At 42.2% G+C, this 57,671-nt stretch carries 54 protein-coding genes and 1 pseudogene (2 of these 55 only partly in view); 46 read left to right on the top strand and 9 right to left on the bottom strand.

What is annotated here, in order from left to right; genetic code table 11:
- The 13 genes from ACOAOT_RS24125 to ACOAOT_RS24185 form a co-directional block, all read left to right on the top strand.
- Positions 1-142, top strand: the final stretch of a protein-coding gene (locus ACOAOT_RS24125; protein WP_420219266.1) for an NAD(P)H-dependent oxidoreductase. Its footprint begins 446 nt before the window's first position; only the last 142 of its 588 coding nucleotides appear in the window; its start codon lies off the left edge, out of view; it ends in the stop codon at positions 140-142.
- A 19-nt stretch (positions 143-161) separates the two neighbouring features.
- Positions 162-707: a dTDP-4-dehydrorhamnose 3,5-epimerase family protein gene (locus tag ACOAOT_RS24130; protein WP_420219267.1), complete on the top strand. Its 546-nt coding sequence runs from the start codon at positions 162-164 to the stop codon at positions 705-707.
- 95 nt (positions 708-802) lie between these two features.
- A complete protein-coding gene (locus tag ACOAOT_RS24135) occupies positions 803-1,303 on the top strand; it encodes a GNAT family N-acetyltransferase (protein ID WP_420219268.1) in 501 nt (166 codons plus the stop codon).
- A gap of 9 nt (positions 1,304-1,312) precedes the next feature.
- The gene (locus ACOAOT_RS24140; protein WP_420219269.1) at positions 1,313-1,753 is read left to right on the top strand and encodes a GNAT family N-acetyltransferase; all 441 of its coding nucleotides are present in this window, start codon (positions 1,313-1,315) and stop codon (positions 1,751-1,753) included.
- Between the two features lie 91 nt (positions 1,754-1,844).
- Complete coding sequence (locus tag ACOAOT_RS24145; RefSeq protein WP_420219270.1) at positions 1,845-2,735, top strand: S66 peptidase family protein; 891 nt, start codon at positions 1,845-1,847, stop codon at positions 2,733-2,735.
- Positions 2,736-2,778: 43 nt separating this feature from the next.
- The gene (locus ACOAOT_RS24150) at positions 2,779-3,237 is read left to right on the top strand and encodes a VOC family protein (protein ID WP_420219271.1); all 459 of its coding nucleotides are present in this window, start codon (positions 2,779-2,781) and stop codon (positions 3,235-3,237) included.
- 32 nt (positions 3,238-3,269) lie between these two features.
- Positions 3,270-3,737, top strand: a complete 468-nt coding sequence (locus ACOAOT_RS24155; protein WP_420219272.1) for a SufBD protein — start codon at positions 3,270-3,272, stop codon at positions 3,735-3,737.
- Between the two features lie 3 nt (positions 3,738-3,740).
- Positions 3,741-4,589 carry a GNAT family N-acetyltransferase gene (locus ACOAOT_RS24160; protein ID WP_420219273.1) on the top strand — a complete coding sequence of 283 codons (849 nt, stop codon included), beginning with the start codon at positions 3,741-3,743 and terminating at the stop codon, positions 4,587-4,589.
- 26 nt (positions 4,590-4,615) lie between these two features.
- Entirely contained in the window at positions 4,616-5,374 is a 759-nt protein-coding gene (locus ACOAOT_RS24165) for a phosphotransferase enzyme family protein (RefSeq protein ID WP_420219274.1), read from the top strand.
- A 1-nt stretch (position 5,375) separates the two neighbouring features.
- Entirely contained in the window at positions 5,376-5,867 is a 492-nt protein-coding gene (locus ACOAOT_RS24170; protein WP_420219275.1) for a YcxB family protein, read from the top strand.
- Positions 5,868-6,052: 185 nt separating this feature from the next.
- On the top strand, positions 6,053-7,774 hold the full coding sequence (locus tag ACOAOT_RS24175) for a methyl-accepting chemotaxis protein (RefSeq protein ID WP_420219276.1): 1,722 nt from the start codon (positions 6,053-6,055) through the stop codon (positions 7,772-7,774).
- 188 nt (positions 7,775-7,962) lie between these two features.
- A complete protein-coding gene (gene pta, locus ACOAOT_RS24180; RefSeq protein ID WP_420219277.1) occupies positions 7,963-8,934 on the top strand; it encodes a phosphate acetyltransferase in 972 nt (323 codons plus the stop codon).
- Positions 8,935-8,977: 43 nt separating this feature from the next.
- On the top strand, positions 8,978-9,472 hold the full coding sequence (locus ACOAOT_RS24185) for a pyridoxamine 5'-phosphate oxidase family protein (protein ID WP_420219278.1): 495 nt from the start codon (positions 8,978-8,980) through the stop codon (positions 9,470-9,472).
- Positions 9,473-9,556: 84 nt separating this feature from the next.
- Here ACOAOT_RS24185 and ACOAOT_RS24190 read toward each other — a convergent pair whose 3' ends face one another.
- The gene (locus ACOAOT_RS24190; protein ID WP_420219279.1) at positions 9,557-11,029 is read right to left on the bottom strand and encodes a permease prefix domain 1-containing protein; all 1,473 of its coding nucleotides are present in this window, start codon (positions 11,027-11,029) and stop codon (positions 9,557-9,559) included.
- Positions 11,022-11,354, bottom strand: coding sequence for a PadR family transcriptional regulator (locus ACOAOT_RS24195; protein ID WP_420219280.1), 333 nt, complete (start codon positions 11,352-11,354; stop codon positions 11,022-11,024). Before ACOAOT_RS24195 ends, ACOAOT_RS24190 begins: the two co-directional genes overlap by 8 nt.
- A 221-nt stretch (positions 11,355-11,575) precedes the next feature.
- Here ACOAOT_RS24195 and ACOAOT_RS24200 point away from each other — a divergent pair, with 221 nt between their 5' ends.
- From ACOAOT_RS24200 to ACOAOT_RS24210, 3 genes and pseudogenes are all read left to right on the top strand, one after another.
- Positions 11,576-11,896, top strand: a complete 321-nt coding sequence (locus tag ACOAOT_RS24200) for a hypothetical protein (RefSeq protein WP_420219281.1) — start codon at positions 11,576-11,578, stop codon at positions 11,894-11,896.
- A gap of 27 nt (positions 11,897-11,923) precedes the next feature.
- Positions 11,924-12,115, top strand: a pseudogene (locus ACOAOT_RS24205) (polysaccharide deacetylase family protein); the annotation flags it as partial.
- A 119-nt stretch (positions 12,116-12,234) separates the two neighbouring features.
- A complete protein-coding gene (locus ACOAOT_RS24210; RefSeq protein ID WP_420219282.1) occupies positions 12,235-12,594 on the top strand; it encodes a heavy-metal-associated domain-containing protein in 360 nt (119 codons plus the stop codon).
- Positions 12,595-12,681: 87 nt separating this feature from the next.
- Here the strand turns inward: ACOAOT_RS24210 and ACOAOT_RS24215 are convergent, their stop codons facing one another.
- On the bottom strand, positions 12,682-13,770 hold the full coding sequence (locus tag ACOAOT_RS24215) for a glycoside hydrolase family 5 protein (RefSeq protein ID WP_420219283.1): 1,089 nt from the start codon (positions 13,768-13,770) through the stop codon (positions 12,682-12,684).
- Positions 13,771-13,976: 206 nt separating this feature from the next.
- Here ACOAOT_RS24215 and ACOAOT_RS24220 point away from each other — a divergent pair, with 206 nt between their 5' ends.
- From ACOAOT_RS24220 to prfA, 6 genes are all read left to right on the top strand, one after another.
- Positions 13,977-15,296 (top strand): replication-associated recombination protein A, encoded by a 1,320-nt coding sequence (locus ACOAOT_RS24220; RefSeq protein ID WP_420219284.1) that lies wholly within the window; start codon positions 13,977-13,979, stop codon positions 15,294-15,296.
- Positions 15,297-15,460: 164 nt separating this feature from the next.
- Positions 15,461-17,140 (top strand): transcription termination factor Rho, encoded by a 1,680-nt coding sequence (gene rho / locus ACOAOT_RS24225; protein WP_420219285.1) that lies wholly within the window; start codon positions 15,461-15,463, stop codon positions 17,138-17,140.
- A gap of 134 nt (positions 17,141-17,274) precedes the next feature.
- Positions 17,275-17,481, top strand: coding sequence for a 50S ribosomal protein L31 (gene rpmE, locus ACOAOT_RS24230; RefSeq protein ID WP_277405822.1), 207 nt, complete (start codon positions 17,275-17,277; stop codon positions 17,479-17,481).
- Between the two features lie 106 nt (positions 17,482-17,587).
- Positions 17,588-18,532, top strand: a complete 945-nt coding sequence (locus ACOAOT_RS24235; protein WP_420219286.1) for a DUF1385 domain-containing protein — start codon at positions 17,588-17,590, stop codon at positions 18,530-18,532.
- A 2-nt stretch (positions 18,533-18,534) separates the two neighbouring features.
- Positions 18,535-19,398: a peptide chain release factor N(5)-glutamine methyltransferase gene (prmC, locus tag ACOAOT_RS24240; RefSeq protein WP_420219475.1), complete on the top strand. Its 864-nt coding sequence runs from the start codon at positions 18,535-18,537 to the stop codon at positions 19,396-19,398.
- Positions 19,399-19,437: 39 nt separating this feature from the next.
- A complete protein-coding gene (prfA, locus tag ACOAOT_RS24245) occupies positions 19,438-20,511 on the top strand; it encodes a peptide chain release factor 1 (RefSeq protein WP_104439125.1) in 1,074 nt (357 codons plus the stop codon).
- 431 nt (positions 20,512-20,942) lie between these two features.
- Here prfA and ACOAOT_RS24250 read toward each other — a convergent pair whose 3' ends face one another.
- Positions 20,943-21,620: a GntR family transcriptional regulator gene (locus ACOAOT_RS24250; protein WP_104439124.1), complete on the bottom strand. Its 678-nt coding sequence runs from the start codon at positions 21,618-21,620 to the stop codon at positions 20,943-20,945.
- A gap of 405 nt (positions 21,621-22,025) precedes the next feature.
- Between ACOAOT_RS24250 and uxuA the strand changes: the two genes are divergently transcribed.
- Positions 22,026-23,099, top strand: coding sequence for a mannonate dehydratase (gene uxuA / locus ACOAOT_RS24255; RefSeq protein ID WP_420219287.1), 1,074 nt, complete (start codon positions 22,026-22,028; stop codon positions 23,097-23,099).
- A gap of 15 nt (positions 23,100-23,114) precedes the next feature.
- On the top strand, positions 23,115-24,725 hold the full coding sequence (locus tag ACOAOT_RS24260) for a mannitol dehydrogenase family protein (RefSeq protein WP_420219288.1): 1,611 nt from the start codon (positions 23,115-23,117) through the stop codon (positions 24,723-24,725).
- Between the two features lie 65 nt (positions 24,726-24,790).
- Here the strand turns inward: ACOAOT_RS24260 and ACOAOT_RS24265 are convergent, their stop codons facing one another.
- Positions 24,791-25,987: a dicarboxylate/amino acid:cation symporter gene (locus ACOAOT_RS24265; protein ID WP_420219289.1), complete on the bottom strand. Its 1,197-nt coding sequence runs from the start codon at positions 25,985-25,987 to the stop codon at positions 24,791-24,793.
- A gap of 2 nt (positions 25,988-25,989) precedes the next feature.
- Positions 25,990-27,264, bottom strand: a complete 1,275-nt coding sequence (locus ACOAOT_RS24270) for an L-cysteine desulfidase family protein (protein WP_420219290.1) — start codon at positions 27,262-27,264, stop codon at positions 25,990-25,992.
- Between the two features lie 151 nt (positions 27,265-27,415).
- Here ACOAOT_RS24270 and ACOAOT_RS24275 point away from each other — a divergent pair, with 151 nt between their 5' ends.
- The 3 genes from ACOAOT_RS24275 to ACOAOT_RS24285 all read left to right on the top strand — a co-directional run bounded on the left by ACOAOT_RS24275 (position 27,416) and on the right by ACOAOT_RS24285 (position 30,687).
- Positions 27,416-28,303 carry a LysR family transcriptional regulator gene (locus tag ACOAOT_RS24275; protein WP_420219291.1) on the top strand — a complete coding sequence of 296 codons (888 nt, stop codon included), beginning with the start codon at positions 27,416-27,418 and terminating at the stop codon, positions 28,301-28,303.
- A gap of 65 nt (positions 28,304-28,368) precedes the next feature.
- On the top strand, positions 28,369-29,361 hold the full coding sequence (locus ACOAOT_RS24280; protein ID WP_420219292.1) for a Gfo/Idh/MocA family protein: 993 nt from the start codon (positions 28,369-28,371) through the stop codon (positions 29,359-29,361).
- A 3-nt stretch (positions 29,362-29,364) separates the two neighbouring features.
- The gene (locus tag ACOAOT_RS24285) at positions 29,365-30,687 is read left to right on the top strand and encodes an MATE family efflux transporter (RefSeq protein WP_420219293.1); all 1,323 of its coding nucleotides are present in this window, start codon (positions 29,365-29,367) and stop codon (positions 30,685-30,687) included.
- A 14-nt stretch (positions 30,688-30,701) separates the two neighbouring features.
- Here ACOAOT_RS24285 and ACOAOT_RS24290 read toward each other — a convergent pair whose 3' ends face one another.
- Entirely contained in the window at positions 30,702-31,247 is a 546-nt protein-coding gene (locus ACOAOT_RS24290; RefSeq protein WP_420219294.1) for a glucan-binding protein, read from the bottom strand.
- A 213-nt stretch (positions 31,248-31,460) separates the two neighbouring features.
- Here ACOAOT_RS24290 and clpB point away from each other — a divergent pair, with 213 nt between their 5' ends.
- Complete coding sequence (gene clpB, locus ACOAOT_RS24295; RefSeq protein WP_420219295.1) at positions 31,461-34,049, top strand: ATP-dependent chaperone ClpB; 2,589 nt, start codon at positions 31,461-31,463, stop codon at positions 34,047-34,049.
- Positions 34,050-34,197: 148 nt separating this feature from the next.
- On the opposite strand, the gene ACOAOT_RS24300 is transcribed toward clpB, so the two are convergent.
- Entirely contained in the window at positions 34,198-35,766 is a 1,569-nt protein-coding gene (locus ACOAOT_RS24300; RefSeq protein WP_420219296.1) for a PucR family transcriptional regulator, read from the bottom strand.
- Positions 35,767-35,911: 145 nt separating this feature from the next.
- On the opposite strand from ACOAOT_RS24300, the gene ACOAOT_RS24305 reads away from it, so the two are divergent.
- Complete coding sequence (locus tag ACOAOT_RS24305) at positions 35,912-36,871, top strand: NAD(P)H-dependent flavin oxidoreductase (RefSeq protein WP_420219297.1); 960 nt, start codon at positions 35,912-35,914, stop codon at positions 36,869-36,871.
- 105 nt (positions 36,872-36,976) lie between these two features.
- On the opposite strand, the gene ACOAOT_RS24310 is transcribed toward ACOAOT_RS24305, so the two are convergent.
- Positions 36,977-37,999: an asparaginase gene (locus tag ACOAOT_RS24310; RefSeq protein WP_420219298.1), complete on the bottom strand. Its 1,023-nt coding sequence runs from the start codon at positions 37,997-37,999 to the stop codon at positions 36,977-36,979.
- A 128-nt stretch (positions 38,000-38,127) separates the two neighbouring features.
- Between ACOAOT_RS24310 and ACOAOT_RS24315 the strand changes: the two genes are divergently transcribed.
- The 17 genes from ACOAOT_RS24315 to ACOAOT_RS24395 all read left to right on the top strand — a co-directional run.
- A complete protein-coding gene (locus tag ACOAOT_RS24315) occupies positions 38,128-38,307 on the top strand; it encodes a DUF4250 domain-containing protein (protein WP_420219299.1) in 180 nt (59 codons plus the stop codon).
- A gap of 191 nt (positions 38,308-38,498) precedes the next feature.
- A complete protein-coding gene (cls, locus tag ACOAOT_RS24320) occupies positions 38,499-40,010 on the top strand; it encodes a cardiolipin synthase (protein WP_420219300.1) in 1,512 nt (503 codons plus the stop codon).
- Positions 40,011-40,063: 53 nt separating this feature from the next.
- Entirely contained in the window at positions 40,064-40,525 is a 462-nt protein-coding gene (locus ACOAOT_RS24325; protein WP_420219301.1) for a putative ABC transporter permease, read from the top strand.
- 54 nt (positions 40,526-40,579) lie between these two features.
- On the top strand, positions 40,580-41,338 hold the full coding sequence (locus ACOAOT_RS24330) for a lysophospholipid acyltransferase family protein (protein WP_420219302.1): 759 nt from the start codon (positions 40,580-40,582) through the stop codon (positions 41,336-41,338).
- A 34-nt stretch (positions 41,339-41,372) separates the two neighbouring features.
- On the top strand, positions 41,373-42,509 hold the full coding sequence (locus ACOAOT_RS24335; protein ID WP_420219303.1) for a chorismate mutase: 1,137 nt from the start codon (positions 41,373-41,375) through the stop codon (positions 42,507-42,509).
- 120 nt (positions 42,510-42,629) lie between these two features.
- Entirely contained in the window at positions 42,630-43,859 is a 1,230-nt protein-coding gene (locus ACOAOT_RS24340) for an ATP-binding protein (protein WP_420219476.1), read from the top strand.
- A gap of 97 nt (positions 43,860-43,956) precedes the next feature.
- Positions 43,957-45,525 carry a Ppx/GppA phosphatase family protein gene (locus ACOAOT_RS24345; protein ID WP_420219304.1) on the top strand — a complete coding sequence of 523 codons (1,569 nt, stop codon included), beginning with the start codon at positions 43,957-43,959 and terminating at the stop codon, positions 45,523-45,525.
- Positions 45,525-47,666, top strand: a complete 2,142-nt coding sequence (locus tag ACOAOT_RS24350) for an RNA degradosome polyphosphate kinase (RefSeq protein ID WP_420219305.1) — start codon at positions 45,525-45,527, stop codon at positions 47,664-47,666. Before ACOAOT_RS24345 ends, ACOAOT_RS24350 begins: the two co-directional genes overlap by 1 nt.
- 146 nt (positions 47,667-47,812) lie before the next feature.
- Positions 47,813-48,520, top strand: a complete 708-nt coding sequence (locus ACOAOT_RS24355) for a response regulator transcription factor (RefSeq protein ID WP_104439107.1) — start codon at positions 47,813-47,815, stop codon at positions 48,518-48,520.
- Between the two features lies 1 nt (position 48,521).
- Positions 48,522-49,646 (top strand): sensor histidine kinase, encoded by a 1,125-nt coding sequence (locus tag ACOAOT_RS24360; RefSeq protein WP_420219477.1) that lies wholly within the window; start codon positions 48,522-48,524, stop codon positions 49,644-49,646.
- A gap of 4 nt (positions 49,647-49,650) precedes the next feature.
- Entirely contained in the window at positions 49,651-52,143 is a 2,493-nt protein-coding gene (locus ACOAOT_RS24365; protein WP_420219306.1) for a DUF8725 domain-containing protein, read from the top strand.
- Positions 52,143-53,105 (top strand): ABC transporter ATP-binding protein, encoded by a 963-nt coding sequence (locus ACOAOT_RS24370; RefSeq protein ID WP_420219478.1) that lies wholly within the window; start codon positions 52,143-52,145, stop codon positions 53,103-53,105. Before ACOAOT_RS24365 ends, ACOAOT_RS24370 begins: the two co-directional genes overlap by 1 nt.
- Positions 53,083-53,994, top strand: coding sequence for an ABC transporter permease (locus ACOAOT_RS24375; protein WP_420219307.1), 912 nt, complete (start codon positions 53,083-53,085; stop codon positions 53,992-53,994). The genes ACOAOT_RS24370 and ACOAOT_RS24375 overlap by 23 nt, the downstream gene beginning before the upstream one ends.
- A gap of 13 nt (positions 53,995-54,007) precedes the next feature.
- Entirely contained in the window at positions 54,008-54,835 is an 828-nt protein-coding gene (locus tag ACOAOT_RS24380; protein WP_420219308.1) for a deoxyribonuclease IV, read from the top strand.
- 56 nt (positions 54,836-54,891) lie between these two features.
- Positions 54,892-56,061 carry an SPFH domain-containing protein gene (locus ACOAOT_RS24385; RefSeq protein WP_420219309.1) on the top strand — a complete coding sequence of 390 codons (1,170 nt, stop codon included), beginning with the start codon at positions 54,892-54,894 and terminating at the stop codon, positions 56,059-56,061.
- Complete coding sequence (locus ACOAOT_RS24390) at positions 56,058-57,131, top strand: TFIIB-type zinc ribbon-containing protein (RefSeq protein ID WP_420219310.1); 1,074 nt, start codon at positions 56,058-56,060, stop codon at positions 57,129-57,131. The genes ACOAOT_RS24385 and ACOAOT_RS24390 overlap by 4 nt, the downstream gene beginning before the upstream one ends.
- On the top strand, positions 57,128-57,671 hold the 5' portion of the coding sequence (locus ACOAOT_RS24395; protein WP_420219311.1) for a TPM domain-containing protein. Its footprint extends 350 nt past the window's final position; 544 of the gene's 894 nt are visible here — the first part of the coding sequence; it begins with the start codon at positions 57,128-57,130; its stop codon lies beyond the right edge, outside the window. The genes ACOAOT_RS24390 and ACOAOT_RS24395 overlap by 4 nt, the downstream gene beginning before the upstream one ends.

Raw genomic sequence — 57,671 nt, forward strand, 5'->3', positions numbered from 1 at the left:
GCTGGGTGATCGAATCAGAAATAGAGCTCTTAAAAAAGAAATGATTATATTTGATGGTACCACCCATTGGGATGAAGCAGGGCGAAATGAGCGAATAGCCGAACATCTGTTAAATGCGTATAAGGCAGGCTTAAATTTCTGACCAGGGGGATGGTGATTATATGAAAATTGAAAGCACAAAACTGAAAGAAGTTAAAATTATTGAATATGATTCTAAGTGTGATAACAGAGGATATTCATACTGTATTTATTGCAAAGAAGATCTGGAGCAGGCAGAAATAAATTTCGACTACATAGAAGAGCGGGTGTATTTTTCAGAAAAAGCTGGTACACTCTATGGCATCCATTTTCAGAATAATCCCAAATCCCAGGCAAAACTTTTGTATTGTATCAAAGGCAGAGGTATTGATTATGCAATTGATTTACGAAAGGGCTCTCCTACGTATTTACAGTGGGTTGGAGTGGAATTAAGTGCAGAAAATAAAAAGCAGATCTATATTCCAAAAGGCTTTGGCCATGTCTTTTTGTCTCTTGAAGATGGCACGATGAATGTAATGCGCTTTGATGAACCGTTTGATCAGCAGTTTTCTCGCCAGATTGCATATAACGATTCTGATATTGGAATTAAATATCCCATAGAAAATCCCATACTGGCACCTCACGACAGAAATGCCCAGATGTTAGCGGAGAGTGATTTGAATCTATAATGGAGCTCAATCCTGTTATACATATGGAATGGAAGAATTTTTTAAGATGGTGAAATAAACGGTGTCTTAATAAAAAAATTATGCTGGAGGCTGAAATGTTAATTACGTATCGAATCCCAACACTGTCTGATATAAAGAAAGTCAGTGAACAAATCATGCTGAGTTACGTGTCCGCATATGAAGGTTTAATGAATCCTGAATTTTTATCTACGTTGAAAGCAGATCACTGGGTACCTATTCTGCAGGAGAGTATCCAAAACGGGGACACTTGTCTCATTGCAGAATATGATGGAAATATTATTGGGAGTACAGTATTTGGAACTGCTGTGGTTGATGGAAAAACCTATGCCCTATGGCATGCATTTTATCTTTTACCCCAATATATCGGCATTGGAGTTGGCCACTTGTTTTATCAGAAAATTGAAGAAGAGATGGTGCGTCAAAAATGTATACGCTGCACATTGGAAGTATTATCATCCAATGATCGGGCTATCAAATTTTACATAAGTCATGGTTACAAAAAGTCAGAAACTTTTGAAGTGGAAGAAAATGACATGATATTACTATGCGATAAAATGACGAAGGACTTCAGGTAAGGAGGATTTATGGTACTGGAAATGAAGGAAAATGATTTGACCGTGAAAGATTATCAGAGGCTTAGAACATCTGTGGGCTGGAGTGTACTGCCGGAGCAGCAGATTGAGATGGCGTTAAAGAATTCAATAATTACCATAACTGTCAGAGATCAGGGACAGGTTGTAGGAATGTGCAGGCTTGTAGGAGATGGATGTTATATCTGTTATATCCAGGATCTGGTTATATTACCGGAATACCAGGGGAGTGGTATTGGTAAATCTATGATAGAAAGAGTGATTACCTATGTAAATCAGCAGGGCTTCCCAGACACAAATATAACACTGGCCCTATTTTCTGCAATAGGAAAAGAAGAATTTTATCAGAAGCAAGGGTTTCATATCCGGCCAAGTGACAACAGGGGCGCTGGAATGGAGATGATATTACCCATTCAACAGGATACAGAAGCATAGCTACATAACTGGCACATGAGGAAATAACAAAAATATTAGAGTAAAAATGTTAAAAGTAACTGCCGATTTCATCTAGTAGAGGACATGTGAAATGAATCCATCCAGATTAAAAAAAGGAGACACCATAGGAATTATTTCTCCCTGCCATACGGCAGAACGGGATCGTTATGTGCCATTTCTTGCAGGTATCAGAAATCTCGGATATCAGGTTAAAGAAGGAAGTAATTTATATAAAAACACATATGGTTATGCGGCAAGCGAGCAGGAAAGAGCGGATGATTTTAACAACATGGTTTTGGATCCACAAGTTAAAATGATATTGTTTGGCGGAGGCAATGTGGGGAATGAATTTCTTCCCGCTATTAATTTTCCGGCGGTTAAAGATAACCCAAAGATAATCTGCAGCTACAGCAATGGTACAACAATCTTAAATACGGTTTATGCCCAAACCGGTTTAACGGTTTATTATGGACAGTTTCCTGGTGTGTTTCAGAATTTGAGTCATTACGATTTCAAACAGTTTCAGACACATTTTACAGGTGAAACTCCATTCGAATTTGAGAAAAACAGTGAATGGTCAGCTATCAATGAAGGGGTATGTGAGGGAACTCTCATTGGAGGCTATACCACCCGTTTTGCCTGCTTAACCGGAAACAAGTATTTCTCTTTTGATAAGAAAAAAGAATATATTTTATTTCTGGAAAATTACGAAGCTTTCAATGAGCCGTCAAAAATCAGTGCTCATTTAGCACAGATTGAGCAGAGTGATATTATTGAGCATGTAACGGGGCTGCTTTTTGGACATTACTCTGAAAGCAGGAATGAAGAGCTGACAGATATTTTGAAGCGCTTTGGTAAGAAAAATAAAATACCGGTAATGTCTTGTGATGACTTTGGACACGGCAAAAATCATGGGATACTGCCAATCGGGACTCGAGCCAGAATGGATACTTATAAGAAAACGCTGGAATTTATAAAATAGATGACTATTTGTTTATGTCTGTCTAAAGGAAAGGATAATAACAATGTTTCGTTACGTACATACCAATATTATTGCCAATGACCCTGATAAACTGATTACATTTTACAAAGAAGTGTTCCACTGCAAAAGTATTGGCGAGGAGCGGGATTTAAAAGGGCAATGGCTGGATAAATTAACAGGTTTACATAATGCTCATATCACGGGAGAACACCTTCTGTTGCCAGGATATGGTGAGGATCATCCTACTCTGGAGATATTTTCCTATGACACTGTCAGAGATTCCGTAATAGGAGAAGTAAATCGACCTGGTTTTGCCCATATTGCATTTGAAGTTGATGATGTGGAAACCACCCTGGAATTAATGAAACGTGCCGGAGGCAGCCAGGTGGGAGAGCTGGTAACTGCAGATTATCCTAACGATACGGAAGCTGTCTTTGTTTATGCCAGAGATCCGGAAGGAAATATCATTGAGCTGCAGAGTTGGAGGCAGAAAAAGAACTGATTCTATTTTTCGGCAGAGAGGAGTTTATTAATATGAGTCAAATCATGGAACTGGTCTGTGGATTAAAAGATAACAATGATAAATATGCATACCAGTGTTTGAAAGAACTGGAGTCAGAAAGCTTAATTTCAGATGCAGTTTACCCATATTTTAATCTCTTTGCAGAGCTGTTAGACAGTACGAATTCCTATCATAGAAACAGGGGAATTCTATTAATTGCGGCGAACGCAAAATGGGACAGAGAAAACAAAATTGATGAAATTATTGATAAGCTCCTTAAGCATGTGGAAGATGAAAAACCAATTACGGCACGACAATGTATAAAGGCGATGCCATTAGTAGCTCAATATAAACCTGATCTGGCTGACGATATCATTCAGGCTTTGCGTAATGCAAATACCCAAATGTATAAGGGCAGTATGCAGCCACTGGTTTATAAAGATATAGCGGAAGCATTGAAACTTATAAACAATTATTATAATAAATCTGAAAGAGGATAGGAAATGCTACACTATGAATCGTTAATTCACGTGGGAAGAGAAGAGATATACCAGTCATTTTTAAATGCTTTTTCCGATTACCAGGTTCCTATGAATATGACTTTTCCTCAGTTTGAAAAAATGCTGAAGCGGAGAGGATTTGATCCCAATGTATCGGTAGGGGCTTTTGAAGGAGACACCCTGGTGGGATTTATTCTGAATGGCTGCAGAACATGGAATGGAAAGGCAACTGCATACGATGTGGGAACCGGAGTAGTACCGGATTTTAGAAAGCAGGGAATTACCAGTCGTATGCTCCAGACAGCAAGGCAAAACTTTGGTAAATCGGGAGTAGAACAATATGTCCTGGAAGTTCTGACAGCCAATACCTCTGCCGCCAATATTTACACTAAAAATGGATTCACAGTTGAACGAGAGTTTTTATGTTGCCAGATGGATGGGGAAAAAAACAGAACTGATCTGTTACATCAGACAGAACGGGTTATGGATCCGGATTGGGAATTGTTTCGTACGTTCTGGGATTACCAGCCTTCCTGGCAAAATTCCATACAATCTATAGCGGCGGTGCGGGAGTGCTTTAATGTTTCGGCTGTACGAATAAATAATTGTATTGTTGGTTACGGAATAATTGATAAAACAACTGGTGAAATTCCTCAGATTGCTGTAGATAAGAATTGGAGGAACAAGGGCATCGGCAGCAGCATACTGGCAGATTTAATGAATCAGACCATCTCAAATCAGATAAAGATACTGAACATTGATACCCGTTCGGAAGCAATGCTTCAGTTTATTACTGCTGCTGGCTTTCACAATACTGTAAATCAGTATGAGATGATACTGGAACTACAATAAAAAAGAAGAAAAACAGGAGAAGACCAATGAATCCAGGGGAAATAGTTGGTGTGGGTAACACTGCAACTGTATATGAGTGGGAAAACGGGAAAGTAGTGAAGCTTTTTCGTGAGGGATATCCTTATCAGGATGCAATACGGGAATATGAAAATGCCATGGCTGTTAATGATATGGATTTTCCCAAACCAAAAGCATATGAATTTATTTCATATGGAGGGAAACATGGTATTGTTTATGATAAGGTAACTGGGGAATCCCTGCTTGACTGGACCTTAAGAACCGGTAATCTGCAGGAATGTGCAATTCTTATGGCAAAAGCGCATGAGGCTATATTAAAACACGATATCAGAAATGTGCCGGATTATAAGGATTTTCTGATTCATCAGATTAAGAAAGCTTCCGTATCAAAGGAAGAACGGCTAAAAGCCCTTCATCTGGCTGAACAGCTGGAGGATGGGACAACTCTGTGCCATGGTGATTTCCACCCAGGCAATCTTATGCTGTCCCAGGGTAGCATATCTGTCATAGATTTTATGAATATCTGCAGGGGAAGCCGGCTCTATGATATTGCCAGAACCGTATATTTAATTGAATACACACCGGTACCAGCCGGTGCAGATAATCCGGAGGAGATAAGAACTCTCAAAGAAACACTGTCCCGGTTTTATATGGAACAAATGAATTTAACGAAAGATGATATAAAAGATTATCTGTCTGCCATCTCAGTTGCACGGATGGGCGAATGTCCAAAGGAGCAAGGGGAGGCGGGAAGAGAGGTGCAGTAAAATGAATATTCTATTTGAAAACAGATACCATACGGATGATAAAATGTTATCAGAATATGTACATAAGGTATTGTGTAAAAGAATTTATTTCATGGGAGCAGTGTTTGCTCCCATTGCGTTTATCATGACAGGAATTACAATGATGAAGAAGGATTACATATTCACAGCAGTTTTTGGAGTCTGTCTGTTTATCATTACTTTTACAATTCTGATTACACCCCCTTTAACCATAAGACAACTGAAAGAGAACAATAAGCGGTTGCTTAATGGTAAAGATTATGAAGCAGTAATACAGTTTGGAGATAATATAAAAATTCACCAGGGGACCTTTTCATTGACAATGGAATATAATCAGATTCTTAAAATATATGAACTAAAACATTCCTATGTCTTAATGTTTGCAAAAAGCAGTGGAATCATCTTGGATCCGGCTGGTTTCACAATAGGTGATTTTAATACATTTAAGGAATTTATCGGGGCGAAAATGGCTTGACAAAAACATTGTTGTTACAACGTTTAATAATTTAAATATTTATAAATAAAATTGTTATTGTTAATTAACGATCAAAAATATGGTAAATATTAAGAATTAAACACTTATAAGACCCGCATTTTTGTCGATATTATCCACAAGAGCTGAAGAAGTACCAGCTGACTAACATTGTGGAGGTAAAAGCTATGAACATTAAAAATCTAAAAGTGGCAAACAAATTATGGCTGATTATTTTTCCCGCGATCTTCGCACTCATATTTTTGCTGGTGTTTTTTATCTATCGATCGAATCAGATTATGGAAGATTCAAAAAAGGCTTTATACGATGAAGTTTTTGTCAGTACCGCTGAAATTTTAAATGCAGACCGTGATTTTTATCAGGCGGCCATTGCTCAAAAAGAGTTGTATTTAAACATGAATAAATTAACAGAGGAAGACAAAAACAAACTGATTGCTGATTATGAAGAAAATATCAAACAGGTTCAGGATCGTGTTACCTCCGCACTTGACAATGTAAAATCCAACGAAACACTTTACCGGAAGTTTCCCCATTCCACTGCAAACGTTACCTTAGAGCAGTTAAATAAAGCATTTCAGACAGATTTTCAAACATGGCTGAATGCATATGACATAAAAAACGGAACGGGAGATATGGAACTGTCCCAGTCCAGCTTTGCCAAGGCAAGGGAAAATATTAATCTGATGACAGAGCTGCTTGAGGATTATGCCAAAACCCGTTCTGCTGAAATTGAAAGCAGCGTAGCCCATAGTATACAGACATCGGTTGCTGCAATAGCAGCAGTTATTTTTATCATTGCTCTTTTTTCCATTCGAACCATACGTTATTTAAAGACAAATATCCAGTACATTACTGGAATCAGCAAGCGGATTGCCCAAGGGGAATTATCTCTTGAGTTAGATGAGAAAAGGATAACCAAAGATGAACTGGGGCAGCTGTGTGATGCAACCGGACAAACACTCCGGCAGCTGAATGAATATAATTCCTATATCAATGAGATTACACAGGTTCTGGACATTATGGCCGGAGGAGATATGAGAATTACACTGAGCCAGGAATACACAGGCAGGTTTTCCTCGATTAAAAATTCCCTGCTTCGGATTTCTTCCTCTCTGAATAAAACACTGACTACGATTGCGGATTCCTCCAGACATGTAGATTCCAGCTCCAGACAGATTTCTGATACAGCACAGTCACTGGCTCAAAGTACAACGGAGCAGGCAAGTTCTGTAGAAGAATTATCTGCTTCCATCGCAGATGTATCCCAACTGGTACATAAGAATGCTGCCAGTGTGGCAGAGGCCGCCGATTATATCGGAGAAACAGTTATGGATATTAAGGAAAGCAATGCTTCCATGAAGCAGATGCTGGGGTCTATGGAAGACATCGGTAATTCCTCCGGAGAAATCAATAAGATTATTGCAGTCATTAATGATATTGCATTCCAGACCAATATTCTTGCATTAAATGCTGCTGTGGAAGCAGCCAGAGCAGGCTCAGCAGGAAAAGGCTTTGCAGTGGTTGCAGATGAGGTCCGGAATCTGGCTACCAAATCGGCCACGGCAGCACAGCAGACCTCTTCTCTTATTGAAGATTCTATAAAAGCTGTATCGGACGGTTCTAAACTGGCAGAAAACACAGCAGCTGCTCTGGAACGGGTTTCCTTAAAAGCGTCTCAAATTAATGAGATTATACTGAAAATTAAAGAGGCATCCTCGGAACAGGCTATTTCTATTTCACAAATCAACCAGGGAATTGAACAGATCTCATCTGTTGTACAGACCAATGCTGCTACCGCAGAGGAAAGCGCAGCTTCCAGTGAAGAACTTTCCGGGCAGGCGGCTCTGTTATACAGCGAGGTGGTCAAATTTAAACTGGCGGATGCCTGATACCCTTCAATTAAAAAAAAGTAATAGAAGCCCGGACTGTTATTTTATGGTCCGGGCTGTATTGATTTTTAGACACAGGTTCTGTTGTTATATTTTACTGCTTAAGCTATAATGTTTTTATTAATAAACGTAATATAAAATGGGAATATGGAAAAACTGCATAAAAATAAGATACGGAGGTAGGAATTATGTTTGAACCAATGATTGACGCACTGAAAATGCAAAAAAGGCGGATCGTTTTTACAGAGGGTTCTGATCCAAGAATATTAGAAGCAGCCAATCGTCTGCATCACGAAGGAATACTCACTCCAATACTTTTGGGAAATCCGATTGAGATACAGAATGCTGCCACTGCGTGTAATTGGCCGGTGGATGAAATTGAGAAAATCGATCCTCAGAATTATAAGGAATTGGATGAAATGGTATCAAAAATGGCAGAATTAAGAAAGGGCAAGATGGACGAGGCGGCTTGCCGGGAAGCCCTGAAAAAGGCCAACTATTTTGGAACCATGCTGGTTAAGATGGGAAAAGCCGACTGCCTTTTAGGAGGAGCTACTTATTCTACTGCAGATACAGTAAGACCGGCTCTTCAGCTGATTAAAACTAGACCTGGCAGTAAAATCGTTTCCAGCTGTTTCATTTTATACAGAGAAACCAAGGAAGGAAATGAGATGTATGCCATGGGAGACTGTGCGATTAACCTGGATCCCAATGAGGAAGAGCTGGCAGAGATCGCTTGTGAAACAGCCCGGACAGCCAGGCGGTTTTCCATTGATCCGAAAGTTGCACTGCTTTCCTACAGTACACTGGGCTCAGGAAAGGGTGAGTCAGTTGATAAGGTGAGGAAGGCAGCTGAGAAATTAAAGGAATTGAATGTGGATTTCCCAGCAGACGGAGAACTACAGTTTGATGCGGCATTTTCCCCTGTTGTGGCAAAGACAAAAGCTCCAGGATCCGCAGTTGCAGGAAAAGCCAATGTCTTTATTTTCCCGGATATCAATGCCGGTAATATTGGTTATAAAATTGCACAGCGTTTAGGTGGATTTGAAGCGTTCGGACCAATTCTGCAGGGATTAAATGCGCCTATCAATGATCTTTCCAGAGGCTGTAATGCAGACGAAGTTTATAAAATGTCTATTATTACAGCAGCTCTTATATAACTTACAAACAGAGATTAAACGGCTATTGTGAAAGGAGTTTTACATGTTTAGAGAAATGAGGCGTAAAAATCAGGTAATGTCATCAGAAGAATGCATTCAGGTCTTAAATCGGGCAACATCAGGCGTGCTTGCTGTGTCAGGTGATGATGATTACCCTTATGCAGTTCCCCTGAGTTATATTTACCATAATAACAAAATCTACTTTCATGGAGCCAAAACAGGTCATAAATTGGATGGAATCATGAGGAATGAAAAAGTCTCTTTTTGTGTCATTGATCAGGATGAGATTGTGCAGGAAGAGTATACTTCCTATTTTCGCAGTGTCATAGCATTTGGTAAAGCACGGATTATGGAGGGAGAAGAGAAAAAAAGAGCGCTAGAAATTTTAACAGCAAGATACTCCCCTGATATCGAAGAATCCCAGCGTTCCCAGGCAGTGGATAAGGGACTGATGGGTGTCTGCATGATTGAGCTTGATATTGAACATATGAGTGGGAAAGAAGCATCAGGACTGGTTAAAGCAAAAAATAAAAATTAGGATTATATTGAAATAAGGCAGGTTCGAGAATATGGGAACCTGCCTATTTATGACATATTATATGACCGGTTAGTGGATATAGTTTCAGCCAGAGGTAACAGGTTTATAATTAACGGGTTCTTCCATTACATGGTCATGCCGGTAAGCCGAAAATATCAGACCAAGAAGAATTGCATTACAAATGATACTTCTCTGCCCTTCTGAGACAAGAGGAAGATTTGGGAAAGAGGCATATTGATGTCCGAAGTTTCCTAACAGATATAATACTCCCTGCCACAGGAGGCACTGACTGCAACCAAAAGCCAAAACGGACGCCAACTGCCCATTAATTCGGAGAGAGTACGTAAAAAGCATGAGATAAAAAAGTACGATTGCTCCGATTAGCACGAGTCCTGGGATCCAACCAAAGAGAAAGATAAATACTGCTATCATATAATTATTATAGTAATGCTGAGGCAGGATATCCCAGAGAGAGACATCCTCCAACTGGCGATTAATACCCGCTTGCTGTTCCGATGTTTTAATGCCGGTTACATCAATGTCGATGTTTTCTGGATCCCGGGAAGTAAAATACCATGCTCCTGTGCCATAATCCATCATCTCCTCTGGTGTTAGTTTCAGACCGTGAGTAAGGGGCGTTCTTGAAAGCAATTCCTGTATGAGAACACCATTGTAAGTATCGTCCAAGGTTCTGTTCACAGAGGATTGAGGAGATAGAAATGCCTCCATGGTATGTCTGCCAGATTCTGAGAGGAAAAGTGGGCTTCCAATAAATACAAAAAATGCCAGTGTGACAGGGTAAAGATATTTTTTTTTGCCAGTGAGTATTCCCCGGTGAATCATGAAACATACGGTCCCCAGTGCACTCAGAAGAAAAATGATTTCTGCAGTATTCCCAAGAAATGGGTTGACTGTATACATGAAAAGCATCCATACAGTGGTACAGATCACAGCTATTGTCAGGAATTTCTTTTTATTATGACGGGAGAAATATAAAAGAACTGTAATCACGGGGACAAACAGTATTGTTGCAAAATAGGTAGTGCTGGGTATTCCATATTGTATTCCCTTAACAAGCGTCATAATAAAGAACGGTATTTGAACCAGATAAAGAAAGCCTGTAAACAATGCGATTTTTTTTCTGTATCTGATCAGGAAAGGATATCCTTTCAGCACGGTAAATATAAGGAGTGTGGCACCAGCAATGTAGTAGAGAGAGCTGCTTGCCATATAAAGTGGCCTCCATGACATAAAGCTGGTAAAAATAAAGCCTGTAAGTAAAAGAAGAGCGCTGATTATAGTAAGCTGTGGGGCTTTTTGTATCTTGTGGGCTTCATTCAGCTCCGTACCAATCGTTACCGCATCTCCCATGTCGCGAAGTGCCTGCTCCTCTGCGTCAGAATGGGAAAGTCCATTTGCTTTGTAATCCTCCATACGGTCATTCATATGGTCTTCCAGCTCCTGGCGTATGGAAGGGCGCAGCGGCTCATAGGAAATCTGATCAGTTACTTCATTTAAAAATTGTGATACTGGTGATTCTGGAGTATTTTTATTCAAACAGAACACCTCCAATTACCTGGTTGATGGCGGTCTGATAGACCTCCCACTCCTTCAATTTCTCCTTCAGTAATTTCTGACCGTTAGTGGTGATCGCATAATATTTGCGAATCCGTCCATTGTCTGCCGTTTGCTGATAACTGGTGACGGCTCCCTGCTGCTCCAAAGTGTGCAGGATTGGATAGAGTGTGCCTTCCTGCAGTTTAAAGACATCACGGCTCTGCTGTTCCAGTTCACGTATGATCTGGTATCCGTACATGCTTTGATTATTTAAAAGTTTCAGAACCAGCATTGAGGTTCCCAGGGCCATATACCGTTTATCCATAGAATGGTCTCCTTCCTTTTAGTGATTATTATTGGTTTATACATAGAAAATCTAGGTATATTATTAATCATACATAGATTACCAAGGTATGTCAAGGAAATAAGACATTATTGATCCGTAAAGCATTCGGTGATATTCATACCAGCTTTAATCTGATTCAACACAAATATTACAAAATAGTAATGAATTTTAAAAATAATAAATAATGAGGTAATGCAACGTTGAAAAATAATGATACCATACCATGCAAACATCAGTACATTGTTGGCTATTCGTTCAGAATGCCACAGCCATTTTTTCGTAATCTGCCTTGTGATAAATGCGGTTGCAGGATTGAACTCAGTCTTTCGTGGAAGCTTCTCTATATTTTGATAGAGTTTTTCAGCGTGTTCCTCGCTTATAAAGCAGCAGAACTGGCTGATATCCGAATTTTAGGAAGTACATTTTTACCCTGGCTTGTTATTTTCGTTTTTATCAGCTTGATAATCGGACAATTAAACAGACTGATACTTAAATATGGAAAATGGGTAGATGCAGAATAAATTGATTTTCCAGGTAAATCCAATGAGGATACACTGGACTGGAAAACCCAGAACACGAAAAAGATTGTCCGTCACATTGTAAAACATGTGGAACCCGGAGATATCATTTTGCTTCACGATGTGTTCCCAACCTCAGTAGAAGCTGCACTGGAGGCAATTGATGTATTAACCAAACAGGGTTATACCTTTGTTACAGCGGATGAATTATCGATTGATTAATCATGCTTTAACATGGATAATGAAAAATAGTATCATTAAAACCTCTTCCATGCCGGTGTTTTCGTTATATAATATACTTAGAACAGAAATATCCATTACATAACAAAGGAGGAGTTACCATGTCAACAGCTGTCATTTGTGCGGTTTTAATCGTGATCTGTTATTTCGGATTGAAAAGTTCCATTAAAAGGACAAAACAGGGCTGTTGCGGCGGCGGCAGTGAAGTAGTAAAGAAGGTGAAAGCTGCAGACACGAATAAATCCAATTATCCTTACTCTGCGACTCTTCAGGTAGATGGAATGACCTGTGCCAACTGCAGAAAAAAGGTGGAGAATGCATTTAACAGTCTTGATGGAATCTATGCTGCTGCAGATTTAGAAAGAAAACAGGTTGTTGTTTATATGAAAGAAAGATTAACAGACGAAGAGATGAGAGATATAGTAAAAAAGGCCGGTTATATTCCGGGACGGTTCGTTTAATCGAAACCCTTTTTAAACAGGAGAGGAGCGATTGCACCATAAGGGATTAATCACCTATGGAGTAATCGCTCTTTTAAACAGACTGATTTATTGAATCCCTTTCATCATGGCATTTACAATATCAGGGTAATAAAAGCTGCAATTATTTCTGTCCAGCAGACCAAACAGTTCCCCGTCACCACTTACAGCACCATTATCCCACCAGATGCAGGGTATCCCTTTCGCTCTGGCTGATTTTACATAGTAATATGCCCAATCGGCACGCTGTTTTAAATTATTTTTATTCATTGCGCCAAATTCACCAATGATAACCGGATAACCTTTGGAAATAAAATAGCGGTCAATACTGTCCATAAGGTAGGTAATGGCTCCGGTATCTGCCTGGTTATCAGGACGCCACTGCGGAGTTCCGGAAATGTTCAGGGCAAAGTCATAAGGAGTGTAAGCGTGTATGGAGATAATAATCCTGTTATCGTTTGGTATAACAAAGTTATCCCAGGCATTTGTGGCAGAAGTAGCCGCATAAGGCGGTATCATCAGATGTCTGAAAGGGTTGTTGCCTCCGGAGCTGCGAATGGTTCTTATAAAAGCTGCATTGAAACGGTTTACGACTTCCTGACCTTCTCTATTTCCGCCGTTCCATTCGTCCGCCGTACCTTTTTGCCGTGGTTCATTGAGACCTTCAAAGATCAGATGCTCATCATAATTTTTAAATCTTTCCGCAATCTGTGCCCAAACCTTTGTAAGAATCCTGGTGGCAGCAGCTTCATTTGCGTAGGACGGAAAATGCCATTCCTCATGATGAAGGTTTAAAATAACGAACATATTGTTTTGGATGCCATAATCCACAACCTCCACAACCCTGTTAAGCCATGCAGGATCAATGGTGTAATTTGGTGCAGGCCCAAGGTGCTTTTCCCAGGTAGTTGGAACTCTTAAGGTATTAAAGCCACCTGCCTTGATTTTATCAATCATGGCTTTATTTGTTTTTGGATTGCCCCAGGACGTTTCGGAAGAAAGGCCGTAACCGTCTGTTGCATCCAGGGTGTTTCCTAAATTCCAGCCGATACGGATTTCTCTGACCAGTTCCCTGGAAGAGATATTGCGGATGGAAGAAGGACCGCTTGCTTTTTGTGCGTTGGTCTCATTCATAAGACCTGTGTTATTTGTACTCATATACCCTCCTATAAAAGAAATATTTTTTACTACTATTGGAGAGTAACACATTTTGCAACCGTTTAAAATGAAATTAGATGCAATAAATACACGGAGAACAAATGTTCTTGACAAAAGGCACCATACTGCCCATAATAAAGGGAAAGAGATCAGAATAAGCCCTGTTTATCTGACTGAATACGGCACAACGTATGGAGGAATAGGAAATGGATTTATTTGATTATATGAGAAAAAATACGATGGAAAAAGAATCCCCTCTCGCTTCCAGGCTTCGCCCATCCACCCTGGAAGAAGTGGTGGGTCAGCAGCATATTATTGGAAAAGATAAGCTTCTTTACCGGGCCATTAAAGCGGATAAGATTGGTTCAGTGATATTTTACGGACCTCCCGGAACTGGGAAAACCACGCTTGCCAGAGTCATTGCCAATACTACCAGTGCGGATTTTAAACAGCTGAATGCGACTGTTGCCGGAAAAAAAGATATGGAAGAAATCGTGAAAGAGGCCAAGGATTCTCTTGGGATGTACGGAAAGAAAACCATTCTTTTTGTAGATGAGATTCACAGGTTTAATAAAGGGCAGCAGGATTATCTCCTGCCATTTGTAGAGGATGGAACATTAATATTAATCGGCGCAACTACGGAAAACCCATATTTTGAGGTGAATGGTGCGCTTCTTTCCCGTTCCCGGGTATTTGAACTGAAAACACTGGAAAAAGAAGATATTAAGACACTGATTCACCGCGCTGTTTATGATAATGAGAAGGGAATGGGCGCTTATAATGCAGTGATTGAACCAGATGCAGAGGATTTTCTGGCAGATGTGGCAAACGGCGATGCCAGAGCAGCCCTGAATGCTGTAGAACTTGGCATTATGACGACTGAACGCAGCTCCCAGGATGGGAAAATCCATATTGATATGGAAGTAGCTCAGGAATGCATTCAGAAACGTGCGGTCCGATATGATAAAGACGGAGATAACCACTACGATACCATATCTGCATTTATAAAGAGCATGAGGGGAACAGACCCTGATGCTGCTGTTTATTATCTTGCAAGAATGCTTTATGCAGGAGAAGATATTAAATTTATTGCCAGAAGAATCATGATCTGTGCGTCAGAGGACGTGGGGAATGCAGATCCCCAGGCTCTTGTGGTGGCAGTAGCGGCTGCACAGGCGGTGGAACGGATCGGCCTTCCTGAGGCCCAGATTATTTTATCCCAGGCAGTTACCTATGTGGCGTCTGCACCCAAAAGTAATGCGGCATGTGTGGCAGTATTTGAAGCCCAGGATGCGGTGCGAAACCAAAAGACCATGCCTATACCGGTGCATTTACAGGACTCCCATTATAAAGGCTCAGCAAAACTAGGTCACGGACAGGGGTATCTCTATGCTCATGATTACGAAAACCACTATGTGGATCAGCAATATCTGCCGGATGGACTGGTAGGGACGGAATTTTACAGGCCTACGGAAAACGGTTATGAGAAGAAAATCGGGGAACACTTAAGCTTTCTGAAAAAATAACTTTTCTTTTTATATATTAAGGTATATAATAGGCATATCGTACGACCTGATTCAACATGATTAGGATCGGAATTATATTCCGGTCGTCTGTTTACGATATTCTATCGTAAATCATTCCCAAGATTACGAAACAACTGGTATTAGGAATCATGAAGGAGATTAATATGCGTGAAAAATTACAGACATTGCCGTTAGCGGAGTTAAAGGAGCTTGCCAAAGCCCAGGGGATAAAGGGTTACAGTTCCATGAGAAAGCCCGATATTATAAATATACTCTGTGAAAAGGAAGGAGAAGCTTCTGATTCTGCAGTTGTAGCAGGGAGTGTTGTGGCAGAAAGCAGGGAACCCGCCAAAGAGCATGTGACCGAACCGGCAGAGAAAGAAGTGAGCAGACCGCCCGTTTCCCAGCCCCAGACCGCTGGAGAGCAGCCGAATACGCCGGTTCAAAATAATATAAAGAAAACTGTTGTCCGTACTTATCGTCAGGATACACAGCAGAGACCATACCGTTCTGCAGGGACACCAGGTTCTGAAAACAATAACCGATATGAGAATTCCGGAAGAAATGAAGGAATGGTAAGAAATGACATGTCTGGCAGGAACGAAACACCTGTTAGGAGTGAAAACCCTGTCAGAACGGAGTCAAGACCGGAGTATGTGGCGGAAGAACCCAAGGTGGATTTTCAGCCAAGTCCTGAGCTTCAGGAGCTTGACAGCGGTATTGATGCACATGGAATCCTGGAAGTAATGCCGGACGGATTTGGATTTATCCGGTGCGAAAATTATCTTCCAGGTGAGAACGATGTTTACGTAGCACCATCACAGATCCGCCGCTTTAACATGAAGACCGGAGATATTATTCATGGCAGCCGCAGAGTAAAGACTGCTGCAGAAAAGTTTGCAGCACTTTTATATGTGAAGAAAATCAACGGATATCCCACAAGTATGGCAGAGCGACGTCCGAATTTTGAGAATATGACTCCCATATTTCCGGATAAGCGTCTTCATATGGAGACGGATGGAGGAAAGAGCACCACTGCCATGAGAGTGGTGGATTTATTAGCTCCTATTGGTAAGGGACAGCGAGGCATGATTGTATCTCCGCCAAAAGCAGGTAAGACCACACTATTAAAGCAGGTAGCCAAGGCAATCACACTCAATCACCCTGAGATTCATCTTATGATACTTCTCATTGACGAGCGCCCGGAAGAGGTTACCGATATCAAGGAGTCTATTGTAGGAAATAATGTAGAGGTTCTTTATTCCACGTTTGACGAACTTCCTGACCGTCACAAACGGGTGTCTGAGATGGTAATTGAGAGAGCCAAGCGTCTTGTGGAACATGGAAGAGACGTGGTGATTCTGTTAGACAGCATAACACGCCTTGCAAGAGCATATAACTTAACGGTTGCGCCAAGCGGAAGAACTCTGTCTGGTGGTCTTGATCCGGCCGCACTTCATATGCCCAAACGCTTTTTCGGTGCAGCAAGAAACATGAGAGAGGGCGGAAGCCTTACCGTACTTGCCACAGCACTTGTGGATACGGGAAGCCGTATGGATGATGTCATTTATGAGGAATTTAAAGGTACAGGTAACATGGAACTGGTGCTTGACAGAAAGCTGTCCGAGAAGAGAATTTTCCCTGCCATTGATATCTTAAAGTCCGGAACCAGAAGGGATGATCTGCTGCTTACCAGAGAAGAGGCGGAGGCTGTTGATATTATACGTAAGGCGACCAATACATTAAAACCAGAAGATGCAGTAGAGAAGATTCTGGACCTGTTTGCAAAAACAAAGAACAACCGGGAATTCGTTGATATGTCAAAAAAGATGCGGTTTTTCTAAAAGCTGTGATCTTTTATATAAATAAAAGCTTGCATTAAAAAATTTTCTATGATATACTGTACAAGCTGTTTATTAGACAAAGTCGGTTTACGAACCGCGATTTAATAGAAATCAGAGTATGCGAGGTGAAAATCATGAAAGAGGGAATCCATCCAAATTACTACCAGGCAAAGGTTGTTTGCAACTGTGGTAATGAATTCGTAACTGGTTCTACAAAGGAAGACATCCACGTAGAAGTTTGTTCTAAATGCCATCCATTTTACACCGGTCAGCAGCGTGCTGCTTCCGCTCGTGGACGTATTGATAAATTCAATCGTAAATATGGCGTTAAGGCTGAATAAGTTTGGAGCAAAGAAAAGGTTGAGTTTAGTGGAAACACTTTAGCTCAGCCTTTTTTGAAATTAGAATTTTATTGCACCTATTTACGCACAGAGAGGTGGTTGGCGTATGAAGTATTCAGGAATCGGCGGTCAGGCCGTGATTGAAGGCGTTATGATGAAAAACAGGGATGAGTATGCCACAGCAGTCCGCAAGCCGGACGGAACCATTGAAGTAAAAAAAGATACGTATATTAGTATGGGAGAAAAAGTAAAGCTGTTTTCTCTTCCATTTTTCAGAGGCATTTTCAGCTTTGCCGACTCCATGATACTGGGGATGAGAGCACTTACTTTTTCTGCCAGTTTCTTTGAAGATGATGAGGAAGATTTGGAGCCCTCTAAATTTGAGAAGCTGTTGGAGCGTGTCTTTGGTGAGAAGATGGAAAAAGCGCTTATGAGCATGGTAATGGTTTTTTCCGTGTTTATGGCAATTTGCATATTCATGGTATTGCCCCTGTTTCTGGCGAACATATTTCGCCATTTTATTAAGTCACAGACTATCATGGCTGTTTTAGAAGGCGTAATCCGGATTGGCATTTTTATCGCTTATATCAAGCTGGTATCCCGTATGGAAGATATCAGGCGCACCTTTATGTACCATGGTGCCGAACATAAATGTATTAACTGTCTGGAACACGGACTGGAACTGAATGTGGAAAATGTAAGGAACAGTTCCAAGGAACATAAGCGCTGCGGAACCAGTTTTCTTTTGATTGTTATGATTATCAGTATTTTATTCTTTATGGTAATTCAGGTAAAGACTCTGCCCCTTCGGATTTTAAGCCGCATTGTGCTCATTCCGGTAATTGCAGGAGTATCCTATGAGTTTCTGCGTATCGCAGGCCGCAGTGATTCAAAGCTGGTGGATATTTTAAGCAGACCGGGCATGTGGATGCAGGGGCTGACGACCAGTGAACCAGATGATTCTATGATCGAGGTAGGAATTGCTTCTGTAGAAGCAGTTTTTGACTGGAGAGAATTTCTTAAAAAGAATTTTCCGGAGAATCAGCCATGAGTGTGACGTTAAATCAGCTGTTGGAAGAGGGAACAGACCGGCTTAATAAAGCAGGGATACAGGAAGCTGAGATTGATGCCAGATATTTACTGCTTGAAGCTTTCCACACAGACCTGACTCATTTTCTGATTGACCGGAACAGGTCTTTGAATGAAACAGAGAAATCGGGAGAATCAACCCGTGCTTTTTACCATATGCTCGCTCTTCGTGAAAAGAGAATTCCACTTCAGCAGATAACCGGGAGCAGGGAATTTATGGGTCTGGACTTTTTTGTCAATGAGCATGTTCTGATACCCAGACAGGATACAGAAACTTTGGTGGAACAGATTTTAAAGGATTATAAGGGCAGGAATCCCCAGGTGCTTGATCTGTGCACTGGAAGCGGGTGTATCGCTATCAGCCTTGCTAAGCTTGGCGGGTTTGAATCCGTTGTAGCAGCAGACATTTCTGATGAAGCGTTAAAGGTAGCGAAGAGAAACGGGGAAGCAATTTTAGGGAAAGAGAAAATCACCTTCCTGTTAAGCGATTTATTTGATGCCATTGGGTCAAATGAAACATTTGATGTGATTGTGTCTAATCCACCCTACATTCCCACCAATGTAATCAGCCAGCTGCAGCCGGAGGTTCGTGATCATGAGCCGTTTCTGGCTCTTGACGGGAAAGAGGACGGCCTTTATTTTTACAGAAAGCTGGCAGCAGAAGGCCGGAATTACTTAAATCCTGGTGGTGCGCTTTATCTGGAAATCGGATATGATCAAAAAGATGCAGTCAGTGCATTGCTTAAGGAAGCAGGTTTTGTCAACATCCGGTCATGGTGCGATGCAGCGGGGCTGGACCGCGTAGTGAGCGGAAGTTTAGAAAAATAATGGGCATAGACCCTTTTGGTGAGATTTTGGAGGATACCAATGTTTGATCGTTTAGATGATATATTAATTCATTATGAAGAGCTGATGCAGGAACTGAATAACCCGTCTGTTGCAGAGGATCAGAACCGTTTTCGGAAGCTGATGAAGGAACAGGCAGATTTAGCAGACCTGGTAGAAGCTTATACCCAGTATAAGAAAGCAAAACAAACCGTGGAAGAAAGTGTGGCTCTTCTTGAGGAAGAGAGCGATGAAGAGATGCGGGAGATGGCAAAGGAGGAATTATCCGATGCTAAAAAGCGCATTGAACAGTTGGAACAGGAACTGAAAATACTTCTTTTACCCAAAGATCCCAATGATGACAAGAATATCATGCTGGAGATCCGCGCAGGAGCAGGCGGCGATGAGGCAGCTCTTTTTGCTTCTGAGCTGTATCGTATGTATGTCAATTATGCAGAAGCCCAGAGATGGAAAGTAGAGTTAATCAGCGTCAATGAGAATGGAATCGGCGGTTTTAAGGAAGTGGTTGCCATGATTACAGGAAAAGGCGCTTATTCCAAGATGAAATACGAAAGCGGCGTTCACCGTGTTCAGAGAGTACCGGAGACGGAGAGCGGCGGAAGAATCCATACGTCTACGGCTACTGTAGCGGTTATGCCGGAAGCGGAAGATGTGGATGTAGTGATTGAAGATAAGGACGTAAGAATCGATGTTATGCGTGCTTCCGGTAACGGCGGACAGTGCGTCAACACAACGGATTCCGCTGTTCGTCTGACACATATGCCTACTGGTATTGTAATTTACAGCCAGACTGAAAAATCCCAGCTTCAGAACAAGGAGAAGGCTTTCCGCCTGCTTCGTTCCAAGCTTTATGATATTGAGCTGGAGAAGAGACAGAATTCCGAGTCAGAGGCCCGCAGAAGCCAGATTGGTACAGGCGACCGGTCTGAGAAGATCAGAACCTACAATTTCCCTCAGGGCCGTGTGACTGATCACCGGATTAAGCTGACTCTTTATAAGATTGATTCCATTATGAATGGAGATATATATGAACTTTTGGATTCTCTGATTGCAGCAGATCAGGCAGAAAAGCTTGCCAGACTAAATGAAAATTAAGGGGATTGCTAGAAAATCCTGAAATGAATTTAAAATAAATGCCTGTACTTGTAATATTTTATACTGCAGGTATAATATAATAAAGAAAGGCAATCGCCACAGGGTGGTTGGCTAAGTTGAAAAGCAAAAACCTTCCCGACCGGCCAAAGTACAGGGAAGGCTTTTTGCGGTTAGTGACACGTCATAAAGACGAATGTCAGCAGTGCCAGAAGGAACATACCAAAAGACATTAGGTCCTTAAAGTCATAATTCTTCATGAGCAACACCTCCATTCTATGTAGAATCGAGGCCTACCACCCTATACACGATTGCCAGCAGTTTGTACCTGCCAGTATAATTATATGTATCATCTTATAAATATACCAATAAAAACACAAAATATCTGAAAAATCCCTCTTGGACATAGTCGTTGTCTGAGAGGGATTTTTTTCTTATTGAATAAAATAGTCGGGGAATGCTGCCACAAGTTCTGATTTTTCCATCTGGTGTCTGTTGATATGTCTGGTCATTAAAATCTCAGCCAGCTCTGTATCCCTGCGCTCGATGGCATAGATAATATTCTCGTGATCTTCCACGATCTTGGTGGGTTTACTGGACTTTAAGGAAAGCGTTCTGATCCGGTCAAAATGTACCATCTGGGACTGTATGACCTCAAAGGTTCTGGCCTTATTCACAGACTGGAACAAAAGCATGTGAAATTCATTATCCAGTGGAAAGAATCTGGCAGTGTCTTCCTGTTCCAGACAGAACTTCTGCTCACTGATGTTATCCTTCAGCTTCTTTAAGTCCACCGGTTCAGGACTTTCGCAGGCAAGCTTTACCACAGCGTTCTCTAAAACAAGTCTCATAAAGCGGGCTTCTTCAATTCGTTCATAATCTATTTTAGAAATATAGCTTCCCCGCTGGGGCAGTATTTCAACAAGGCTGGATTTGCTAAGTTCAATCAGCGCTTCTCTGACTGGTGTTCTTGAAAGATTCAAAGTGGAAGAAAGCTCATTTTCACTTACTGCACTTCCTGGAGCAAGCTCTAAGTTAATAATATTATAGAGAAGAACACGTATCGCATAATTTCTGGCATTCTCTCCGGGAGACCGATCGAACAATTTCATAAAAAACCTCTCTTATCAAAATATAAATCCTGCAGGCAGGAACATACGGTTAGTATACTACTGAACAGCAAGTTTATCTATTGTTTTATTTATAACCCACGAAAATAGGCAACAACTTGTATACAAGTATCATGCTTTGAAAGCAGGCAAATGTCAATTAAATAAGGCGTAAAAGTAAAAATACGTCATAATGCACAAAAAATAGGTTTAAAAATATACAAAATTACATATTGAATATTTCCTCGTAATATACTACCATACAAGATAGAAAGACATGTAAAAGAGAAATTCATACATGTTTGGTTGGCTGGGCAATACTAGCATATAATAGGACAGGACTTATTATGTGCCGGCCTCATGATAAAGTAAAACGATAACTGATTGCAAAACAGGAGGAACAAAACGATGGAAATGACTTTACGCTGGTATGGACCAGGATATGACAGTGTGTCCCTGAAACAAATCAAACAGATACCTGGAGTGAAAAGTGTAATCACAACTCTGATGGGAAAGCAGGCAGGAGAAGTCTGGACAGAAGGAGAGATTGCTGAGCTGAAAAGAGTAGTGGAAGAAGAAGGCCTTACCATTGCTGGAATTGAATCCGTTAATATCTCTGATGATATTAAGATTGGTACAGAAAAACGGGAACAGCATATTGCTAATTATATCGAAACTCTTGAGAATCTTGGAAAAGCCGGAATTCATATGGTTTGCTACAATTTTATGCCTGTATTTGACTGGACACGTTCCGATCTTGCAAGAGTACGTCCGGATGGATCAACCGTACTTGCTTATAACCAGGATGTAGTAGATGAAATCGACCCTGCACATATGAAGGAATCTGTAGAAAAGATGTCCAACGGCTTTGTAATGCCAGGATGGGAGCCAGAGCGTCTGTCCCGTCTGGAAGCTTTATTTGAAGCATACAAAGATATCGATGATGAGAAACTGTTTAATAATCTTGTTTATTTCCTGGAGTCAATCGGCGAAGTTTGTGAAAAATATGATATTAAAATGGGAATTCATCCCGATGATCCGGCATGGCCGATCTTTGGTCTTCCAAGAATCATACGCGACAAAGAAAGAATTGTAAAACTGTTAAAGGCAGTTGACAAGCCATACAACGGTATTACCTTATGTACAGGATCACTTGGCTCCAATCCGTCTAACGATATCTGTGATATTATCAGAGCTGCAAAAGGAAGAATCCCATTTGCACATGTAAGAAACTTAAAATATAACAGCGACAGAGATTTCGAAGAAGCAGCTCATCTTTCTTCTGACGGGTCCATGGACATGCATGCAATTATGAAAACACTGTATGAAACAGGATTTGACGGTGTAATCCGTCCGGATCATGGAAGAATGATCTGGGATGAAGTTGCCATGCCTGGATATGGTCTTTATGACAGAGCGCTGGGTGCGGTATATCTTCAGGGATTATGGGAAGCCATTGATAAGGAATCTGGGAAAAACTAAGGAGGCAGTGCCGGTATGAAGCTGACATTAGAAGGTTTAAAGAATAAAGAAGCCTGGGAGGCAGCTGGTATCAGCCTTCCGCTTTATGACATCGAAACAGTGGTCAGAGAAACAAAAGAGTCACCGGTCTGGGTGCATTTCGGAGCAGGTAATATCTTCCGTATTTTTATCGGTGGTATTGCAGATACCTTAATTGCACAGGGCGAGAGCACCAAGGGAATCACCTGTGTGGAGACCTTTGACTTTGATGTAATTGATAAGATCTATGATCCATATGACAATCTGGTTCTTGCAGTAACCTTAAACGCAGATGGTTCTACTGGAAAAAAGGTGATCGGCTCCCTGACAGAAGCGATCAGAGCCCAGTCTGGTGTTGCAGCTGAGTGGAATCGTCTGAAAGAGATCTTTGTAAATCCGGAACTTCAGATGGCCTCTTTCACCATTACAGAGAAGGGCTATGCACTGAAAGGAACCGAAGGAAATTATTTTCCATTTATCTTAGCAGATCTGGAAAATGGTCCTGAGAAAGCAGTTTCTGCCATGGCTGTGGTATGCGCGCTTCTCCTGGAGCGGTTTAAGGCAAACAAAGCACCTCTGGCAGTGGTTTCTATGGATAACTGCTCTCACAATGGCGAAAAACTGAAACAGTCCATCGTAACAGTTGCAAAAGAGTGGGAGAGCAGGGGATTTGCAGAGAAAGCATTTGTTGACTATCTGGAAGATGAATCAGTTGTTTCCTTCCCATGGTCCATGATTGATAAGATCACACCACGTCCCGCAGATTCTGTATGCAACGAACTGGAAAAAGCAGGAGTTGAGGATATGGCTCCGGTGATCACTTCCAAAAAAACCTACATTGCACCATTTGTCAATGCAGAAGGACCCCAGTACCTGGTAATTGAAGACAAATTCCCTAACGGAAGACCGGCACTTGAGAAGGCCGGAGTCTATATGACAGACCGGGATACAGTCAATAAAGTAGAGCGTATGAAAGTTACTACCTGCTTAAATCCGCTGCACACAGCTCTGGCTGTTTATGGCTGTGTTCTTGGATATGACCTGATTGCAGATGAGATGAAGGATACGCAGCTGAACCGCCTGGTTCATGAGATCGGTCCGGTAGAAGGAATGCCGGTAGTGACTGACCCCGGAATTCTGTCTCCCCTGGAATTCGTAGACGAAGTAATCCGTGTCAGAATCCCCAATCCTTTTATGCCTGATACACCTCAGCGAATCGCTACGGATACATCTCAGAAGGTGGGAATCCGTTATGGTGAGACCATTAAGGCATATGTGGAAAAATATGGAGATGCAAAAAAATTGAAAGCCATTCCGCTGGCAATTGCTGGCTGGTGCCGGTATCTTCTGGCTGTGGATGACCAGGGTAAGGCATTTGAACTTTCCTCTGATCCTATGATTCCTGAGCTGACAGAAAAGCTGAAAGGAATTGAGTTTGGTAAACCGGAGACGTATCATGGACAGCTGAAGGAAATCCTCTCTAATGAGCATATTTTCGGAATTGACCTTTATCAGGCAGGCATTGGAGAAAAGATTGAAGAAATGTTCTGTGCCCAGATTACGGGAGCAGGAGCAGTAAGAGAAACACTGAAGCGTGAGCTGAATTAATAAGTTACAAACAGAGTGGGTCCTGACAAAGAAACTTAATTCTTTGTCAGGACCCACATTTTATCTTATGACAAACCGGATTCTATTTTCTGGTTTTTAATTCCATGTTTTTCTGCAAAGCCAGTGAGAATCATGGTGAGAGCTCCGTCCCCCGTCACATTGCATGCAGTTCCAAAGCTGTCCTGGAGTGCAAAGATGGTGAGCATAAGTGCAGTGCCCATCTCATCAAAACCTAAAACTCCGGTGATCAGACCAAGAGAAGCCATAACCGTTCCTCCGGGAACACCTGGAGCTCCGATTGCAAATACACCCAAAAGGGCGCAGAATAAAAGCATGGAGCCAAGAGACGGAACAGAGCCGTAAAGGATCTTAGATACAGTCATGACAAAGAAAACCTCAGTGAGTACAGATCCACATAAGTGAATGTTTGCAAAAAGCGGGATACCAAAGTCCACCATATCTTCTCTTAACGTGGGCTGTGACTTTTTTGCACATTTTAAAGCAACTGCAAGAGTGGCAGCTGAAGACATGGTTCCTACTGCAGTGATGTAGGCAGGACCATAATTACGCAGAACATCAAAGGGGTTCTTTCTGGAATAGGCACCGCCAATCAGATACAAAACTGCCAGCCAGATATAGTGTCCAACCATAACAATTATTACTACCTGAAGGAAAACAGGCAGCTGTTTTGTAATAGTTCCTTCATAGGACAGAGCGCAGAATGTAAATGCGATAAAAACAGGTAGAATGGGTATGACGATCTTTGTCACAATGGACAGGACAATTTCCTGAAATTCCTCCAATACCTGAGTAATTGCCGTAGCTTTTGTCCAGGTAGCAGCAAGACCCAGTAAAAGTGAAAATACCAGAGCACTCATGACCGGCATAATCTGTGGAATATCCAGCTGGAATACGATTCCGGGAAGCTCCTTTAAGCCATCTGTACTTGGTGAGATGGACAGATGTGGAATCATAATGTATCCGGCAGTCATGGAAAATAAAGCTGCACCTATGGAAGAAATATAAGCTGCAGAAACTGCAATCCCCAGCATTTTAGAAGCATTATTGCCTAATCTTGTGATAGACGGGGCAATAAAGCCAATGATGATGAGCGGAACGCAGAATACAATGATCTGGTTCAATATGTATTTGACTGTCACCACAACATTCATCAATTGTTCTCCAGCCAGCTGTCCAATTAAGATTCCCCCAATGACCCCCAGAAGTAATTTAAAAGGTAAACTACTTACTAATTTTTTCATACCTATTCTCCTATCATGATTTTAATGATTTCCTCGTTGGTCTCCTTCATACCTTTTTTTCCCAATCTGCCAACGTTTTTCAGCGTAGCCTCTACGCCTTTTGTGACAATGCCGTCCCCATCGAGAAACTGCTGTCCATGACTGTACATGCTGTATCCAAAGATTCCCGCTTCAATGGAAGAGGCTATCTTTGCTGCACAGGAAGCTTTTGCCCCATCACATACAATACCAGATACAATGGCCAGCGCATTGACAACGGTATGTATCACTTCCTCGTAACCGCCTCCGCATATATAAGCGATTCCTGCTCCTGCTCCAGCCCCGGCATTTACCGCTCCGCAATAAGCGGATAATCTTCCGATGGGAGTCTTTTGATGGATGGAAGTTAAGTTGGACAAAGCAAGTGCCCGATACATGGTTTCTTCACTGACGCCTAATTCTCTGGCATAGACAATAACTGGAACAGAGACCGTAATTCCCTGATTGCCGCTGCCGGAATTAATGATGACCGGAAGCTCGCAGCCATTCATACGGGCGTCGGAACCAGCGGCAGCCATGGCCTTTGCTTTCAGGGAAATGTCCCTGCCTGCACTCTTTAACAGTACTTTGCCAATATTGGCGCCGTAGTCATTGGCCAGTCCTTCCTCTGCAATGGCCCAGTTGTACCGGATCTGGCGGTCCAGCGTTTCCTTGATATCAGCAATGTCAACGGTATTGATAAAATCCCAGATATCTTCCATGCTGAGTATACTCCGGTCAGTCAGCGCCTCTTCTTCTTTGCCGGCATCCAGCTGCTTTAAGACCGTCCCGTCCTTTTCGATTAGTACAATGTTGGTATGGTAATTGGCTATCCGCACTGTGCATGTGGAGGACCCTTTGTACAGAGTGATCAGGATATCAAACGTGATTCCATTATCAATATGTACAACCCCTATTTCAGTCTCCTCCATGAATTGCTTCATCTCAGGGATCTGGTCCGGTGTAACACAGGAAATAACTTCCAGCTCCTTTTCCGGATCTCCCGCCACAATTCCTGCTGCTACAGCTGCCTGTATTCCTTTCAGGTGGCCGGTGTTGGGAACAATCACGGATTTTACATTTTTAATAATGCTCCCGCTGGCACCAACTACCACCTTGTCCGGAATGGCTCCCAGAGTCTTTTTCGCCACTGCAGCGGCATAAGCCAGAGCAATCGGTTCCGTACAGCCCATAGCCGGAACCAGCTCTTCCTTTAGAATCTGCACGTAGGCGCGGTATTTACAATCTGCCTTTTCCATACTTTTTAAAGTCCTTTCTAATCGTTTCCTGAAAATACTCATCCTTTGAGTTGATTTCTGAGTGACTTTAATGTACCATAAATACAAATGAATGTAAAATTTAATGTTTTTATGATAACGTTTAATATTTTTAAATTAAGAGAGGATTGTTATGGAACTCCGTGAGATACGAACATTTTTAGAAGTTGCTGATTTAAAGAGCTTTTGCAGGGCGGCAGAAAAGCTTAAATATTCCCAGGCAGCAGTGACGGTTCAGATTAAACAGCTGGAAAAAGAATTAAACGTTCATTTGTTTGACCGGATTGGGAAGCAGACTACGTTAACACATGAAGGAGAAATGTTTTACCAGTACGCATCTGAAATTATGAGGAATGTGGCTTATGCCCGTAATGCCCTTGGCCAGTCCTCAGAGCTGTCTGGCACTCTTGTGATCGGCACCATTGAATCCATCTGTTCCACTTTATTTCCTCCATTAATCAGGGAGTATCATCACCGGTATCCCAAAGTAAACATTAATATTGTGATTGATTCTCCGGAGATCCTGCTGAACATGATGAACAGCAATCAGGTGGATATGGTTTATTTTCTGGATCGCAGAATGTATGATGCCAAATGGGTTAAAATACTGGAGAAGCCGGAAGAAATCATATTTGCGGCATCCAAGGATCATATCTTTGCAAAGGAAACCGGACTTACCATTGACCAGATCATCACCCAGCCCCTGATTTTAACAGAAAAAGATGCCAGCTACCGGTTTATACTGGAACAGTATCTGGCTTCGGATGATAAGAAGCTTCACCCCTTCCTGGAAATAGGAAATACGGAATTTATTATTAAGCTGTTGAAACAGAACGAAGGAATCTCCTTTCTTCCGGAGTTTACAGTCAGGGAGGATATGGAGAAGGGAAATTTAACGGCTCTTTCCATGAAAGAATTTTATTTAAGAACCTGGAGACAGATTGTTTATCATAAGGATAAATGGCTCAGCAGGGAGATGAAGGCGTTTATGGAACTGGTTTTAGAGATGGAGGAGCATTGATGTTGTACGGGCTTTAACCATGTGTTATACTTATAGAACTAAAATAATCAGCTGGAGGATAAAATATGGGAGTATTGAAAGTTGGAATCATGGGAACCGGTAGAATTGCATCAGTTTTGGCAGAGACCATGGTTCAGATGCCAGAAGTCTGTTTATATGGTGCTGCTTCCCGAAGTCTTGAAAAGGCAGAAGATTTTGCGGCACGTTTTTCTATAAAAAAAGCTTATGGATCCTATGAAGAGCTGGCAGCTGACAGTGAGGTTCAGCTGATCTATATTGCAACTCCCCATTCGGAGCACAGCAGGAATGCCAGACTTTGCCTGGAACATGGAAAGCATGTTCTGTGTGAAAAGTCATTTGCAGCCAATTATTCCCAGGCAAAAGAGATGATTGACCTGGCTCAGGAGAAAAATCTGATGATTACAGAAGCCATGTGGGTGCGGTATATGCCTATGGCTGATACGCTTAAGGAAGTTCTTGCTTCCGGTATCATCGGAGAACCTATGACACTTACTGCCAATCTGGCCTACCTGGTGTCAGATAAGCACCGGATTGTGGCCCCGGAGCTTGCAGGGGGAGCGCTTCTTGATGTAGGCGTTTACACTCTTAATTTTGCCTCTCTTGTTTTTGGTGATGAGATTACTGATATTACCTCCAGCGTGATTAAGACGGAGACAGGAGTGGATGCCCAAAACAGCATTACCCTTCTTTATCCAGGCGGTAAGATGGCTGTACTGAACAGTTCCATTCAGGTTCTTTCTGACCGTCAGGGCATCATCTATGGAACAAAAGGGTTCCTGGTTGTGGAAAACATCAATAATTTTGAATCCATTTGTGTATATAATACAGACCGGAAGCTGGTGAGCTCCTATCAGAGACCGGAACAGATCACCGGATATGAATATCAGGTTCTGGCCAGTAAAGACGCGATTGAACAGGGACGGACTGAGTGCCCGCAGATGCCTCATCAGACCACTCTGCATGTAATGAAAGTGATGGACGAGCTGAGACGACAGTGGGGGATACGTTACCCATTCGAGATAACCAATGAGGAATAATTTATGTTTTCAAGAAAAGATTTAACCGGGCTTCTGGCCCCTTTGATTGTAGAGCAGATCCTGGCCGTCCTGGTAGGTATGGTGGCTGTGGTGATGGTGGCAGCGGTTGGAGAAGCGGCTGTATCAGGCGTATCTTTAGTGGATGCCATTAACATATTGGTGATACAGATTCTTTCCGCACTGGCGACTGGTGGTGCGGTAATCTCCGCCCAGTATTTAGGAAAAAAACAATCAGTGAATGCTTGCAAAGCAGCAGGTCAGCTGATGGGAGTTACGGCTTTATTTTCCCTGTTGCTTACATTTGCCGCCTTAGCAGGCAACCGGCTTCTACTTCGGATGATATTTGGCAATGTGGAGCCGGAAGTGATGGATGCTGCTGTGATTTATTTTCAGATTACAGCTCTGTCTTATCCATTTATAGCAATTTATAATTCCTGTGCCGCACTTTTTAGGTCTATGGGAAATGCCAAGATTTCCATGTTTGTTTCCCTTGTTATGAATGTGGTGAATATTGTTGGCAATACGATTTGTGTTTATGGACTGCATATGGGAGTGGAAGGCGTGGCTTATCCCACTCTCATAAGCCGTATTGTAGCAGCTGTCATGATGTTTTATCTGATACAGAATCCGGACAATGTGGTAAGAATCAGGCGGCTTTCTGAGCTGAAACCGGATTTTAAAATGATAAAGAATATTTTGGTGGTTGGCATTCCAAACGGTCTGGAAAACGGTATGTTTCAGTTTGGTAAGATTGCGCTTCAGAGCCTGGTTTCGTCTCTTGGGACTGCGGCAATTGCCAGTTATGCAGTGGCATCAAACCTGGTGACTCTTTTATATCTTCCTGGTAATGCCATCGGGCTTGGTTTAATTACCATTGTGGGTCAGTGCGTGGGCGCAGGGGAAATCAAACAGGTCAAGTATTACTCCAGGCTTTTGGTAGGAATTAATTATGGTATCTTATTAGTACTATGTACGGTTATGGTACTATTTTCAGACCAGCTGGTATCCATCTACAATCTGTCTCCCCAGGCAGCCCAGATATCAGCCCAGATGATCGTGGTACATTGCTTTGCCATGATTGTGTGGCCAATCTCGTTTACAGTTCCCTATGCGTTAAGAGCCTCTATGGATGCAAAGTTTACCATGATGGTCTCTGTATTTTCCATGTGGCTTTTCCGGATCGGTACCTCTTATTTATTCGTGCAGGTCATGAACCTGGGAGTAATGGGGATCTGGTATGGAATGTTTATTGACTGGTTTTTCCGCGCAGTTGTATTTGCACTGCGGTTTCATGGAATTGAAAAAAGGGCAGTGTCCGTTTCTTAACGGCACTGTCCTTTTTAACGATTTTCATTCATCTTCCCATCTGCATTCACATAAGAGCCTTCAATCACCCGGCTGACTGCCATCTGCCCCACAACACCATCCGAACCCGGATTAAAGTAGTACCAGTGAGCATCAATCTTGTGCCATCCGGTTACCATAATCCCTATCTGGTTTGTATAAAAGGTGCTGTTATTATGAGAGTCACGAATCCAGCCGGTTACCATGGCTCCCTGTGTACTTCCTTCTTCCGGATTAAAGTAATACCAATGGCCGTTTAAATATCTCCAGCCAGTAGCCATATATCCATTATCCATAAAATAATAGGAATTACCCTGATATTCGATCCACTGTCCGGCGGGATATTTGGAATTCCACTGGTTAAAGTAGCGCCAACCGGCGTCATCTTTCACCCAGTTTCCGGATATATAGATGGATTCCTCTTTTGTATGGGCATAGCTGATAAAAGGGTCTGCACCGTATGCAGCAAACCAGACGGAAAAAAGCGCGGCTGCTGCCAGGCGAATGGCAGGGGCCGAAAAAAAGCGGCGTCTGTCGTTCATATTCTCCTCCTTCCGGTTCTCCCAGAGATTGTATGAATCGATTATAAGCGAACCCTGGAGAAAAAACAATGAGGGAAAGGAAACTGTAAGATATTATTTATAAATCATAAATTTAATCAAAAGTATCTTGACACTTTTGAATGCGTTTGTTATATTACATATAGAACAAACGCTGTAATGTTTGCATAGAGCCGGATAAAGGAGGAAATTGCCGTGAACATTAATAAATTTACACAGAAGTCCATGGAGGCTGTGAAGAACTGCGAAAAGCTTGCGTATGAATACGGAAACCAGCAGATTGAACAGGAACATATGCTGTACAGCCTTCTTACCATTGAAGACAGCCTGATTTTAAAACTGATCACCAAGATGAACATACAAAAAGAGTTATTTCTTGATGAAGCTGCAGGAGCAATCCAGAAGCTGCCTAAAGTTAGCGGCGGACAGCTTTATATCAGCAATGATTTAAATAAGGTTTTAATCAGCGCGGAGGATGAGGCAAAGGGAATGGGAGACCAGTATGTTTCGGTTGAGCATTTATTCCTTGCCATGTTAAAACAGCCATCAAAGGCATTAAAAGAACTGTTTCGCAGCTATGGCATCACAAGAGAGAATTTTTTGACGGCATTATCCACAGTAAGAGGCAATCAGAGAGTTGTAAGTGATAATCCCGAGGCAACTTACGATACGCTGACAAAGTATGGGTATGACCTGGTAGAAAGAGCCAGAGATCAGAAACTGGATCCAGTCATCGGCAGAGACAGCGAAATCCGTAATGTAGTCCGGATTCTGTCCAGGAAGACCAAGAATAACCCGGTATTAATCGGAGAGCCGGGTGTTGGTAAGACCGCAGTTGTGGAAGGGCTGGCCCAGAGAATTGTAAGAGGTGATGTGCCCGATGGCTTAAAAGATAAAAGGCTGTTTGCACTTGATATGGGTGCTTTGCTGGCAGGTGCAAAGTACCGTGGCGAATTTGAAGAGCGTTTAAAAGCGGTTCTTGATGAGGTGAAAAAAAGCGACGGTCAGATCATCCTTTTTATTGATGAGCTTCATACCATTGTTGGAGCAGGAAAGACAGAAGGCTCCATGGATGCAGGCAATATGCTAAAGCCCATGCTTGCCAGAGGTGAGCTTCATTGCATTGGTGCGACCACATTGGATGAATACCGCCAGTATATTGAAAAAGACCAGGCACTGGAACGGAGATTCCAGCCGGTTATGGTAGATGAGCCCACTGTAGAAGATACGATTTCCATTTTAAGAGGGTTGAAAGAGCGGTACGAGGTTTATCACGGAGTGAAGATCACAGACTCTGCTCTGGTATCTGCAGCCACCCTTTCTGATCGTTATATCAGCGAACGTTTTCTTCCGGATAAAGCCATTGACCTGGTGGATGAGGCATGTGCCATGATTAAGACAGAGCTGGATTCCATGCCGGCTGAGCTTGACGAGCTGTCAAGGCGGATTATGCAGATGGAGATAGAAGAGGCCGCCTTAAAGAAAGAAACAGACCGCTTAAGCCAGGATCGTCTGGCAGAGCTGCAGCAGGAACTGGCGGAGCTTCATGATGAATTTGCCTCACAAAAGGCTCAGTGGGAGAATGAGAAGGCATCGGTAGAACGTCTTTCCTCCTTAAGAGAAGAGATTGAAAATCTTAACAGAGAAATCCAGACAGCTCAGCAGAAATACGATTTAAACCGTGCAGCAGAGCTTCAGTACGGTAGATTACCCCAGCTTCAGAAGGAACTGGCAGAGGAAGAGGAGCGGGTGAAAAATCAGGATTTAAGCCTGGTTCGGGAAAGCGTAACGGAAGATGAGATTGCAAGAATTGTATCCAAATGGACAGGAATCCCGGTTGCCCGTCTGACTGAAAGTGAGAGAAACAAGACCCTTCATCTGGATCAGGAACTTCATAAGAGGGTAATTGGACAGGAAGAAGCTGTTTTAAAGGTGACGGAAGCAATTATCAGATCCAAGGCTGGAATTAAAGATCCGACGAAACCCATTGGTTCCTTCCTCTTTTTAGGTCCTACGGGTGTGGGAAAAACAGAGCTTGCCAAGGCGCTTGCAGAGAGCCTGTTCGATGAAGAGAACAATATTGTGAGAATTGATATGAGTGAATATATGGAAAAGCACTCTGTATCCAGACTGATTGGAGCTCCTCCCGGATATGTAGGTTACGATGAGGGCGGCCAGCTGACCGAAGCAGTACGGAGAAAGCCATATTCCGTGGTGCTGTTTGATGAAGTGGAAAAAGCTCATCCGGATGTGTTCAATGTGCTTTTACAGGTTCTTGATGATGGACGGATCACCGATTCCACCGGAAAGACGGTTGACTTTAAAAACACCATTATCATTATGACATCCAATATCGGATCCCAGTATCTTCTTACCGGGATAGACAGTAATGGGAATATTACAGAAGCGGCAGAGGAAATGGTAATGGGTGATTTAAGATCTCATTTCAGACCGGAATTTTTAAACCGGCTGGATGAAATCATTTTGTTCAAGCCACTGGATAAGAGTAACATTTCCGGTATTGTAAGTCTGCTTATGAAGGATCTAAACCGGAGACTGGAGGATCGTGAGATAAAGATTGAACTGACAGACCAGGCCGGCGAATTTGTAGTGGAGCAGGGGTATGATCCGGTATATGGAGCCAGACCGTTAAAACGGTATCTGCAAAAGCATGTGGAGACGCTTGCGGCAAGGGTGATTCTTGGAGATGAGATCCATACAGGAAGTACCATTGTAATTGATGTCTCAGAAGAAGGGGATAAACTGATTGCTTATCTGGAATGAAAAAGTATAATACACATGAAAAAGGGGCTGTCGCATTATGTGACGGCCCCTTGGCGGAAGGGATTATCCGCATGACAAAGGGATTTATGGTAAATGGTATATTTACACTCTGCTCAACAGACATTGAAAAGCAGGAAAACAGAATATACTATGTCTCGGATGCAGCCCTATTTTCCAGGAAAGAAATTATTTTATAAGAGAGCAGAAGCTGAAAGCAGTAGCCACTGTCTTCTAAATCATGGTTCAGGATTTCCTTGATTTTGTTTATTCTGTAAATTAATGTATTACGGTGAATGTGCAGAATTCCGGCTGTGTGGGCGAGATTTTTATCATGAGTCAGGAATTCATAGAGGCAGCTTGTATATGAGGTATGATTCTTTTTGTCATGGAAGTCCAGATTTATGAGATCATTACAGCAAAGCAGCTTTAAGTCTGTATGATGGGAAGCAATATCAAGCAAATGTTCGGGGATAAAATCCTCGTAAAAGGCCAGGGGGCCAGTCCTTTTCAGTCTGCGGTTTAAGTCTATGGCAGTAAGTGCCTGCTCATAATAGAGCCTGAGCTTTGATATGTCGTGAAAGCATTTGCTGATGCCGGCAGACAGTCCTCTTTTCTGGCAGAACTGCCTGAATAAATTTGCCGCCTTCTCTGGTAATAAATGACGGTCTTCCAGCATGATGACCGTAACAATGTAATTGTTATAAATGACAGTCGTTCCTTCTCTTAATGTTTCTTCCAGATTGGTTTTTAAGTATTGTATGGTTCTGTGGGTCTGATCGAATTCACTGATATCAATCGTTATGATAAATATATGGTTCTGGATCACGATATTCAGTGTCTGAATTCTCTCATACAAATTACTTGGGCTGATTTTGTCATTTAACAGATCCAAGAAAAAATGCTCATAAGCCGCTGTCTTTGAGTAAATAGTACTGGGATCAGATTTCATCTTTAATGCTACAAGATCAGACAGCATTTTAATAAACTGCTTATCCGTCTCTTCAAACTCTTTATGGACTTCAAAAAGAATAATGGTTCCGGCTAACTGATGATTAAAAAATATATGATGGATAATTCTTCGGTATTTAAAATCGCCCTTCGGCAATATCACGGGCTCCAGGTCACTGGAGTTTTTTTCATATGCCATTTGCTTTGTGAGCAGTTCAAACGAGGCATCGGATATATAACCTCCATTCTTTTTCTGATCCAGCCAGACGTAATCCTCAAGCTCAACATCTGTAGAGGTAGCTATATGCTTAAGACTTCTATCTATGAGAACTACGGGATTTTTTAAATAAGTTACCGCCATATCCAGGATAACCTGTATGCTTTGATTCTGTATCATGGCTTCGTATAGTTTTTCTGTATAATTTTTGAGCAGGGTATCTTCGTGAAATAAAGCGTCAATGGCATTGAATACGGAAAAGGGATCCGTTTCTCCTGGAAGCTTAACCAGACATGGACCTTCCAGTGATAAAAGCTCATCGGAAAGGGGGATATCTTCTATACAGATAATTAAAACCGGGGATTGCAGGGCGGCACAATCAGATGTAAATTGGGAAGCATAGCCCAGATACAGATAATCCAATGCGCTGTAATCTGTGCTTTTATTAAAGAAGAATACAGATGATACCGGAAAGACCCTATCTCTGTCCTTAAGGCATATAGGAGAAAATGAATTGATCTGCTTCATTACTTTGTCAATGGAAAGTATCATAATAAAGGCTCCTTGCTTGTACGAAGTATCTAAACAATTAAGTGATTTTGAGTTAGTTCAGACGAATACTTTTCAATATTTCTCTGATACAATTATTATACACGAAATATAATAAATGTAATTAATTTTTGAAAAGGAGTACAAGATGAAACATAAAATATGCGATATTTTGGGAATTTCATATCCTATTATTCAGGGACCGATGGCATGGGCTTCGGATAGTAAGCTGGCGGCTGCAGTTTCAAATGCAGGAGGATTGGGTATCATGGGAATCGGATTTTCTCCAGTGGAGATATTCCAGTCTGAAATCGTTAATATTAAAAAATTAACAGATAAACCTTATGGCTGCAATTTAATTACCGCTGTTCCTTATGCAGACCAGCTGCTTGAGGTAATACTGAAGGAAAAGGTGCCGGTAGTAGAACTGGAAACAATGCCTGCGTTTTATAATACTCTGCCTGACTATGTGGAAAAATTAAAAAATGCCGGAATCATCCTGATCGGAAAAGCGTCTTCCGTTGAAGACGCGCTGATATATGAAAAGGTCGGGGTTGATATGATTTCTGTAAAAGGAGCAGATGGAGGGGGACATATTTACGGATTTACAGGAACATTTACATTAATTCCCCAGGTTGTTGATGCTGTGAAAATTCCGGTAATCAATTCCAGTGGTATTGGTGATGGAAGAGGGCTTGCCGCTTCCTTTATGCTGGGAGCAGAAGGGGTTGAGATTGGCAGCCGTTTTCTACTGGCAGATGAATGTCCGGTTCACGATAATTATAAAAATGCGATTATGGAAGCAAAGGAAGGTGATACTGCGGTCACCGGAGCTTCCGTGGGAGATGCTGTCAGAGGGCTTCACAATCATCTGACAGAAAAGATAATGAAAATTGAGAAGCAATACGAAGGCGGGGAAGCTGCAGAGAAAATCCAGGATTTGTGCTCCGGATGCCTGCGGAAAGCGGCTGTAAATGGTGACGTACAGGAAGAAGGAACTGTAGTTGTAGGACAGATTGCCGGACTCTTAAATAAAAGACAGAGTGCAGCAGAGATTATGAGTGAACTTGTTGCGGAGTACCAGACCATAGTTGCCGGTCTTTCGTAGACCGAATCAATCATTAAGAATAGCAGAATCAGTGAAGTTTTAAAATCAGCAGAGCAAGGTATATAGAAATATGTACCCTGCTCTTTTGCAGTTCCAGACGGCTCGTCATGCATTGGAAACAGGTGCTGTCCACAGAATATCTCTGTTGACGGTATGATAAAAGCTATCCCGTATCTCCTTTGGGTCTGTTGTTTTTCCAAGAATCCACATAAGTTTTGTTACTGTGGCCTCCAGGGTCATATCGTATGCTTCCAGAAGTCCGAATTCTTTTTTAATGGAATGACCCACTTCGTAAACCGACATATTGCTGCCTTCATTGGTTACCTGGGTTGTCATGACCACGGTTTTCCCAAGAGAAATCCATTTTTCAATGGCCTTATAAAAATCACCGGTATCATAGGAGGGCAGACCGCCTACACCAAAGGATTCTATAATAACTGCATCGTAATGCTCTGCCATATAATCCAGAACATCCGCACCCATGGATGGAATCAGCTTTAAAAGTGCCACGTTAAAATTCAGCTTATGAAAAAACAGGGGACTTGCAAAGCGGTTATTTTTTTTATCATCCAGATAAAAGATTACATGTCCATCCTGAATTGTAGCGATATAGGGAAAATTAATGCTGGAAAATGCGTTGTAGCTTTTGGTCCGTTCCTTTTTCCCCCTTGTACCGGAAATTACTTTTCCATCAAAAACGATGTTTACGTCATGGGAACGGTCATCGCTGGCAAAACGAAGGCTGTCAGATAAATTGGTTCTTGCATCCGTATTTTCCATGTCGATGGGTTTTTGAGCACCGGTTATGACAATGGGCTTTGGGGAGTTCTGCACCAGATAAGAAAGAGCCGCTGCTGTGTAAGCCATGGTATCCGTGCCGTGGCAGATGACAAAGCCGTCATAAGCATTGTAATGATCTTCAATGGCTTTTGCAATTACCAGCCAGTGCTTTGGCTGCATATTGGTGCTGTCTATATTGAATATCTGAAGACTGTCTACCTGACAGAAATCCGCCGCATCGGGAACATAGGAGAGAAGTTCGTCTGAAGTCAGAAGGGGCTTTAAACCAGAATCTCCTCTTTTGCATGCAATCGTACCACCGGTTCCCAGCATCATTATTTTTTTCATTTGAAGTACCTCCTGATGGATTATGAACCTGATTGTAGCATTTCTTTTTCCATTCGTATAGGTGATTTCTTGAAAATAAAAGAAATCTATGCTAAAATGAGGGACAAACAGTTGCAGGAGATAATAAAATGGCTAATATACCAAGAGATCCGGTTATGCTGCTCAGTTACATGAATACTCAGCTGAGAGATTATTATCCATCTTTAAGTGAGTGCTGTCTGAGCCTGGGAATTGAGGAAGAAGAGATTGTAAAGTCACTGGCCTCCATTGATTACCGGTATGACAATGAAAAAAATCAGTTTTTGTAAATGAAGTGGATACAAAAGGGTCGTCGCAGCTGCGGGGACCCTTTTTGGAAAATAGATTTGAGACTATTTGCAGGAGTCACACCATAAAATTATTAGAATGAAAGAGCAGAAATTAGGAAAACTGTTTCATGTAGAAGGTATGAATACTTAAAACGATGAAACCGGTTAGAAAGAGAAGGGAGGGATTTAATATGGAATCTGTCTGGAATCAGAGCATAGCAGTCTGGAAATGGCTCATGGATCATTTAATCTATATAAACCTGATTCTTTCTGTTATCATTGTTTTTTTTCAAAGGAGGGATCCAAAGGCAGTCTGGACCTGGCTTTTAGCGTTGTATTTTATTCCCGTATTCGGTTTTCTCTTTTATCTTATACTTGGGCAGGATATGAGAAAAGGTAAGATGTTCCGGGTTAAGGAAGTGGAGGACCGGATGCGTTACTCTGCCAGAAATCAGGAGGAGTTTTTAAAAAGTCATGATATCGGACTGGATTCTTCTCTTGCAAGGGACTATTCCGACCTGGTCATGTACAATTTAGAAACCTCAGGTTCCGTTCTCACCGTTGACAATACCGTTGAAATTTTTACCGATGGTGTTAAAAAGTTCCAGGATCTCAGGGAAGAACTTTCAAAAGCAAGCCGGTTTATCCATCTGCAGTATTATATTATAAAAAATGATGAGCTGTTTGACTCCATCATTCCCATATTAATTGAACGGGCAAAGGCCGGTGTAGAAGTCCGGATTCTCTGTGACGGTATGGGTGGAAGGTTCATGCGCAAATCAAAATGGGACATTTTAAAGAAAAGCGGTGTTAAGGTTGGTATCTTCTTCCCGCCAGTGCTTGGAAGGCTGCACCTGCGTATTAACTATAGAAATCACAGAAAAATTGTTGTGATTGATAACCGGATTGGTTATGTGGGCGGATTCAATATAGGGAGAGAATATATTTCCAAAGACCCTAAGTTCGGTTACTGGAGAGATACTCATTTAAAGCTTCAGGGTGGATCTGTTTTAAGTCTTCAGATCCGTTTTGCTCTGGACTGGAATTATGCAGTTGGGGAAAACCTATTTAAAAATATGACTTACTTCTGTGAAGACGAAGATGGAGCCTGTCTTTATAATATGGGAGTAGTGGATATCAATCAGGTAGAAAAAAAACTTGGAATTCAGATTATTGCAAGTGGTCCTGACGCCAGAAGCAGACAGATCCGGGATAATTATATCCGGCTGTTCTCAAAAGCAAAGCATCATATCTATATACAGACTCCCTATTTTGTACCCGATGATGCGGTCCTTTCTGCCCTCAGGATGGCTGCCAGATCAGGCGTGGATGTCAGGCTCATGATACCATGCAAACCGGACCATCCCTTTGTTTACTGGGCCACCTATTCCTACGTTGGAGATCTTTTATCAGAAGGTGCCAGATGCTATACCTATGAAAATGGATTTCTTCATTCAAAGGGAGTAATGACAGACGGAAAAGTCAGTTCCTATGGGACTGCCAATATGGATATCCGCAGCTTTGAACTGAATTTTGAAGTCAATGCAGTGATCTATGATGAAGAGACTACCAGAAAATTAGAAGAGTTATTTCTGGAAGATTTAAAGGTATGTGAAGAGATTACACCAGAGAGATATGAAGCCAGAAGCATCTTCATTCGGATTAAGGAACAGGGCAGCAGACTTCTCTCACCTCTTTTATAGAATTCTTTGACAGCAAAACATAATATCTCCATGTCCGGCACATAATGATGCTTATGAAGATACTATCACAATTAAACTTAAAAGAGATACCCTTAAATTTTTGTAAATGCGGGGTAACAGGCTGGTGCCTGGAAGTAATGTTTACTGCAACAGACTCCTTCTTACGTCATGACTGGCGTCTGATGGGTCAGACATCTCTTCTTATGTTTCCTATTTATGGATGCGGAGCATTTCTGGCACCCATTGGATTGATGATTGACCACTGGGTCAATCCCAGATCCGGTCTGGCCGCTGCCCGAACGGATATTGCCATTCGTCATGGATTCCTTTATATGGTGCTGATTTTTGTGGCAGAGTATTTCTCCGGAACACTTTTACGCGGCAGGGGAATCTGCCCATGGGATTATACCGGCAGGAGCACTAACATTGACGGCCTGATCCGTCTGGATTTTGCACCGCTGTGGTTTGCTACGGGATTATTATTCGAACAAATTACAAAAAAGAAAGGCAGGTAGTATTGTAATTAAAGAGTCCATTCTATATAATAGATGGAATGGAGGATTAGACCAATGATTCGATTTATTCTTGTAGCAGCATCCGTTATATTTTATCTGATCTTAAGCATCCCGGTTCTGGTTTTTGAGAACATGGCTGGTAAAAAGAACCTTCGTGCAAGCGATAAGCGAAGTATTTCTAATGTCCGGTGGATCTTTAAGATTATCCTGTTTTTTGCAGGAGTTAAAATTACAGTAAAAGGAAAAGAAAAGATACCAGTTGACCAGGCTGTTCTGTATGTGGGAAATCATAGAAGTTATTTTGATATTCTTGTTGGCTATACCACAGCTCCTGGTCTGGTGGGATTTGTGGCTAAAAAAGAGATGGAAAAAATCCCGCTGCTCTCCGGCTGGATGAAGCATGTGAACTGCCTTTTTTTGGACAGACAGAATGTAAAAGAAGGGTTAAAAACCATTCTCCAGGGAATTGAGCAGGTGAAAAACGGAGTCTCTGTCTGGATTTTTCCGGAAGGAACCAGGAACACAAATGATGATATAATGGATCTTCTTCCTTTTAAGGAAGGCAGCTTAAAAATAGCAGAAAAAAGCGGCTGTCCGGTAGTTCCGGTTGCCATAACCGGAACGGCAGAAGTATTTGAGAAGCACTTACCATTTATTCGGTCTTCAAAAGTAACCATTGAATTTGGAGAGCCGTTCCTGGTGAAAGAGCTGGAACCGGAATCTAAAAAATTCCCCGGTGCCTATGTAAAAAAACAGATTGAGAGTATGCTGGAAGAAGAACTTTCCCTTCAGGGAAAGCTGACAGGCCGTTAAAGAAGACCAACAGATAAGGCAGAGGAATGGACATATGAAAAAATTAGACTTGCTTGAGATCAGAGGACAGTTAGACAGCATTGACCGTGAAATTGTGGAACTGTTCGAAAAGAGGATGAGACTGAGCGGCGAGGTGGCTGAATTTAAGATTGAAACCGGAAAGCCGGTTTACGATAAGGAACGGGAAAACCAGAAAATTGATTCCGTAACCGGAATGGTGGAAGATGCATTCATGAAGCAGGCAGTCAGTGAACTGTTTACCCAGATGATGACCATCAGCCGCCATTATCAGTACAAGCTGATGGCGGAGCACGGAATGAAAGGGGAAGATACCTTTCAACCGGTAAAAAGTATTCCTATAGATGGAGTGAGAGTGGTTTATCAGGGGGTTGAGGGTGCATACAGTCATGCTGCCACACTCCAGTATTTCGGAACGGATGTCAGCTGTTATCATGTGGTTACCTTTGAGGATGCCATGAAGGAAGTGGAGTCCGGCCATGCGGATTATGCGGTTCTTCCTATAGAAAATTCCTCTGCCGGTGCTGTGATTGATAACTATGATCTGTTGATGAAATACAACAATTATATAGTGGCTGAGACATTTTTAACTGTAAATCATGCGCTGTTAGGGCTGAAAGATTCAAGACCGGAAGAGATCCGTACTGTATTCAGCCACCCTCAGGCACTGATGCAGTGTTCGGAATTTTTAAATGCCAACAGGAACTGGAAGCAGATCAGTGTGGAGAATACTGCGGCTGCTGCTAAAAAGATTATAGAAGAAGGAGATCCCACTCAGGCTGCTGTGGCCAGTGAAACCGCTGCCAGACTTTATGGACTGAAAGTTCTTAATTCTTCCATCAATCATAATAAGTCCAATACCACCCGGTTTATTATCCTGTCAAACAAAAGGATCTACCGGGAGGAAGCACAAAAAATCAGCATCAGCTTTGAACTGCCCCATAAGAGCGGTACTCTTTACAACATGCTGAGCAATATGATTTATAACGGAGTCAGCATGATTATGATAGAGTCAAGACCCATTCCAGGAAGAAACTGGGAATACCGCTTCTTTGTAGATATGGAAGGAAATTTAAGTGAATGTTCCATTCAGAATGCGCTGAAAGGGATTTTAGAAGAGGGACGCAATATGAGAGTCCTGGGAAATTATTAAGGAATTCAGAGAGGTTCGGCCTGTATTAAGGCCGGACTTCCGTTTACACAGGGAGGAATAAGGAACGTGAAGGAACTGATTATATACCGTGATTTAAAATATCAGAAACTTTTTGACCAGATGTTAAGACAGCTGACTCTTATCCAGGAGAAAAATACAGAAACAATGCCGGAATCCTTCGCCTGTGCCGGTCAGCTTATCGAGCTGGCAGCATCTTATGGCTTTGAGGGGAATCTCTGGCATTGTTTTTTAGCATTGTGCCTGGCAGATAACGAAAACGCTTACAGTACCTCCTGCGAAATAACAGGTCCCATTCAGGGAACATTAAATCAGCTGGCAGCCCATGATTTTAAGATTATGAAAGAGCTGTTTGATCAGGACATACGGGCATTAGACTGCGGGGAAGAAGAGGGAATCTGGTCGGCTCTTTCTGATTACCATGCCAATAACGGCAATAGTAAAATTTATAACAGACGAATTCGTGATCAGATCGTAACGCTTGCAGTGGAGTTAAAGGAAGCTCCCGATGTGAAAGCCTTCGGTGAAAAAATAACCTTATTCTATAAGAATTTCGGCGTAGGAAAATTCGGTTTGAATAAGGCCTTTCGTGTGGAGGAGACGGATCAGGAGCCTCAGATCATTCCCATTACCAGTATGGATCACATATATCTCAATGAATTAGTGGGATATGAAAGGCAGAAGGAGAAGCTGATAGAAAACACGGAAGCATTCTTAGATGGGAAGGCGGCTAATAACGTTCTCTTGTTTGGCGACAGCGGAACCGGGAAATCTTCAAGTATCAAAGCCATTTTAAATGAATATTATGATAGAGGTCTGAGGATTATAGAAGTATATAAGCACCAGTTTCATACACTTTCCAAGGTACAGGAACAAATCAAAGACAGAAATTATAAGTTTATCATCTATATGGATGATCTGTCTTTTGAGGATACGGAACTGGAATATAAATATTTAAAGGCGATTATCGAGGGCGGCCTGGCAAAGAAGCCTGGCAATGTTTTAATCTATGCAACCTCAAACCGCCGTCATTTAATTCGTGAAAAATTCAGCGATAAGAGACAACTGGATGATGAATTACATAATAATGATACCGTCCAGGAGAAGCTTTCCCTTGTGGCACGATTTGGTGTAACCATTTATTATGGTGCTCCGGAACCAGCTGAATTTAAAGAGATTGTAAAGCAGCTGGCAGCCCGCAGCCAGATTTCCATGCCCTTAGAAGAACTTTATCAAAAAGCAAATATATGGGAACTGAACCACGGCGGTTTATCTGGAAGAACAGCAAGCCAGTTTATTACCTATCTTTTGGGAAAAGAGAAAAATAATTAATCTTTTTGCAAATTTTACCGATATTTGACACAAAAGGGAATAAAATAAGGTAGAATAGTAAAAAACTGTCCTGTAGAGGGCAGTGAGGAGGACAAGTATGGCAATCAGATTATTTGCCGCTATTGATGTGGGATCTTTTGAACTTGAACTTGGCATCTATGAGATTTCCCCTAAAACAGGAATCCGCAAGATTGATCATGTCCGCCATGTCATCGCCCTTGGTAGGGACACCTATAAGAACGGAAAAATCCGCTACGAATTAGTAGACGAAATGTGTAAGGTAATTGAAGACTTTGCAGATATTATGCAGTCCTATAAAGTCACAGGATACCGTGCCTATGCGACCAGCGCACTTCGGGAAGCAAAAAACAGTCAGATCGTACTGGATCAGATCCGGGTAAGAACCGGCATTGAGGTCCAGATTATCAGCAATTCCGAGCAACGTTTTATCAGTTACAAGGCAATCGCCTCTAAAGATGCGGAATTTAATAAAATCATACAAAAAGGAACTGCTATCGTAGATGTGGGATTTGGCAGTATGCAGGTATCCTTATTTGATAAGGACGCTCTTATATCCACCCAGAACCTGATGCTTGGAGTATTAAGAATCCGTGAGATGATGGGCGATATGCAGGTGAGTACCCAGATGCAGAACACCCTGATCGAAGAGATGGTTGACAATGAGTTAAACACCTTCCGCAAGGTTTATTTAAGAGACCGTGAGATTAAAAATCTCATCGGGATCGGGGAGAGCATCCTTTATCTTTCGAGAGAAAGCCATGGGGGAAAACCGGTAGAGTGGATCACTGCGGAAGAATTTATTAATTTTTATGAGAAGATTAAGTTAATGTCACTTGACCAGATTCAGGACCGGTTTGGTGTCAACGCAGAATACGCCGCTCTTTTAGTTCCTGCCACGATTATTTTTAAACGTGTATTGGAACTGACAGGAGCTGAGATGTTCTGGATTCCAGGAATCCGCTTATGTGACAGCATTGCTGCAGAATACGCAGAAGAAGCCAGGACTGTGAAATTTCATCATGATTTTTCTGAGGATATTCTGGCTGCCTCCAGGAACATGGCAAAGCGTTATAAGTGTCATGGTCCTCATACGGTCTGTATGGAAAAGTATGTACTTGGTATTTTCGACTGTATGAAGAAGTATCACGGTATGGGCAAACGGGAGCGGCTTCTTTTACAGATTGCGGCCATTTTACATGCATGCGGCAAATTTATCAGCATGAAAAAACCAAGTGAGTCCGCTTACAGTATTATTATGTCAACTGAAATAATTGGACTGTCCCATATGGAGCGGGAAATTATTGCCAATGTAGTACGGTACAACGGTCTGGAATTTGATTATAACCGGGTGCAGCTCAATGAGGAATTATTCCGTAATACAAAGGGAGAGTTGTCTCATGAGGATATTACCATTTTAATCGCAAAGCTGACAGCCATATTAAGGCTTGCCAATTCCATGGACCGCAGCCACAAACAGAAATTATCAGACAGCCGGATGAATGTTAAGGAAGGGAAGCTTGTAGTAACCACTTCTTATGAAGGAGATATGACACTGGAAGCATTATCGTTTAATCAGAAGGCAGATTTTTTTGAGGAGATATTTGGTATCAGGCCTGTACTGAGGCAGAAGAGGAGGTTATCCTGATGGCAGACATAAGCGATATTTATTACAATCCGGATAATTATGTAAACCGAGAACTCAGCTGGATCGAGTTTGATTACCGGGTATTAAGTGAGGCAAGAGATAAAACACTGCCTCTTTTTGAACGGTTAAAATTTTTAAGCATAACAGCTTCTAATTTAGATGAATTTTATATGGTGCGTGTGGCTTCCTTAAAGGATATGGTTCATGCAAAATACACCAAACCGGATATTGCAGGCATGAAAGCAGATGAACAGTTAGAAAAAATCAGTGAACAGACTCATGAGCTTGTTTCATTGCAGTATTCCACCTATAACCGTTCCATTCTTCCTGCTTTAAAGCAGAACGGACTGCGTGTCATTTCCAGTCACGAGGATTTAAGTGAAGCAGAGGGCAGGTTTGCAGATACCTATTTCATTCGGGATGTTTATCCGGTGCTGACTCCTATGGCCGTGGACTCCTCCAGACCATTTCCTCTGATTCGAAATAAATCGTTGAACATCGCGGCGCTTCTTAAAAAGAAAAGCGGGGAAGAGGAACTTGAGTTTGCCATGGTTCAGGTTCCCAGTGTTCTTCCAAGAATTGTGGAGCTTCCTGCTGATGAAACAGGGGATCGGTCCTTTATCCTACTGGAACAGATTATTGAACGGAACATGGAAAGTCTGTTTTTAAATTACAACGTTGTCACCACCCACCCATTTCGTGTCATGAGAAATGCCGATCTGACCATTGATGAAGAGGAAGCCGTTGATCTTTTGGAAGAAATAGAAAAGCAGCTTAAAAAACGCCAGTGGGGAGAAGCCATCCGTCTGGAAGTGGAAGATAAGATAGATAAACGCCTGTTAAAGATTTTAAAGAGAGAATTAAATATAAGCTCCAGTGACATATTTGAGATTGCCGGTCCTTTAGATTTAACCTTTCTCATGAAGATGTACGGACTGAATGGATTTGAACATCTAAAGGAAATTCCTTACATTCCCCAGCAGGTTCCTGAACTGATGAATGAAGATGATATCTTTACCAATATCCGTAAGGGAGATATTCTGCTTCATCACCCCTACCAGACCTTTGATCCTGTGGTTCAGTTTGTAAAAACTGCCGCAAAGGACCCTGAGGTACTGGCAATAAAACAAACCCTTTACCGGGTCAGCGGAAATTCCCCCATTATTGCCGCTCTTTTGGAAGCTGCGGATAACAGGAAACAGGTTTCTGTTCTGGTGGAACTAAAAGCCCGCTTTGATGAGGAAAATAATATCAACTGGGCGAAGAAACTGGAAAAAGCCGGCTGTCACGTAATTTATGGACTGGTAGGATTAAAGACTCACAGTAAAATAACCCTGGTGGTGCGCCGGGAAGAGGATGGCATCCGCCGTTACGTTCATCTGGGTACTGGAAATTACAATGATTCCACCGCCAGGCTTTATACAGACTTAGGACTGATGACCTGCAACCCTCAGATCGGAGAGGATGCAACTGCAGTATTTAATATGCTTTCCGGATATTCCGAGCCTCTTCACTGGAATAAACTGGTTGTGGCACCCATCTGGCTGCGAGCCAGATTTTTAAAGATGATCCGCCGGGAAACCAGGAATGCGGCGGCCGGAAAGCCAGCCCACATTATAGCCAAGATGAACTCTCTGTGTGACAAAGAGGTGATTGCTGCCCTGTACGAGGCTTCCTGCGCAGGAGTGACCATACAGCTGATTGTCAGAGGCATCTGCAGCTTAAAAGCAGGTGTTCCCGGTTTAAGTGAAAGAATTACAGTACGTTCCATTGTAGGTAATTTTCTGGAACATGCCAGAATCTTCTATTTTGAAAATGACGGAAGTCCGGAGCTTTATCTTGGAAGTGCTGACTGGATGCCAAGAAACTTAGATAAGCGGGTGGAAATCATGTTCCCTGTGGAAGATGAGAAACTATTAGAACGGATTATGCATGTCCTGAAAATACAATTAGAGGACAATGTTAAGACTCATATTCTGCAGCCGGACGGGACATGGGAGAAGCCGGATAAAAGGGGAAAGACCCTGATCAACTGCCAGGAGCAGTTTTGTGAAGAGGCATCCCTGTATGTCAGGGCGGAACTTGGCAGGCTGGATCCAGCTGGCAGCAGGGTGTTTATTCCGACTGAAAGTCAGGGATGACAGGGTATTCCTGATTTACCGTTTTATAGGTTTTTTGTAAGAAAATAGTAAGGCAAAGATACCTTTCTTGTGGTAAAATGGATGCAGGCTTTTTCTTTTTCAATTTGAGAACGCCGCTTACATAACGACAAGGGAGGTATTTTTCAATGTCCGAGACAATAAGCATACTGGTTGTGGATGACGAGAAAGAGATTGCGGATCTGGTGGAGATTTATCTGGTCAGTGACGGATATAAAGTATACAAGGCTAATAATGCAGAAGAGGGACTGGAGGTTCTGACAAAGACTCAGATCCATCTGGTGCTCTTAGACATTATGATGCCTGGGATGGACGGTCTGACCATGTGTAAAAAGATAAGGGAAACCAACAACATACCGATTATTATGCTCAGTGCCAAGTCAACAGATTTAGATAAGATTTTAGGACTTGGAACCGGTGCAGATGATTATGTGACAAAGCCCTTTAATCCACTGGAGCTGACTGCCAGAGTCAAATCTCAGCTGCGTCGTTATACCCAGCTTAATCCCAACAGTGCGGTAAACGAATCGGCAAAGAATGAAATAGGAATCAGGGGACTGACCATCAATAAGGATAATCATAAGGTGACGGTATATGGAGAAGAGATAAAGCTCACCCCCATCGAATTTGATATCCTGTATCTTCTGGCTTCCAATCCGGGAAGAGTGTTCAGTACAGATGAGATATTTGAAAAAGTATGGAATGAAAAGGTTTATGAAGCCAATAACACGGTAATGGTACATATCAGGCGTCTGAGAGGAAAGATGAAGGAAGACACCAGACAGAACAAGATCATCACAACTGTTTGGGGGGTAGGATACAAAATTGAAAAATGATATCAATCATCGTTTCCATACCCGGGTTATTGCCAATATATTTTACAGTGCCATTGTAACGGTTCTGATCGAGATATTTTTGGTAACCAATGTATCGCTGATTGCATCTTATATGAGGAGCACTCAAAAGGACAATGCGTTCCTTGAGATGCTCACCTCTTTTGATGTGGTGGTGATTATTATCTATGTTGTTTTTGGAATTGGCATATTCGCAGTGACGTTTCTCCTGCTTCAGGAAAAATCCATGCGTTACATCGGGAGAATCTCCGATGCCATGCAGAGGATTTCTGAAGGAGATTTAAATATAACAGTGGATCTTGAAGGGGATGATGAGTTCTCCGTCATGGCAGCCAGTCTAAACAAGATGGTTGGAGATTTAAGAGATTTAATGGATAAAGAGCGGGAAGCAGAGCGGACAAAGAATGAATTGATTACCAATATTGCCCATGACCTGCGAACGCCGCTTACTTCTATCATCGGTTACCTGGAGCTCTTATCCAAAGATGGAGTCATTGACCAGGAACTGCAGAAAAAGTACATAGGGATTGCATACGTAAAGACAAAACGGCTGGAAAAGCTGATTGAAGATCTGTTTGGATTTACCAAGCTTAATTACGGAAAGATTTCAATGAACGTTTCAAAAGTGGATGTTATAAAACTTTTAAGTCAGCTGCTGGAGGAGTTTTATCCCAGTTTTATGGATAAGAACCTTTCCTATGAGCTGCAAAGCAATGTCCCCGTCCAGATCGTTTCAGCAGACGCCAATCTTCTGGCCCGTCTGTTTGATAATCTCATTAATAATGCAATCAAATACGGAGCAGATGGTAAGAGGATCCTGGTGAAGGTACATGGAAGTGAAGAACTTGTATCGATTCAGGTGGTAAACTACGGATATGTTATACCGGAAGAAGAACTTCCTCTGATCTTCAACAAGTTTTACCGTGTGGAGCAGTCCCGTTCCACCAACACAGGAGGAACCGGGCTTGGCCTTGCCATATCCAAAAGCATTGTGGATATGCACGGGGGAACCATTCATGTCTCCAGTGACTTGTCAGGAACTGTATTTACGGTAAAACTGAAAACTAATTTTGATGTGAATAAAGAGAACTTTGGAAAGATAGGGTGACAAAATGAAACTCAGAAAGATATCCCTGATTTGTGCCATGGCGCTCACGTTGGCAGGCAGCTCATTGCTGCCTGTTTTCGGCATGACCGCAAATGGTCCGGAGAATGGAGAGAATGGGGGGAGTTCCTATTCTGAAGAATATGGTAGTGAGAATACTTCCGGTATCGGCATGGAGGTTACATATGGATATGATGGTAACGCCAAGGCAGACCGTTATGTTCCTGTGAATTTCTCACTGAAAAGCCAGTCTGCATCACCCTTTAACGGTACAGTGCGTGTAGAGGCGATGGAATCCGACTATGACATCTATCAATACGATTACCCCATTACCCTGGATGCCATGGGCTCTGTAGAGAAATCTCTGGATATTCCTGTGGGAAGAGCGGATATTTTATATGTGAAGCTGTTAGATTCTCAGGGAACAGAACTGATACGAAAGCGCTTAAAGATGAACGTGCCCACAGATGTGGCGGAACTTTATGTAGGTGTATTGTCCGACTCACCGGAGAAGCTGTCCTACATGGAGGGAGTGGGAGTCAATTACAGCGCAGTGAAAATAAGAACATTTCCCATGCAGGCGGAGAAGCTGCCTGATCATGTGATTGGTCTGGATCTGCTGGATGTACTTGTCATAACCGATTATGATACCAGAAAGCTTTCAAAAGATCAGATATCTGCCATTATGGAATGGGTAAAGGATGGAGGAACCCTTCTTCTTGGAACCGGCGCTCGTGCAGATGATACGCTGTATGCGTTCCGGTCAGATCTGCTCAATGAAGATTACGAAGTACCTGCAGAAAAATCGGTGGACATGGGAGTAGAGTATGCCACCAATGGTCCTGGAGACTCCTTTATGAATCTTGTCTGCGCCGATATCTCTTTAAAGGGAGGAACCGGTGTCCTTTCAAATGATCAGTTTCCTGTTTTAACAGCAGCAGTCAGGGGAAAAGGAGTTGTGGGTGTTGCAGCCTATGACTTTGTTGATATTGCTCCGTTTTGCGAAACACAGCGTTCCTACGTTGATAAGATGTTTACCGCACTGCTTGGAGAAACCAGATTAAATAATCTTTCTTCTTATTTGTACAGCGGTAATTCCAGCCAGTTCTGGTCCGTTCAGAACATGCTTAATACTGGGGATGTGGATAAGCTTCCAGCTCTTGCGTTCTATTCCATCGTTATTTTAACCTATATTGTGCTGGTGGGACCTGGCACCTATCTGATTTTAAAACGGAAAGACAAGAGACGTTATTACCGGACTGCGATTGTGTCGGTGTCTCTTCTGTTTACTGTGGTGGTTTACTTCATGGGTGCAAAAACCAGGTTTCGGGATACCTTTTTTACCTATGCCACAATTTTTGATAATTCAGAAAGTTATGAGGATGAATATACCTATATCAATATGAGAACCCCTTATAACAAAGCCTATTCCATACCGTTAGATCCCTCTTACAGCCTTCTCCCCATTACCAGAAGCAAGTCCTATGAAAGGGCTCCGGTACCAAAGTTTACGGGTAGTGAAGATTATAATGTAAGGATCAGCTATGGGGAAGACGGAACAAGAGTATCTGCACAGAATGCAGCCGCATTTTCCCCTAAATACTATGCACTGAAGAAAAGAACTCTAAATGATAACCGGAAGGGTTTGTGGGGAAAAATTACCCTGTTTAATGGAAATGTATATGGAACAGTTACCAATGAATATCCTTTTTCTGTAGAAAAGGTGGGGATTCTCATGTATGGCAAGATGGTTGTTATCGATGAGCTAAAGCCTGGGGAGACCAAACAGCTGGATGGGATTTCTGTTATCAATTATCCCATCAATAACTCCTTACAGGTATCTGCCCGGGTAACAGGAGGCTATCAGTATTCAAAGGCGGATATAGAAGATCCGGATTATATGCTTGCTCTTTCAAGAACCAATATTTTAAGCTTTTATCTGGACCGGTACTCCTCTTTTTATAACCAGGAAGCACGAATTGTAGCATTTAGTGAGGATCAGAAGGACAATCAGTTCCTTGTAAACGGGGGATATGAAACCTATGGAGTAACGATGTATACCTCCGCGATCAATGTAAACTTGAAAAAGGATGATGAGACATACAGGTCTGCGCTGATGCGAATGCCTACAACAGTAAGCGGACAGTATTATTCAGATACCAATGCCATCTACGGCGTGGATCCGGTTGCTCTGGAATATTCGCTGGGTAATGATGTGAGTGTGGAAAAACTGATATTTGAGAATCCTTCTGAAGAATTTTTAAACAGTCAGAGTACAAATTATACCAATATATTTAAAGGAAAAATGTACTTTTACAATCATGATACGGGTAATTACGATCTCATGGATCCAGGAAAAACACAATATTCGGCAAGGGAACTGGTCTCATATTTATCACCGGGTAATACACTGACAGTCAAATATGTCTGTGAGGACAGCGTAGAAAACAACTGGTATGTGACACTGCCCATGCTGATGGTTCTGGGGAGGGATAAATGATATTAGAGATTAAAGATTTAAAGAAAAAATTTGGCAAATTTCACGCCTTAAACGGACTTGATATAATGATTCCCGAAGGATCCCTGTATGGGTTTGTAGGACCTAATGGAGCGGGAAAGACCACTGCCATTAAGATTATGACAGGTCTTTTATTTGCAGACAGCGGTCAGGTCTTAATTAACGGGACAGATGTATCCCACGGTCTGAATTTACTTAAGCAGGAAATCGGCTATGTGCCTGATTTTTTTGGAGTGTATGACAACTTAAAGGTCAATGAATACATGGAGTTTTTCGCTTCCTGTTACGGAATTAATGGTCTCAAAGCCAGAAGCCGGTATATGACTCTTTTGGAACAGGTAGGGCTGGAGGATAAATCAGATTTCTATGTAGACAGTTTATCAAGGGGTATGAAACAGCGCCTCTGTCTTGCCAGAGCCCTGATTCATGATCCTCACCTGCTGGTACTTGATGAGCCGGCCTCTGGTCTGGATCCAAGAACACGGTTTGAGTTTAAGGAGATTTTAAAAGAACTGAGAGAACAGGGAAAGACCATTTTTATCAGCTCCCATGTTCTGTCTGAACTGTCTGAGCTGTGTACTGATATCGGAATCATTGACCAGGGAAAGATGGTTTTAAGCGGAAGCATGGAAGAGATTTTAAGGAGGGTGAATGCTACCAATCCCCTGGTTATTTCCATTTTGGGCAGTAAAGAAAGAGCTCTTACTATTTTAAAAAGCCAGCCCTGTGTGCAGACCATTGCAGTGAAGGAAGGGGATATCAGGGTGAATTTTATCGGAGACCAGCAAGATGAAGCCATTTTGCTTCAGCAGCTCATAGATGCGGAAGTAATGGTTCATGGATTTAGCAGGGAACAGGGGAGTCTGGAATCCTTATTTATGCAGATTACAGATCCTGATAAAGAAAAGGCGGTGCTTGTACATGAAAACGAATCCGGTTTATAAGCGGGAGACCATGGTCAGTGCCAGAAGTTTCCGGCTGGCACTGATTCTGGTGATTTTTAATTCCATCCTGGCGCTGGTAATTCTGCTTAATATGTATTCCGTAGTAGAACGGGTAAAGCTGACGGCTGAGATCCAGTATTCATCCTTTACCACTTTATACGTATTTGTGGCAGTTGTGGAATTTGTTATGCTGATGTTTATTATGCCTGCACTCACAGCAGGGAGTATAAGCGGTGAACGGGAACGGCAGACCCTTGATATTTTGCTGACTACAACCATGAAGCCATCAGAAATTATATGGGGAAAGCTTTTATCTTCTTTCAGTACCATGTTTCTCATGGTGGTTTCCAGCTTCCCTCTGCTTGCTGTTTCCTTTGTGTATGGCGGAATAATGATTCATGATGTGCTTCTGCTGCTGCTTTGTTATCTGACCGTAGCACTTCTTTGCGGAAGTATGGGAATCTGCTTCTCCTCTCTTTTTAAACGGTCTACTGTAGCCACTGTGGTAAGTTATGGGGTATTGGTTTTTATAGCAGCAGGAACTTATGCAGTCAATATATTTATGCTTTCCATGGCAAGAATGAATATGGACAGCTCTTATGCTTCCAGTATCAATGGAGTGACAGATCAGGCAAACTCTGGTTCCTGCCTGTATTTGCTATTGTTAAATCCAGTGGCAACCTTTTACGTGATGATTAACAAGCAGGCGGGGGTTAATCCGGTGATAAGCAGTCTAAATAAGTGGTTTGGACCTCACCCGGATAACTTCATCATGAATAACTGGGTGCTGCTTAGTATCTTAATTCAGCTTCTTCTGGCAGCCATATTTATTCTTATAGCCATAAAGGGTGTCAGTCAGTCCAAGAGAAGAAGAATCAGAAAAAAATAAGAAGGAGATCTTTATGCTTACAATCGGCTGTCACTTATCTTCATCCAAAGGATTTCTTGCCATGGGTAAGGAAGCTGTGAAGATCGGTGCGGATACATTTCAGTTTTTTTCAAGAAATCCGAGAGGAACGAAAGCCAAAAAGCTTGATCCGGAAGATATCGGGCGTTTTCTCTCTTTTGCTAAGGAGCACGAAATTAACCGGATTCTTGCCCACGCTCCCTACACCCTTAATGCATGCTCGGCTGACGAGGGGTTAAGGGAACTGGCCAGAGATACCATGAAAGATGATCTGGATCGAATGGAATATATTCCTGGTAATTGTTATAATTTTCATCCCGGCAGCCATACTGGTCAGGGAGCAGAAACAGGAATCCGTTATATTTCCCATATGCTGAATCAGATTTTAAGACCAGACCAGAAAACCACGGTTCTTTTAGAAACCATGTCTGGAAAAGGCAGCGAAGTAGGACGAACGTTTGAAGAGCTTCGCGAAATTCTTAATCAGGTTGAGTTAAACGAATGCATGGGAGTCTGTCTGGATACCTGCCATGTCTGGGACGCAGGTTATGATATTGCCGTAGATTTGGATGGAGTTTTAAATGAATTTGACCGGATCATCGGCCTTTCCAGGCTGAAAGCCATACATTTAAATGACAGTTTAAATCCCCTAGGTTCCCATAAGGACCGGCATGCAGCAATTGGAGAAGGAATGATCGGATTTGATGCGTTAAAACGGGTCGTGGAACATCCAAGTCTTAAGAATCTGCCTTTCTATCTGGAGACACCCAATGATTTACCTGGATATGCAAAAGAAATTGCCATGATGAGGGGAATGGGATAGCCAAGACATCATCTGTGCAGTATAATATGTAATAAAAATCTAAAGGAGGAATCGGAATGGGAATTGTAAAAGCGCTGACTTCAGCAATCGGAGGCTCACTGGCTGACCAGTGGCTGGAAGTGATAGAGGCAGGCAATATGGGAGATCAGACCCTGTTTACCAGCGGTGTAAAGGTTCGGAAAGGATCCAATACAAAGGGAACTGATAATACGGTATCAGACGGTTCCGTCATTCATGTTTACCCCAACCAGTTTATGCTTCTGGTGGACGGGGGAAAGGTAATTGACTATACAGGGGAGCCTGGATACTTTACCGTTAAGAATTCATCCATGCCCTCTCTTTTTAATGGTCAGTTAGAGGAATCGGTGAGCGAGTCCTTTGACCGGATCCGCTTTGGAGGTCAGACACCCACTGCCCAGAAGGTTTACTTCATAAATCTGCAGGAAATCAAGGGAATCAAGTTTGGCACACCCAATCCCATTAATTATTTCGATCAGTTTTACAATGCAGAGCTGTTTTTAAGAGCTCACGGCACTTATTCCATAAAAGTAACAGATCCCATTCTTTTTTATGCAGAGGCTGTACCAAAGAATGCAGATCATATTGAGGTGGATGATATTAACGGGCAGTATTTATCGGAATTTTTAGAAGCCCTCCAGTCTTCCATTAATCAGATGTCTGCCGATGGAATCCGGATATCTTATGTAGCTTCCAAGGGTAGAGAGCTGGGACAGTACATGTCAGATGTGTTAGATGACCAGTGGAGAGCCGGAAGAGGTATTGAAATCCAGTCTGTTGGAATTGCAAGCATCTCCTACGATGATGAATCCAAATCATTAATCCAGATGAGAAATCAGGGAGCAATGCTCAGCGACCCCGGCATACGGGAAGGTTATGTTCAAGGCGCGGCGGCCAGAGGGATCGAGGCAGCCGGAAGCAATGCCAATGGTTCACTGGCTGGATTTATGGGCATGGGTATGGGAATGAATACTGCAGGTGGATTTATGGGAGCTGCTTCCGCCGCCAATGCAAATCAGATGCAGATGAATCAGGCAGCAAAGAATGCAGGCGCACAGGAAACATGGACCTGCAGCTGCGGATCGGTTAATACTGGAAAATTCTGCCCTGATTGCGGCAGCAAAAAGCCGGAAGGCCCTTGGACCTGTGGTTGCGGAGCGGTTAATACCGGTAAATTCTGTTCTGAATGCGGAAAACCAAGGCCATGAGTGGGATTATCTCTTATAAGTGTCCCAACTGCGGGGGGCCGTTAAAGTTTAATCCTCAAAAGCAGAGGTATACCTGTGAATACTGTTTGTCTGAATTCGCACAGGAAGGATTCAGGGATACGGAAGAAAAGGCGCAGGAAGAAAAAGCGCAGGAAGAAAAGACGCAGGAAGAGAAGAAAGAATCAGGAGTACAATCAGAGACTTTATTATACACTTGTCCCAGCTGCGGTGCCGAACTTGTAACGGACAACACCACTGCAGCGTCTTTTTGTTATTACTGCCATAACCCGGTTATCTTATCCGGACGGTTGAGCGGAGAATTTCATCCGGATTATGTGATTCCTTTTTCTTATGATAAAAAAGAGGCTACGGGAATCTTTCGGGACTGGCTTAAGAAGAAACGGTATATTCCCAAGGCATTTTACAGTGAGGATCAGATTGAAAAGATTACAGGGGTCTATTTTCCCTATCTTCTATATAGCTGTACCACTCAGGGAAGTCTGGAAGCGAGAGCGGAGCGGATCCGGGTATGGGTAAGCGGTGACAGAAGGTATACGGAGACTGAGACATATGAAGTTAATCGATCCGGAACCATGCCTGTAAAATTTGTTCCACGCAATGCATTAAAGAAAGCAAACCGTAAACTGGTGGAAGGCGTTCTTCCATTTGATACAGACAAATTAGAACCTTTTACAATGGGATATCTCTCCGGTTTTGTAGCAGAGCGAAGAGATATGGAGAAACAGGAATTTACAGATGAGGTAAAGTCTGAAATCAGAAATTTTGCAGCTGATACAATGCGTAACAGCATCTCTTCTTATGATCATGTAAGGGTAGAAAATCAGGATATAAAGTTAGAGAACGAGACATGGGAATATGCACTTCTTCCTGTGTGGACGCTTACTTATAATGATGAAAGTAAAAATCGGATTTATTATTTCACCATTAATGGACAAACAGGAAAGGTATGCGGCGAGATTCCGGTTGACAAAGGGAAGCTGATGTTTCTCTTTGCTAAAGTATTTGTCCCTGTGTGTCTGTTTATGCTGCTTGTGGGGTATTTTATATGAGAATAATAAAACTATTTTCCGGCATTTTAATATTCCTGATATCTGTACTCCTGTTATTTGGAAATATGCCAGTTGCTTACGCAATGCAGAATCAGGAACATAGCGGGAACGAAGCAAGGGTTTATGATGATGCAGGTCTTTTCACAGCAGATGAGAAGGCGGAATTTGAAACTACAATCCAGTCTATGAAAAAAGAGATGAATATGGATGTGGTGATCGTAACATCTGATAACACCAGCGGAAAAACTGCGAAAGAGTATGCGGAAAACTTCTATATTGAAAGAAAGTTTGGAGTGGGAAGTGATTACCGGGGCGCCTTATTTTTAATTGATATGGATAACAGGGAGATGTATATTCTGCCTGTAGGAAAGATGAACCGGTTTCTGACTGACAACAGATGGAATGCAATTCTTGATGATGCATATAACGAGATCAGCAAGGGTGATTATGCCGCCTGTGCCAGAACTTATCTGTCGGGAGTTACCAAATATTACGAGGCAGGGATACCGGGAGGCCAGTATAATTATAATTCCGATACGG

The organism is Lacrimispora struthionigena (assembly GCF_048627165.1).
Lineage (GTDB): Bacteria > Bacillota > Clostridia > Lachnospirales > Lachnospiraceae > Lacrimispora.

Bases quoted from the DNA above. Each gene is read 5' to 3' on its own strand.
- ACOAOT_RS24290 (WP_420219294.1), bottom strand. From the start codon at position 31,247: ATGAACGACAGACGCCGCTTTTTTTCGGCCCCTGCCATTCGCCTGGCA.
- ACOAOT_RS24135 (WP_420219268.1), top strand. From the start codon at position 803: ATGTTAATTACGTATCGAATCCCAACACTGTCTGATATAAAGAAAGTC.
- ACOAOT_RS24365 (WP_420219306.1), top strand. From the start codon at position 49,651: ATGAAACTCAGAAAGATATCCCTGATTTGTGCCATGGCGCTCACGTTG.
- prfA (WP_104439125.1), top strand. From the start codon at position 19,438: ATGTTTGATCGTTTAGATGATATATTAATTCATTATGAAGAGCTGATG.
- ACOAOT_RS24195 (WP_420219280.1), bottom strand. From the start codon at position 11,354: ATGGATAAACGGTATATGGCCCTGGGAACCTCAATGCTGGTTCTGAAA.
- rpmE (WP_277405822.1), top strand. From the start codon at position 17,275: ATGAAAGAGGGAATCCATCCAAATTACTACCAGGCAAAGGTTGTTTGC.
- ACOAOT_RS24325 (WP_420219301.1), top strand. From the start codon at position 40,064: ATGAAGATACTATCACAATTAAACTTAAAAGAGATACCCTTAAATTTT.
- ACOAOT_RS24340 (WP_420219476.1), top strand. From the start codon at position 42,630: ATGTTAAGACAGCTGACTCTTATCCAGGAGAAAAATACAGAAACAATG.
- ACOAOT_RS24235 (WP_420219286.1), top strand. From the start codon at position 17,588: ATGAAGTATTCAGGAATCGGCGGTCAGGCCGTGATTGAAGGCGTTATG.
- ACOAOT_RS24285 (WP_420219293.1), top strand. From the start codon at position 29,365: ATGTTTTCAAGAAAAGATTTAACCGGGCTTCTGGCCCCTTTGATTGTA.
- uxuA (WP_420219287.1), top strand. From the start codon at position 22,026: ATGGAAATGACTTTACGCTGGTATGGACCAGGATATGACAGTGTGTCC.
- ACOAOT_RS24215 (WP_420219283.1), bottom strand. From the start codon at position 13,770: ATGAGTACAAATAACACAGGTCTTATGAATGAGACCAACGCACAAAAA.
- ACOAOT_RS24220 (WP_420219284.1), top strand. From the start codon at position 13,977: ATGGATTTATTTGATTATATGAGAAAAAATACGATGGAAAAAGAATCC.
- ACOAOT_RS24265 (WP_420219289.1), bottom strand. From the start codon at position 25,987: ATGAAAAAATTAGTAAGTAGTTTACCTTTTAAATTACTTCTGGGGGTC.
- ACOAOT_RS24355 (WP_104439107.1), top strand. From the start codon at position 47,813: ATGTCCGAGACAATAAGCATACTGGTTGTGGATGACGAGAAAGAGATT.
- cls (WP_420219300.1), top strand. From the start codon at position 38,499: ATGGAATCTGTCTGGAATCAGAGCATAGCAGTCTGGAAATGGCTCATG.
- ACOAOT_RS24330 (WP_420219302.1), top strand. From the start codon at position 40,580: ATGATTCGATTTATTCTTGTAGCAGCATCCGTTATATTTTATCTGATC.
- ACOAOT_RS24380 (WP_420219308.1), top strand. From the start codon at position 54,008: ATGCTTACAATCGGCTGTCACTTATCTTCATCCAAAGGATTTCTTGCC.
- ACOAOT_RS24390 (WP_420219310.1), top strand. From the start codon at position 56,058: ATGAGTGGGATTATCTCTTATAAGTGTCCCAACTGCGGGGGGCCGTTA.
- ACOAOT_RS24155 (WP_420219272.1), top strand. From the start codon at position 3,270: ATGAGTCAAATCATGGAACTGGTCTGTGGATTAAAAGATAACAATGAT.
- ACOAOT_RS24150 (WP_420219271.1), top strand. From the start codon at position 2,779: ATGTTTCGTTACGTACATACCAATATTATTGCCAATGACCCTGATAAA.
- ACOAOT_RS24375 (WP_420219307.1), top strand. From the start codon at position 53,083: ATGAAAACGAATCCGGTTTATAAGCGGGAGACCATGGTCAGTGCCAGA.
- ACOAOT_RS24385 (WP_420219309.1), top strand. From the start codon at position 54,892: ATGGGAATTGTAAAAGCGCTGACTTCAGCAATCGGAGGCTCACTGGCT.
- ACOAOT_RS24345 (WP_420219304.1), top strand. From the start codon at position 43,957: ATGGCAATCAGATTATTTGCCGCTATTGATGTGGGATCTTTTGAACTT.
- ACOAOT_RS24335 (WP_420219303.1), top strand. From the start codon at position 41,373: ATGAAAAAATTAGACTTGCTTGAGATCAGAGGACAGTTAGACAGCATT.
- ACOAOT_RS24185 (WP_420219278.1), top strand. From the start codon at position 8,978: ATGTTTAGAGAAATGAGGCGTAAAAATCAGGTAATGTCATCAGAAGAA.
- ACOAOT_RS24165 (WP_420219274.1), top strand. From the start codon at position 4,616: ATGAATCCAGGGGAAATAGTTGGTGTGGGTAACACTGCAACTGTATAT.
- ACOAOT_RS24250 (WP_104439124.1), bottom strand. From the start codon at position 21,620: ATGAAATTGTTCGATCGGTCTCCCGGAGAGAATGCCAGAAATTATGCG.
- ACOAOT_RS24280 (WP_420219292.1), top strand. From the start codon at position 28,369: ATGGGAGTATTGAAAGTTGGAATCATGGGAACCGGTAGAATTGCATCA.
- ACOAOT_RS24260 (WP_420219288.1), top strand. From the start codon at position 23,115: ATGAAGCTGACATTAGAAGGTTTAAAGAATAAAGAAGCCTGGGAGGCA.
- ACOAOT_RS24315 (WP_420219299.1), top strand. From the start codon at position 38,128: ATGGCTAATATACCAAGAGATCCGGTTATGCTGCTCAGTTACATGAAT.
- ACOAOT_RS24350 (WP_420219305.1), top strand. From the start codon at position 45,525: ATGGCAGACATAAGCGATATTTATTACAATCCGGATAATTATGTAAAC.
- ACOAOT_RS24130 (WP_420219267.1), top strand. From the start codon at position 162: ATGAAAATTGAAAGCACAAAACTGAAAGAAGTTAAAATTATTGAATAT.
- ACOAOT_RS24160 (WP_420219273.1), top strand. From the start codon at position 3,741: ATGCTACACTATGAATCGTTAATTCACGTGGGAAGAGAAGAGATATAC.
- ACOAOT_RS24305 (WP_420219297.1), top strand. From the start codon at position 35,912: ATGAAACATAAAATATGCGATATTTTGGGAATTTCATATCCTATTATT.
- pta (WP_420219277.1), top strand. From the start codon at position 7,963: ATGTTTGAACCAATGATTGACGCACTGAAAATGCAAAAAAGGCGGATC.
- ACOAOT_RS24310 (WP_420219298.1), bottom strand. From the start codon at position 37,999: ATGAAAAAAATAATGATGCTGGGAACCGGTGGTACGATTGCATGCAAA.
- ACOAOT_RS24270 (WP_420219290.1), bottom strand. From the start codon at position 27,264: ATGGAAAAGGCAGATTGTAAATACCGCGCCTACGTGCAGATTCTAAAG.
- ACOAOT_RS24300 (WP_420219296.1), bottom strand. From the start codon at position 35,766: ATGATACTTTCCATTGACAAAGTAATGAAGCAGATCAATTCATTTTCT.
- ACOAOT_RS24145 (WP_420219270.1), top strand. From the start codon at position 1,845: ATGAATCCATCCAGATTAAAAAAAGGAGACACCATAGGAATTATTTCT.
- ACOAOT_RS24210 (WP_420219282.1), top strand. From the start codon at position 12,235: ATGTCAACAGCTGTCATTTGTGCGGTTTTAATCGTGATCTGTTATTTC.
- ACOAOT_RS24170 (WP_420219275.1), top strand. From the start codon at position 5,376: ATGAATATTCTATTTGAAAACAGATACCATACGGATGATAAAATGTTA.
- ACOAOT_RS24275 (WP_420219291.1), top strand. From the start codon at position 27,416: ATGGAACTCCGTGAGATACGAACATTTTTAGAAGTTGCTGATTTAAAG.
- ACOAOT_RS24175 (WP_420219276.1), top strand. From the start codon at position 6,053: ATGAACATTAAAAATCTAAAAGTGGCAAACAAATTATGGCTGATTATT.
- ACOAOT_RS24140 (WP_420219269.1), top strand. From the start codon at position 1,313: ATGGTACTGGAAATGAAGGAAAATGATTTGACCGTGAAAGATTATCAG.
- rho (WP_420219285.1), top strand. From the start codon at position 15,461: ATGCGTGAAAAATTACAGACATTGCCGTTAGCGGAGTTAAAGGAGCTT.